Below are 57,671 nucleotides of genomic sequence, written 5' to 3' on the forward strand. Positions count from 1 at the left end.
ATATTTTGTTGAGTGGTGAAACCCCGATAGACACACTAATCGGTTTGGGTGGCCCTTTGAAAGGTCAGTTGATACCTATATTTGATGTGTTGGTGGATAGCCCAATGACGACGGTAGATTATATTGTGGGTGGCGGTACGATTATTTCCCCAGGCCTAACTATCATTCCGCAAATTCCTTTGTTAAATACGCCGCTGTTGGGTTTGTAAGCCTTGCGACATTAACGCAGCAATGGCCTTAGCATATTTTCGAGGCCATTGAGTTTTATCTCATACATCAGTGCCAGCTGATCGCCTAATTTACCTGCCGGAAAGCCCTGTTTGTGAAACCACACTAAATAGGGTTCCGGTAGTTCTAGCAGTTTCCTTCCTTGGTATTTTCCAAATGGCATGACCTGATTCACCGCATCGATTAAAATTTGCGGATCTTGATCAAGCGTCATTTTTCGCTCCTGAGCTATGCCACGCATTTGCGCCTAGGGCGATGAGACGCAGCTGTTTTTCTGCCTTTTGAATGATCTCGGCGTCGTCTTCGCCGCGTGGTCTGCCCATGAGCTGCTGCGTCACGATTTGGATCATTGAGCCAATCATTAGGCTGGCGAGCATTTGCAAGTCGTCTTCGCTCCAGTCATCGCTGCTAACAAGCCTGGCTAAGTCGCTAGCGAGTTCGATCTCGAGTTGTTTGAATTCGTCGTTGATGGCATTGCGAATAACCGCAACACCACCAAAAGCTTCTCGACTAATAAACTGAAACTGACGCCGGTGAGCGCGAACATAGGTGACAAAGGTTTCAACGGAGCGACGGATAATTAATTCTTCGGGAATGGGGTTGGCGCGCACCGTGATCAACATAGTGCGAAGGGTGCTAAACGAGGAAGTAACTAACTCTAAACCGAGACTGTCCATGTCTGGAAAGTGCCGATAGAAGGCGCCGGGAGTGATACCCACTTCGCGGGTTACTTCACGCAGACTAATGCCATCGAAACTTTTGTCCCGGTTTATCAGTTCTAACACCGCTTCGAGCAAGGCTTGGCGAGTGTTGATTAGCGTATCACTGTGGCTGCGATGGCGCTTTTGAGGACGACTCATAATACGTGTAACTCGTGGTTGAGAGTTGTGTCATCACCATCGAGTTCCTTGTCGCGTTGTTGCGACGGTCATCGGTGATCTATCGGACGTGGGCCTAAGTTTACAAGCCCCAGCTGGATGTGACCAGCGGGGACTGTACAAGGCTCGCCTATTGATCAAGCTGGGAGGGTGTTGCCAGTGTGTCGGCTTGGTAGTGCTAGGGTGAATATTTTAGCCCACACGGATGCGTACTGACTCCACAGCGGTCCGGTGTTATAGGGGATGCCGTATCTATCGCACACTTCGCGAACAGCCACCGACAGCTCCGCATAGCGGTGCGCAGGTACATCTGGGAACAGATGATGCTCAATCTGGTGAGATAGATTGCCACTCATAATATGGAAGATTTTGCCGCCTTCTATATTGGCTGAACCGAGCAGTTGACGGTAGTACCAGTGCCCTTTGGTTTCGTTCTCGCAAACCGACGCCGGAAACGTCTGCACTTCGGCGGGGAAGTGCCCGCAGAATATAATGGTAAAGCTCCAGATATTACGAATTAGATTGGCTACCGCGTTGGCCGCCATGACCACCGGAAATAATGGGCCTGCGAGTGCGGGAAACAAAATGAAGTCCTTGCCCCAGATACGCGCAGTTTTGCGCAGTGACTGCTTGAGTTTTGGCCAGGTTTCTTTAAACGATCGCTTACCTGTGCGCAGACTGTCCATCTCTACATCGTGAAGTGCAACGCCCATATCAAAGAATAACATTAGCAGTGTTGCAAAAATGGGGTTGGCTAAGTAAGCGGGGTGCCAATGCTGCGCCTTGTCCATGCGTAAAATGCCATAGCCGATATCGCGATCTTTACCCAGTACATTGGTGTAAGTGTGGTGTTCATAGTTATGCGAGTGGGCCCACTGCTCACTTGGGCAGTTGGTATCCCAGTCATAGTGTTTGGAGTGGAAACGGGGGTCGCCCATCCAGTCGTATTGACCGTGAATAATATTGTGACCAATTTCCATATTGTCGAGAATTTTAGCGATACCAAGACCGATGCTACCAGCGCAGATTAGCGTCCAAAACAGTGGCCAGCTGGCAAGTGAAAGACCCAGCGACGGTAGAAATGGCAGTGCGGCATAAATACTAATTCGCGACGCGATAGCGAGTGCGCGTTGAAATGCCACTACTCGTTTTATATAGCGTGCGTCACGTGCGCCGCGCTGCAATAGCGCGGTCTGTTTTATCGCGTCTATTTCCTCGCCAAAGTTGGCGAGTTGTTCTGCATTAAGTGCGATTTTACCCATGGCTTTGGCCCTTTGTAAGTTGTGTTAAGTGTGATTTAGTTGTTACAGCGAAAGAGTGACATCGCCCACCGCCTGCGAAATACACAGTCTGATATGCTCTTCGCCCCGGCTGATTTCACCGCTATTAATATTGCGCACTGTGCCGCTGGTTTTTAAGCAGGTGCAGGTGTGGCATATGCCCATGCGACAGCCAGACTGCGGGCTTAAACCGGCGCTTTCGGCCTGTTCTAATAATGTGCTGCCATCGTTTTCAATGGCGAATTGGCTCTGTCTAAACGCGATGCTGCCGCTGATATCATCTGTGTTCAAAGAGCGATTAGCTGGCTTGAAACGCTCGCTGTGTAGCTTGTCACCCTGAGATAACAGCTCGAATTCGGCGCTGACCTGATCGATTAATGCCTCCGGGCCACAAACGTAAGTCAGTGGTAGCGAAATTGAGCCAGTGTGATCAGCAAGACCATTGTTGGTGCTTAGCGCATTGAGTAAGTGGTGTTGATTGAAGTGTCCATGCAATGCTTGCTGGCTGGGTGCAGAGCTATACACCAGTAGCAGTGAGAAGTTTTCATGGCGTTGCGCCAGCTCTTCTAAGCGCTTGCGGAATATGCAGTCCGCACTATTGCGACTGTAGTAAAGCAGGGTGATGGCGCCGCTGTGGCCGTGCTCAAATAGAGTTTCTAGCATCGCCATCATTGGAGTGATACCACTGCCTGCTGCAATAAATAGCAGTGCAGCGGGAATGTCAGCGGGCAGCACAAAGTCCCCCGCTGCGGGCGATATACTAATGCGATCACCTACGCGTAATTCGCTATTAATGTATTTAGATACAAAGCCATCATCGTGTGCCTTGACCGTAATACGCGGTTTTTGGTGGTAGGCGCTATTGCTAAGCGAATAACTGCGACTGTGAAGGCGACCATCGATCTCGATATAAACCTGTACAAACTGGCCAGGCAGGAAGTGGGTCCACTCGCCATTAGGTGATAACTCGATGCTTACCGTGTCGTGGGTTTCTGCCGTTATAGCGCTAACTCGGGCGGGTATGCGGGTTTTGTCCAGCGACCACATTGGATTGATCACTTCTAAATAGCGGCCGATACCGTGGGGTGCAGCAAGCGCATTGATCAGTGGCGTGTCAATAATACGGCGCCAAGCACTGCGGGATGTTGTATTGGTGGCAAGGCTCATATTCTCTCCTTTTACTGGGGGCTTGTGTTAGGCCACTCACAGTGTTGGTAAAATCAATTAGTGAACATGTGTGCACAATAAGGCTGCGAGAGGAGTTTGTCAACAGTCGTGCACTAAGTTTTTTGCTGTCGTGCTCATGTGTTCTGCTATTCTTTTTCGATTTCAATATATTGATTTTTATGGGTTTTTTGTAATTTATTCGTTCTTTGGGCGGTGCTTATAGGTTTTCTTGGCTTGTGTGAATATTGAACAGTACAAAAATCTTCGTGCCGCTGTGGTCTATCTAGCGGCCATTTGCTGGGCTTGCTTAAAGCAATTCTGTTAAACTTCGCGACCCAGTATCCGTGACAAAGAGATAGAGTTATGGCGGAACAAGCTTCAGCGCAACAAGTGGTTCGCGAACATTTGGCGCAGTTGCATGAGCAGCCCAAGGTGCCCGCAGAAGAGCGGGCGGCCTTGCGTGAAAAAATTAAGCGCCTGTTGATTGAGCGAAATGCGGTGCTTGTTGCTCATTATTACACCGACCCTGAAATCCAGGCGCTGGCCGAAGAAACCGGTGGCTGTGTGTCTGACTCTTTAGAAATGGCGCGTTTTGGACGAGACCACGCGGCCGCGACGCTGGTGGTTGCCGGTGTTAAATTTATGGGCGAGACGGCAAAAATTTTGTCGCCGGAAAAGCGCGTGCTGATGCCAACTCTGGAGGCAACGTGCTCCCTGGATATTGGTTGCCCTATCGACGAGTTTTCTGCTTTTTGCGATGAGCACCCTGACCGTACCGTGGTTGTGTACGCCAATACCTCGGCAGCGGTAAAAGCGCGCGCTGATTGGGTTGTTACCTCAAGTATTGCTTTAGATGTGGTTGACTACTTGGACGGTGAGGGTGAGAAAATTCTATGGGCGCCTGACAAGCATCTCGGTGACTACGTTCGCCGCGAAACAGGGGCCGACGTGTTGTTGTGGGATGGCGCCTGTATTGTCCACGAAGAATTTAAAGCACAGGGTATTCTCGATCTTAAAAAGGTGTACCCCGATGCAGCGGTGTTAGTGCACCCTGAATCACCCGCTAGCGTTGTCGCCTTGGCCGATATGGTTGGTTCCACCACCCAGATTATTAATGCGGCGCGCGACCTACCTAATAAGCAAATGATAGTAGCTACCGATCAGGGCATTTTTTATAAGCTTCAGCAGTTGGTGCCAGATAAGGAATTTATCATTGCGCCTACAGCGGGCAGTGGCGCGACTTGTCGGAGCTGCGCAAATTGCCCTTGGATGGCAATGAATGCACTTGATAATTTGGCGGCGGTTCTTGAAAGCGGCTCAAATGAAGTGTTTGTTGACCCAGAACTTGGCGTGCAGGCTATGAAACCACTGACACGCATGTTGGATTTTGCAGCGGGTAAGCGTTGATAGCATAAAGTCATGTCCAAAAAAAACGCCGCTGAAATAGCGGCGTTTTTGTATTTGTTTTGCAGTATTTAATAAAGGTGCCCTATAGTCGCTTCAGTTTTTCTTCCATATCAGCTATGTCTTTTAGTCGCTGGCGAATTCGGCTTTGCTCAATATGATTGTTGCCAGTGCGCTCATAGCCATAGCGCAATTGCTGTTTGGCGCGCTCAAATTGGCCGACAAGAATAAAGTACTCGGCGCGGGCGAGGTGGACACCCAAAATATTGCCGGCTAAGCCGCGGACCTCTGCCAGTTGATACCATAGATTGGGATCGTCAGGTCGCTCCTGCGACTGCCTACTGAGTAGAATGTCAGCTTCGTTGTAGCGGTTGGCCTCTTGAAATACCTGCGCTAACTCCATGGTGTAAGGGTTGTTGCCCGGCGTAATAGCCAGTTGATTACTCAGCATGGCAATCGCTTTGTCATACTCCTTTTTACCGATAAGAATATCGGCCTCGGCAATGCGGTAGGCGATTCGCTGGCCATCGTCCTCGAGTAAGGGGGCGAGTTTTTGTGCCGCCTCATCCCAGCGCTCTAGTTTGATCAGGGCGATGACTACCCCGTAGCGATGGGCCTCGCCGTTAACACTATTCGTCCCAGACCAGTTTTTAAGTAGATCCTCGGCATTATTGCTATGAAATAGCGTGGCGCGCATTTTCATCAGCTGATAATTGAGGTTGTCGGTATATACCTTGCGCGGATACTGGCGGGCGCGGTTTTTACTGTCGCTGACACGGCTGTCCGTGAGGGGGTGGGTGAGCAGAAACTCCGGTGGCTTGGAGCGCGCATACCGCAGGTTTTTACCCATGTTTTCGAACATCGCGGGCACCGCGTTGGGATCCATACCCGACTTGGCCAAGGTTTCCATGCCGAGGCGATCCGCCTCTTGTTCATTTTGCCGACTAAAGCGCAGCTGGCTGTCGAGGGCGGCGGCCTGGGTTGCGGTGATGGCAGCTATGCCGGCATCGGCACCGGCGGTGGCGGCGAGTACTACGCCGGCCAGTAGCCCCGCTAAAGTGGGAATAGTACTTTGCGCAGATTTGTCTAGCGAGCGAGTAAAGTGGCGTTGACTGATGTGAGCGATTTCGTGGGCGAGCACCCCGGCAAGCTGGGCCTCATTGTCGGTGTTCAGGAATAAACCGCTGTGAACGCCGATTACGCCGCCGGGCACGGCAAAGGCGTTGATCGTCGGGTTATCTACCACGACGGTTTCGAGGCGCCGATCTTTGAGTTCGCTGTTAGATACCAGTTTGTATAGCAGTGACTCGATATAGTCCTGCATCAGGGGGTCATCAACGGTTTTTACGCGACTGCGGAACATTTTCAGCCACATCCTGCCCAAGTCGTGCTCTTGCTGGGCGGAATAGCGCGATGCGGTAACGTCTCCTAGGTCAGGTAGATTATCTGAGGAGTTGTAATCAGCTGTGCTAAAGCTTGCGCATAGCAACAGGCCAATACCGAGTAGATGTTTAAACACTGTCAATCTTATATACCTTACATCGCGGAATCTGGGGCACTTATTCATCATACAAGAGCGCGTAGCCTATGACCCTATTAATTACGAAAAGTGTTAGGGCCTGTTCACACTAATTCGATTATCACTGCTGGCGGTCATTTTTGCTTCCAGCTAGCGGAGCGCCGCCCGGGCGGCAGTCGCGCCGTTTAGTCATTCTAAACAAGTGATTGAGAGCCTGCCCCATGAGTGTAGCGAATGCTTTGGGTACAACAATGCTGGGGGCAAAAATGGCACCAGCCCTTCGGGTTGTGGCTAAAAAAGCGACACTCCGCGTTGCTCGTCGTTTATTTGGAGTCACCAAACTGCTTTCCTCGCTCCTAGATTGACGCTTTTTTAGTCACAACAGTGACAATCGAATTAGTGTGAACAGGCCCTTGCTTGGGACTGCCACCATCGCAGGCTATACTAGCCTTTTATTGTGTTATGCCACGGAATTATGACTGATATAAATGTCTTTTTGGACGCCATGGGCCTAGAGTGCCCGCTGCCCTTATTAAAAGCAAAGCAAGCGCTTAATCGCATGGCTAGCGGAGAAGTGCTAGAGGTTTTAGCAACGGATGCTGGTTCTGTGCGCGATTTTGAGGTGTTTGCCAAGCAAAGTGGCAATACCTTATTACTAAGCGAGGATAACGACGGCACCTATCGCTATCTATTTGAAAAGAAGTAACACTGCCCGATTTACATCACTAATCTTATAGGAACCTCAGTCATGCTGGGTATTGTTCGTTCATGGTTTGATCGCCTGTTTGCAGAAGAAGAAACCGTGGTCTTACTGCTGTTAATTGTCGCTTGTCTACTGCTGATGCTGACTCTCGGTAATGTGCTAGTGCCTATTGTTGCCAGTATTGTGCTGGCATTTATGATGCAGGGAATTATTGCGCGTCTTAGCAGTATGGGCGTGTCCCACTGGCTTACCATCACCATTACCTATCTTGTTTTTGTGGGCGTTTTCTTTGGCGTGCTGGTGGTGTTATTACCGTTGGTTTGGCAGCAGCTAACTAATTTATTCCAGGAATTACCCACCATGCTGCGTAAATTGCAGCAGTTATTATTGTTGCTTCCCCAGCGCTCAGAGATGTTCACCGAGCAACAAATTCGAGACTGGATGGCCCTTGCAAGCAAGGAGCTGGGGTCGGTAGGGCAATACTTGCTAAGCTTTTCGATCGCGCAGCTGCCTAATGTTGTCGGCTTGATGATTAACATCATACTTATTCCAATTCTGGTGTTTTTCTTTCTGAAAGATAAGGCAACAATTCTCGCTTGGCTGTCGAGTTTTCTGCCGTATCGGCGCCCTCTGTTGAACGCGGTTTGGGCCGAGATGAATGTTCAAGTTGCAAACTATGTGCGCGGCAAAGCAATCGAAATTGTCATTGTCGGGTCTGTTTCTTATATCGCATTTGTCGTAATTGGCTTGAATTACTCCGCCTTGCTGGCGCTCGCCGTGGGGCTTTCCGTTGTGATTCCCTATATCGGTGCGGCGGTGGTGACTTTGCCGGTGTTGTTGGTCGGTTTCATTCAATGGGGTTGGGGCGGGGAGTTTTTGACCCTGTTTATTGTCTACAGCGTGATCCAAGCGCTAGATGGCAATGTATTAGTACCACTGCTATTTTCTGAGGCAGTGAATATGCATCCGGTCGCGATCATAGTCTCGGTGCTGGTATTTGGTGGAATTTGGGGTATGTGGGGTGTGTTTTTTGCGATCCCCTTGGCCACCTTGGTGAAGGCGATTTTATACGCTTGGCCGCGACCAAAGATTCCGGAGCCGGATGTTAGCGAGCTATCAGTGAGTGAGTAAGCGAGACAGGGCTTGGGCTGTGATTCGCGTAGGGCGTCGAAAGCGTAAACAATTTTAAGGACCGTTTGTGAAATATTTGAAATCTCTTGGTGTGTTGGTATTTGTTTTTCTGTTGGCGGCTTGCAGTGGATTGGGTTCCGACTGGCTGGCTGAAAAAAGTGATAGTAGCGCGGTTTTAAAACCGGCCAGCGATCAACGGGAATACCGCTACGCGGAGCTTGAGAACGGTCTAAAAGTGATGCTGATTTCCGATGCCGGTGCAGATAAGGCGGCGGCATCGCTAGACGTCAATGTGGGGAGTCGCCAAGACCCCAGAAATTATCAAGGTTTAGCCCACTTTTTAGAGCATATGTTGTTTTTGGGTACTGAAAAATACCCAGAAGCTGGCGCCTATCAGGCGTTTATCACTGCCCACGGAGGCAGTCACAATGCCTTTACTAGTTTTGAACACACCAATTACTTTTTTGATATCAGTGCCGATTCTTTAGCGCCAGCGCTGGATCAATTTGCACAATTTTTTGTGGCGCCCTTGTTCAATGCAGAGTACGTGCAGCGTGAAGTCAATGCGGTGAACTCTGAGTACCGAGCCCGGATCCGCGATGACGCACGTCGAGAATTGTCGGTATTCAAAGCGCAAGTCAATCAAGCCCATCCCTTTGCAAAATTTTCTGTCGGCAATCTCGATACCTTGCAGAGTACCAACGAGCTTGCACTGCGGGAACAGCTGCTCGAATTTTATCGCAAGAATTATTCCGCCAATATTATGACCTTGACGGTGATAGGTAGGGAGTCACTCGACGAGCTAGAGGCGATGGTGCTGCCAAAGTTTAGCGATGTTAAAAATCGCAGCCGGCATCTTGCGCCGATTACAGAGCCACTTTTCACGGCGGGTGATTTGCCGCGTTGGGTGAATATTCAGCCGGTGCAAAATCGTCGTTCGCTATCCATAAATTTCCCGGTGCCAGACGCGGAAAAATACTGGCACAACAAGCCACTTAACTACATTGGTAATATTCTTGGCCACGAAGGCAGCGGTAGTTTGCTGTCCGTTCTAAAAGCGCGGGGCTGGGCTGACAGCTTAAGCGCAGGGCAGAGTTTTGATTATCAGGGGGGCGCGCTGTTTGGTGTCGATGTGGCCTTGACGGTGTCCGGGCAAAAGCATGTCGATGAGATTGTCGGTTTGGTATATCAAAGCATTGCTGAGTTGCGTCTTAAGGGCGTGGAGGCTTGGCGTTTTGAGGAGCAAGCAGGGTTGGCGATGCAGGAGTTTATGTTTCGAGCACAGCCTGCCGCAATTAACGAAGTTGTGCAGTTGTCTATGGGTTTGCAGCGCTATCCAGCGCAAGAGTTATTGCGCGGCCCATACTTAATGGATGAGTATCGTCCTGAGTTACTTGCAGAGTTTTTGGCTGAAATGACGCCGGAAAATAGTTTTATTAGTCTGGTTGCACCAGGCGTAAATGCAGATATTGAAATTCCCCGCTATCAAGTTAATTACGGTGTGCGGGAGGTGACAGCGGAGCAGTTGACTGCCCTGATACCCGTGAGTACAAAGGGATTAGATTTGCCCGCTAAGAACAATTTTATTGCTTCTGACTTTGCGCTCAAAAAAGGTGATGGTTCGGCAAGCCCCAAACTGCTCGCCGATGCACCGCTGGAGTTGTGGTTAAACACCGACGATATTTTTGAGTTGCCAAAGGGCAGAGTGTATCTGCTGCTTGAATCCGAGGAGGTGGTCGCCGATGCTGATCGGCGTGCGAAAAGTGATTTGTGGCTGCGGATGGTGAAAGACCAGCTCAATGAACTTGCCTACCCGGCGCAATTGGCGGGCCTGGATTTTGACGTGTCGGTAGGCTGGCGCGGAATTCAAATCAGCGTGGGTGGCTTCAATCAAAAGCAGGGTGAGCTGCTGCGCGAATTGCTGGCGGTATTGAAAAAGCCAGAATGGCAGCAAGATCGTTTTGAGCGCTTAAAAGCGCAGCGCCTGCGCCAGTTTGAGAATGCGGCGCGCCAATCACCGTATCAACAAGTTGTGGCTGAATTACCGCGGATGTTGAATCTTGAAAACCCTGGATTAAAGGCCCACGAAGCCGCAACCAAAGCCGCGACGATGGCGGCAGTTGCTGATCATGCGCAGGCAGTGATGGGGCAGTTGCATTTGCGGATGATGGTCGACGGCAACTTTAGTGAAGACGACGCCAGGTCGTTGGCAGAGGTAGTGACCACGACGTTGCCGACGGTAACGGAAAGGCGTTCTCCGTCGCAGTTTATAAGTCATCTTCCGGTGGGTACGGTCGTGCGGGAAATCGACGCTGAACACGATGATAGCGCGGTACTGCTCTATGTTCAGAGCGCAGTAAAAGGTCTGCAGGCGAGGGTGGCAATGGGCCTGAGTGCGCAAATGTTGAGCGCGGATTTTTATCATCAACTGCGCACTCAAAAGCAGTTAGGTTATGTGGTGAGCGCCAGCGTTTATCCCCAGCGAGAAGTGGCGGGGATGATCTTTTTAGTGCAGTCGCCGGTAATGGATCCCGCATCGGTGCAGGCTGAGATCAACGCCTATATTCAGCAGTGGCTGAAGACCGGGGTTGATGAAGCTAGTTTTGAAAAGCATAAAGCGGGATTGTTGCTGCGCCTTGCAGAGCAGCCTGAAAATTTATGGGATGCGGCCAGTCGTCACTGGCAGGATTTATTGGATGACTACCTGAAATTTAATAGTCGAGATTTATTGGTTCAGGCCTTAACTGATTTGAGCTATGCAGATTGGTTGGCGGTCACTCAGCGGGATCTGGGCGCGGCACAACGCGCACTTTTGGTCTATAACGCCGGTAAGTGGCCGCAATCACAGCCAAAGGGCAAGCCTAGTGGTGAGCCTGCACAATTTAAAGAAGCACTGCCGTTTTATCGCTTTGAGTGACGGGGTGTTGCTGTGACATTGGGCGTAAGCCGTTGTTTTTGATAGATTCTATGATGATGTTTTAATAATTTATTCATATAATAAATAGTTACATTTAGTTGATTTATGGTTGAAAAGCTGTGAGAATTTCCATCGCTCAAAGTCTGTAAACCAGACCTTGAGCGATGGAATTAACCCTGTATTCGGGTGTTCGCAGGCTCAAAAGGCCTGTGCTTAACCCAACTGGGCCAGGTGATAACCGTCACTCACAGGCTGATTTTAAACACACGGAGCTGATCGCTCTCCGGTGAATCAGTTGTAAGCGGAGCACATCCAAGCATCATGCTTGCTGGTCTAGACAGCCCACTGTATTGGTAAAGGACTGTGTATGTATCAAGACCAAGATTTGCGTGAAGATCTCGATCCCCAAGAAACCCAAGAATGGCTTGAAGCCCTTGATGGTGTCCTTAAAAACGGTGGTCGCGCGCGTACTGCATTTTTAATGAAACGACTCGCCAAGCACGCGACACGTGCGGGTACTGAACTTCCTTCCGCAATTACCACCTCTTTTCGCAATACCATCGAACCCAATAATGAACGTCGCATGCCGGGCGACTTGTTTATGGAGCGCAAAATTCGCTCGATGATTCGCTGGAATGCCTTGGCGATGGTGATGCGTGCCAATGACAATAACGAGGGGTTGGGCGGTCATATTTCGAGCTTTTCCTCATCGGCAACCTTGTACGATGTGGGCTTTAACTACTTTTTCCGTGGCGGTGAAAAGGCCGATTTAATCTACTATCAGGGCCACAGCTCACCTGGCATGTACGCGCGCTCCTACCTAGAGGGCCGAATAGATGAGAAGCAGCTCGATGGCTTCCGGCGTGAAGTTGATGGCAATGGCTTATCTTCGTACCCACATCCTTGGCTAATGCCAGATTACTGGCAGTTCCCAACAGTGAGCATGGGCTTGGGACCGATTCAGGCGATTTATCAAGCCCACGTGATGAAGTATCAGCAGAGCCGTGGTTTGGTTGATCACGGCGATCGCAAGGTTTGGTGCTTTATGGGTGACGGCGAGAGTGACGAGCCAGAATCGTTGGGTTCTATCGCGCTGGCTGGCCGTGAAAGTTTGGATAATCTGATCTTTGTTGTGAACTGTAATTTGCAGCGGCTGGATGGGCCGGTGCGCGGTAACGGCAAAATTATTCAGGAGCTGGAAGGGGTTTTCCGCGGCGCAGGTTGGAATGTTGTCAAAGTTATTTGGGGGCGTCACTGGGATAAATTATTAGAAAAAGATACGACTGGTTTATTGCGTCGCCGTATGAACGAAGTGGTAGACGGCGAGTTACAAAATTACAAAGCCAATGGCGGTGCGTATACCCGCAAGCATTTCTTTGGCAAATACCCTGAATTATTGGAGTTGGTCAAAGATCTCTCTGACGAAGATATTATGTATCTCAATCGCGGTGGTCACGATCCTTATAAGGTGTATGCAGCCTACGCGCAGGCAATGGAGACCAAAGGTCGCCCCACCGTTGTGTTGGCGATGACCGTAAAGGGATACGGTTTGGGCGAAGGCGGTGAAGCGCAAAACGAGGCGCACTCAGTCAAAAAACTCGATTTGGAAGAACTTAAAAAATTCCGCGACCGCTTTGGCGTGCCAATCAGCGACGACGATTTGAAATCCGTACCTTATTATCGTCCTGCGGAAGACAGTCCTGAAATGGTCTATATGCGCAAGCGCCGCGAAAAGCTCGGCGGTTTTTTACCCGCGCGCCAAGCTGATTTTCAGGCGGTAACAACACCTGCGCTAGAGACCTTTAGCGCGCAGCTAAAAGCCACGGGCAAGCGCGAAATTTCGTCTACCATGGCCTTTGTGCGTATTTTATCCAGTCTTGTAAAAGACAAGGAAATTGGTTCTCGGATCGTCCCCATTGTGCCGGATGAAGCCCGTACCTTTGGTATGGAAGGTATGTTCCGCCAGCTCGGGATTTATTCCTCGCAGGGCCAGCGGTACACCCCGCACGACTCCGATCAGGTCATGTACTACAAAGAAGATAAACAGGGCCAAATTTTAGAAGAAGGCATCACCGAAGCTGGCGCGTTTTCAGCGTGGTTGGCAGCGGCGACGTCGTATAGCAATCATCACTATCCGATGATTCCATTTTATATTTTTTATTCTATGTTCGGCTTTCAGCGGATTATGGACCTTGCTTGGGCTGCGGGTGATTCCCAGGCGCGGGGCTTCTTGATTGGCGCCACAGCGGGACGGACCACCTTGAATGGTGAAGGCCTTCAGCATCAGGACGGGCACAGTCATTTAATGGCGAATATGATTCCAAACTGTGTGTCTTACGACCCTACCTACTCCTATGAGCTGGCGGTGATTATTCAAGATGGCATGCGGCGCATGTATCAAGACAAGGAAAATGTCTTTTACTACGTCACCGTTATGAATGAAAACTACGGTCACCCGGATATGCCGGAAGGCTGCGAGGCGGGCATTGTAAAAGGCTTGTATTGCCTTACCGCATCGACGGTTAAGAAGCCGAAACTAAAAGTGCAGTTGATGGGTAGCGGTACTATTTTGCGGGAAGTTGAAGCGGCTGCGGCAATCCTAAAAGCGGATTATAAGGTTGAGGCGGATATCTGGAGCGCAACCAGTATTAATCTGTTGCGTCGTGATGGTCTGGATTGTGAGCGTTGGAATATGCTGCACCCAGAGAGTGAGCCGCGTGTGCCTTATGTGACCGAACTGCTGCGCGGCAAGCAGGGACCGGTAGTTTGCGCAACAGATTATATTAAGTCCTATGGCGAGCAGTTGCGTCCGTATATAGAGGCGCGTTATGTCGTATTGGGTACTGACGGTTACGGCCGTTCAGATACCCGCGCCAAGCTTCGTCAACACTTTGAAGTGGATAGGCAATATATTGTGATTGCGGCGTTAAAGGCCTTGGCTGATGATGGCCAAATTGCTTTGAGCGAAGTGACCAAAGCCATCAAGGCCTTTGGTTTAGACGTGGATAAAATCAATCCGCTTTCTCGCTAATCGTTGATAAGGATTTTTTTGTGGCTAAAGAAACGGTAAAAATTCCTGATGTGGGTGGCGGAGATGTCGACGTCATCGAGGTATGTGTAAAAGTTGGCGATGTAGTCGCGAAAGAAGACTCGTTGATTGTATTGGAGTCGGACAAAGCGTCGATGGAAATTCCCTCGCCACTGGCCGGCAAGGTGCTAAGTATTAGTGTTAAAGATGGCAGCACCGTGCATGAAGGGGACGTCATTCTTGAGTTGGAAGTAGAGGCTGGTGCGGCTACCCAAGATACTGAGGAACAAGATACTAGCGAGCAAACTTCGGCAGAATCTAAATCTGCAAAAGCTGACAAGAATGCAGACGCAGAAAAAGAGAAAGAGAAAGAGAAAGAGAAAGAGAAAGAGAAAGAGAGGGAGAAGGAGAGTCCCGCGCCTAAAGCAGCTAGTGCTGAAAAAACAGTGTCGACGGACTTGCAGCGCGAGACTGTGAAAGTGCCGGATATTGGCGGTGGCGATGGTATTGAAGTAATCGAAGTCTGTGTCGCCGAAGGTGATGAAGTTAGTGAGGGTGACTCTTTAGTTGTACTGGAGTCAGATAAAGCCTCGATGGAGATTCCCTCACCGTACAGCGGCAAAATAATTTCCCTGGCAATTAAAGCTGGGGACAGCGCCAAGCAAGGTACAGCCATTGCAGAGATTGAGTATCAGGCATCGGCGGAGGAGGGGGCGGTGGAAGAAGAGCCTGCCCAAGCCGACGCTGAGCCTGAAAAGCCGGCTTCGCCAGTCGCAGCCTCTGCACCACCGTCAGCAGCAAAACCAACTGCACCGGTGTCACCCTCTGTGGTTAGTCACGCCGATGTATACGCTGGCCCAGCAGTGCGCAAGCTTGCCCGCGAGTTTGGTTTGGAGTTAGAACAGGTGCCGCCTAGCGGCCCGCGCGGACGTATTTTAAAAGAAGATTTGCAGCAATTTGTTAAAGATCTCGCCACAGGTAAAGGGGCGTCGACGGGCACAGGGATCCCCGCTATCCCGGAAGTAGATTTTAGTCAGTTCGGCGAGATTGATGTGCAGGCACTGAGCAAGTTACACAAACTCACGGCGGCGAATATGCACCGGAGTTGGGTGAATCTTCCTCATGTTACCCAGTTTGATGACGTCGACATTAGTGAGCTAGAAGACTTCCGCGCCAGTGTTAAAAAAGAGGGCGAGCAGCGCGGTGTAAAACTGACGCCACTGCCGTTTTTGTTAAAGGCAGCGGCCCTGGCCCTGCGTACATACCCTAAGTTCAATGCCTCGCTAAGTGCAGACGGCGAAAGCATGATCTTCAAAAAATACGTCAATATTGGCATTGCGGTGGATACCCCGGCAGGCCTGGTTGTGCCGGTGATTCGCGATGTCGATAAAAAATCGCTGTGGGAATTGGCTGCAGAGTCTGCCGAGTTAGCGCAAAAGGCCAAGGATCGTAAACTGAAACCCGCAGATATGCAGGGCGGATGCTTTACTATTTCTAGTCTTGGTAGCATCGGCGGCACCGGTTTTACACCGATTATAAATGCACCTGAGGTGGCGATTATGGGCGTATCTAAACTTGCCGTTAAGCCGCAGTGGAATGGCAGCGAGTTTGTGCCACGCAAAATGCTACCGGTGTCTTTATCCTATGATCACCGCGCAATAAACGGCGTCGATGCCGGGCAATTCTTCACCTACCTGGGTGAGTTGCTGGTGGATATACGGCGTTTGCTATTGTAATTTCCCTCCTCTAAAACCACAGGGCGCCATTGTTCCGCGCCCTGTGTTGTTTTTCTCCTTCGACGCCGATTATTAAAGGTGGAGCCCCGGTATTGGAGGGGAACTACAATTTACAGACAGGTTCTCTTAATTGGCTGTTGGCGCCATCTAGTTAGAAGAAAGAACAACTTTGTGATGCGAAGGATAGGCCTAATGGCGCTCGCGTATCCTGGGGTGCCTACCGTTACGAATGTCTCTGTAGCGCGGCAGGCCTGACTAAGGCTGGAGGTAATCAGCAGTAGGTAAGTGCGGCTCTATTCTAAGCCATCAATTTAAGCCCGGTCCTACAGTCTGGAATTTTGAATGACTGATTTTTGATCTCCACCAACCATCTGCTCGTTCTTGGATCGTTGTGCAGTCGCATTTTCAGTGCCTCCTCCCCTATATTGGGGAGGCCCATTCCCTTATTAATCGTTAAATTACGCACAGAGCTCTAACGCCAAGCCTGCGGTGATTAATTCTGTCACCTTTGGGAATTTTCTTACGTCCATATTCTATCTTGTTGTGTGATTTTCCTTGGGTTAATCATCAGGCGAGCGCATAACAAGTCTGCTTGAACATAAATCGACGTGTATTGAGATGGTATAAATAATGTCAGTAAAAGAACTAATAAATAAATGCAGTATCCCCCTCATTTTTTCGCTGTTTGCAATTTCATATGCTAGTGCGGAATCTGTATTGCGCGTTAAATGCAAGGATTCTGCTAGCGATGCCGCTGTTTTTATCAACGGTAAATCGTACGGCAAGTGTCCTGCGGATATATTCTTAGACGCCGGTGAGATTTCGCTCCGAGTTGTTAAAACGGTCGACGCTGAGCGTGAGCGAGTTTTCGAAACTACCTTGATGCTAAGAGATAACCGGCCGGAAATAGTTAATGTGGTATTGGCATCTCCACAGTTAAACCAAAAAGCCGCGAAGGTCCAGGCTCAAGAAGCATTACAGAAGGCCAAGGACGGTGATATCGCTGCCATGCAGCAAGTGTCTGACTTCTATGAGAAAGGATTAGGCTTGGTTAAAAACGCAGAGAACGCTGAATATTGGTCTCGTCAAGCCATAGATAAACAAGATGAAAATGCGGCGAGGGCGATTTTGACACGCGCGGAGGCTGGTGATATTGACGCCATGGCGCAATTAGCAACTCTTTATGAGCAAGGTCAAGGGGTAGAGAGAAGTGAGGCCGAAGCGCAATTTTGGCAACAAAAGCGTGAGCAGGCTATTGCTGTATTAGAAAACCAAGAAACCAGTCGCGTATTAGCGTTAGCTAAAAAAGGTGATATCGCTGCTATGCAACAAATGGCAGAGTTTTACCGTGAGGGTAAAGGGATCGATAAAAGTAGTGAAAAAGCGGCTGAGTGGGAGGCCAAGGCTGCAGAGGAAAAGGTGCAGCAAGCTCTGGCTAAAGCGAATCAAAAGAGAAAACAAGAAGTTGAAGCAGAGCTTTGGGGTTATCAATCCGGTAAAGCTTATCTGAGCGGTTTTATAGCTGCGGGTAAAATGGTTGGTATGGATGCTAAGGCTGGAGATACCAGTGCTGCGTCCTCAATAGTGACATTTTCACCAACCGTACTTGTGGTAACGGCAGTGGGGCTGGCAACGGACCTTGTATCGGCACCGTTTAATGCCACAACGCATCGGCAATTACAAAATGAATTGAATGCTCGTGCAGCGGTATGGGATAAACCCAACTCAATGGTAGCCAAAGCCTACGCACAGCAGTAATTTTTATGCCTTATATCTACGTGAAAGCGCGATTGCTGATCGCGTTTTCCCTAGTGGCTCTACTCAGTGCGGCCTGCTCGATATCGCCGCAGATAGCCCAAGAGCAACTGTATATCATTCTGTCCGCTGAGAATGGTATGCCGATTATTCAATTCGATCGCAATCTTTCTACCCTTTCTGTTGATCGCCAAATCTTAATAAAAATGGCGGCCGCAGCAGACCTAAATGCAGAACAATGGTTGTTGAAAAATTTTGATAAGGCTGATTTGAAAGGCTTGTCAGAAGATGCTGGATTTGAAAAATTAGCAGATATTGTTAGTGATAATGATCTAGATGCTAAAGATGTGTATTGGTCAGTATTAGCTCGATATATCTCCAAGGCTGACTTTGCATGTAAAGAACCACTGTATTATCAGTATTTTCAGGCACGCTATAATTTATATGAAAAAGAGGTAAGTTGCGAAACGGCAATCCCGTTCAATGTGCTATCGCGTTACTCCGCGAATAATATTGTTTATGTTGACCCAAAGCGGCTGCGAGATATTCACGTCGTATTCGCCAGCAAAGATGACAATATGATGTCCAAATTTGGTCATATTTCTCTTCGGCTGGTTATTTGCCCGCAGGAAAATAGTACTGATGCGGAGTGCGATGCTAATTTGTATCAACACATAGTCTTGGGGTATATGGCCCATGTTGATGATATAAAAATTAATCGTTTGAAAGGTCTGTTCGGCGATTATAAAGCCTACCTCTACGCCAATAGCTTTATGGATGTGTATCAAAAATACACCATTAGCGAGTTCCGCAATATTTCTTCCATGCCTTTAAAATTAAGCCAGCAAGAGCGGGAGGGTATGCTTAGATCTTTGGCTGAAATTCACTGGGGGTTCGCTGGAGATTATAAATTCACTCATCGCAATTGTTCTAGCTTAATGCAGTTGGCGTTGTCCGCAATGTGGCCAAATTTTTCCGATGAATTGTCACTGCAGACTCTTTACTGGCGGCCAGATTCGTTTTTCCAGGCACTGCAAGCGACGGCTATAGCTACTTCTTCAGCACTTACCGATTTAGAGCTGGCGGAAGAGGGCGGTTTCTATTTTGCCAGTACGGAAGCTATTTATAACAAGGCCTTCGACGTTGTTAATGAAGCTATGCAAGATCATAGATACTCGTCTCTTAGTGATTATTTATCGACTAATCCTATTTTGCGGGATAACGCTGTTCAAGAAAATACAAGCTATATAGCTAGACTGCAAAGTGATGCATATCTACTCGAAGCGCAGCTGTTGCTCGAAGAACTTAGCCTGGTTAAATTCGAGTCAATAATGAATGCCGAGATGGGCTATTTTTTTAGCAAGTATGGTGTGGCGGAGATTGAAGCGCATATGCATCAGAGTATGAGTTCCGAGTCTTATGTGGCATTTTCAGAATGTGTACTTGGTCCCCTGCGAGAAAGAATTAAGCCTATCAAACGCCGCGATGGCATTCCGGATTCGCTTGAGCTCGCAAGCGAATCGACACGTAAATCCTGTCAAGCAGAAGATAAAGCGAAGTTGTTGAAGCAGGTCAACCTTTATTTGGAGTCATTAGACCCAGAGGCGTGGGCGGATGTGAAGACGGCTGTATATTATTGGGCGGAGATTATAAATAATATTAATAGTTACAAAGAATTAGGAAATAAATAGGCTATGTTTCGAAAGTATATTGTTTTAGCGGTACTATTTTTTTCTCTGCCTACTTTAGCTGCTGATGCAGAAAGTCGAATGAGATTATTACAGCAGCTAGACATGTTGGATGAGCTTGAGTTTCAAGGGCAGGTGGATGAGGCTAGGGAGTGTATAGCAGCCCGTAGCTTTAGGTGTGCTGAACGTAGTATTCACGCAGCGGACGACTTGTCAGTAAATAAGGAGCAGGAGGCGGAGGTATCTTTATTAAGGCGGAGTCTGAGCAATGAACGCATTGTATTGCGCCGTGAAGAGCAAGAAGAAAGGCAGAGGCGTCTTGCTAGGATAGAAAGAAGGGAGCAGCGTGAGCGGGATGAAGAGCGAAGAAAGAAAGAGAAGTGGCAAGAAATAGCACGTTTGCAGCAGGAAGAACTTAATCGGCCATCAACAAGTGCGGCAGCTTCCTTGTATCAAGCATTGGATCGCGTTAATGCGAGTGTACCTAGTATTGAGGAAACTTCCGCAAACCTGCAGCAGCAAATTAATAGAACAAACCGCGAATACGCGCAGGCGAAAAGGAATCGGGAAGCCGAAGAGAGGGCTTATCAAGCTGAGCAGAGCCAAGCGCAAGCACGTATAGAGCAGCAGCGACGAGATCGAGCGCGACAAGAGCAGGCACGTATAGAGCAGCAGCGAATCGACCGCGCTCGACAGCAGCAGGCGCAAGAGCGAGAGGCAGATTTTGCAAGACAAGTTGCGCTGGCAAAGCAGCGAAAGCAAGAGCAAGAAAAACAACCGGAAAAATATCAGCTTGTTGTCGAGTCGCTCGCATTTTGCTGGGAGCACGACACCAAAAAAGACCATTGGCGCTGCCGTGGGCCCGGTCACAATAAAAGCTTGGCTAATGACGCGACATCCCTTTTCGAGCCTGGCCTACTGCAACAAGCGCGGTTAGCTGGTTGTTTGAATGCCAGTGATTATTATAAACAAGCGTGGAAATACGATGATAAGTCGGGCTACGTGATGCATTGCCAGAAGGCGTTAGCAGAGAGCGATGCGGACCTTGCTAAGGATTACGGTATGCCTGGATATATAAGGGTGAAGCGCAAAATTTATAAATGTAGCTACCCAATTCAGAATAACTGTGCGGTATATATGCAAGGCGCTGGCGATGTCGCTAATCGGCAGATTGTTCAATGATGCCCAGGCCGTTGCGATGTTTGCTGCCACTAAGATACAGCGCCGCCATTGAAGTGGAAAAAATGAAGCGGTTGGGCCTGATTGACTTTCGATAAATTTCACTCCGCTATTTAGGGAGGTCGATACTTCAAGCAATCTATAGATTGCTTGAAGTAACCGTCGAACGGTTGCTTCTCACAATAGCATCGCGCTTGTTGATTGGAGTTCCAAGTCGCCATGCTCGAGTTGCTAATATTTGAATAGCGCCTCAGATATCGATATTTTTTTGGCAAAAAACAGCTGCGCTAAGGTTTACGCCTTCGTTCTATATTAGTACCCTTTACTGAACCTCGCGTCAGATGCATTTAACTAACAGTCAGCAGGTTCTACTGTGATTCTGACTACAGTGTCGTTTTCACCATGAAAATACTTATTTCTGTTCGTTTTTGAGATTGAACCTTGAGGGTTTCGATGTAGTTGTCCAACAGTAAATTTAGTTTGTGGGTATGGGCGATTTAGATCGGTAAAAACATATATAGATGGCGTGCTAATTACTTTATGGCGCTAGTACAAAAGATTTAACGGGAAGGACTATGAAAAATCGGATTTTCATCCTAATGATGGCCGCGGTACTTGCTGCATGCGCAACTACTGGTGACGAATCGATTTCGTCCTCCACCAAAAAATCTCCCTATCCGCCAGCGGCGGCAATATCTCCAGTGCAAGACGGCGAGGCTCTTTTACAGCGAAACGACGACGTCTTTACTCTCTATCTTTTTGTGGATTACCTTCACGCTGGCGGTGATATGGGTATTGCTCTGAATGGTTTCCCCAGTACTTTGGCATTGCAATTAAATGATGTCATGGTGGGAAATTTTCTGACGGGGCAGGCAATCAAACTCGAACTGTTGCCGAATCAGGATTACTCCTTTGCTGTAAAAAACGCGTTTTATGATAAGGACAGCGGAAAAACTGAGCTGTCACTTAAAGCCGGCGGTGCCGGTGAGTGGGCGGCGTGGACTAGTACGGATCCCCTTTTTGTTGGTAATGAGCCCAAGTTAGAGGCCTTGTCTTGGGATGAAGTTCGGGACAAGGTAAAGAAAGAATACACATTTGTAGAGCCTTATATCGCCAGGGCAGCATTGGCCCTGAAACCCTCGTCTATTCCAGATCGTTTGAAAGACTGTAATCATGCCGATGACGCGGCTTTGTGCCAGAGTGGCTTGATATCGGAAATGCCGGCGTCGCTGCGTAGCGGCGATGTGAGTGAGATTGTAGCGGCTATTCTGGATGATGGTGCAACGCCTTTGGTCGCTGCGGCGTCAGGTGGGTTACCGGCAGCTAAATCGCCCGCTACTGCCCCGTTACCGGCAGCTCCTGCCACAGCAGAAATCAACTATGAAGACCCGTTATTCCAGCCTTTGAATGGCATTGATCTTTCGCAGTACAAGAATGCGGGCGACGGTTTACTGTTGATAGGTAGGAAGGGTGAGTACGACCTATTGCTCACCGAGCCGGGAACACGTTTTGAAGTATATAGAGGTACGACCGGGGCGCCGGGGATAAAGGGTCGGAAATTTTATTCAGGCTATATGCTACGTTGGAAAAAGAATCAGGGTGAGCCGATGCCATATATTGGGCGTCTGACTATGTATGGCAAAGATAGCAGCCGCGCCGTCTATACAGGGGCCTTTTCTGCACTTTATTACAAAGAACACTGGCTCAGTCAGACCCGTGCGAATGCTAGGCTCTTTAAACAAGGAATTGAGGAGCGCTATGACTCAGATAACGTTTTGACTCGAAAACGTTATCTTATCAACCGCTACCACACTTACTACTACAAGTTTGACGAATATCGTGATTATCTGGCAAACACGGAATGGACTGATCGGAAAATTTTATTGACATCAGCTACGGGCAAAAAAAGTGCTATCTACACCGAGGTAAGCGGTCTGCCTGAGTTTGAGTTTGTGCTGCCGGCCCCTGAGCAATTGACTAGCTTGACTTCTTGGAAAACGGATCGTGACTTGTTTACCCGCGAATACTCCCTGTTCGATCTGTTTAAGAGTAGAGGAATCAATGCCGATAATTTGTTGTTGAGGCCTTTCAAGCCGACACAAACGAAGTCAAACGTATATGAAACAACGGGCCCACGTCATGCCTGGATCAATGAAGGGCAATCGGCCTTTGTATACAGTGCCATGACGGGAAAGAGCTATTTGCAAGCTTATCAGAAGGCGCCAGCCTTGACCTTACCGGCTCTGAAGGAGATTGTTATTAATGGGCAGCTGAGCGTCAACCAGCAATGCCTGGGTAAAACCCAGGGGATGGTGGTGTTGTCTGGACAGTGTGACGCTGACGCGCCGCTGTTTCCGTTAACGGTGATGACCCAATTGTCGGCTAACCAGTACGTCGTTAATGTGTGGTCAGATATTGACCGTCGCAGTGTCTACCTTTTAACCGGAGGGCAGTTCCCTAAGGAGGCGTTCTACCGTTGGTCTGTCGATGCCTTTATGGTTGAGCAAACGGTTGAGTCTGAGGTAACACTGACCGCATTGGCCACGGGCAATGATCCGTTCTCGGACAAATTGGTTCAGTTTGCAAGCCAGGGGCGAGATCAGCAGACCTGCAGCAAGATGGTCGCGGCGGTTACTGACGCTGAAAAGGCCTTGGACTTTGATCCAGATATTGAAAGGCGTCTTTCGAAATACGAATACGTGTTGGACGATTTTTGGGGTGACATGGGCGCCTCCATCAATCGCATCAGCGCCACGCACACACCAATGACCGATTTCGAGGAATATGTTTGGGACGACCTAGTTAGCATGGAAAAGGATGTTGATCAGCGTCTGGACGCCCTCAATCGCTACAAAAATGTTAACAACAGTTCTTGTCAGCCGAACCCTGAGCGCATGGCGCAGCTCGTAACGGCGCTTAGTGGCTTTAAACAGAACCTTTCGGATTCGCTGGATCAGCTTAACCGCAGCTATTACAAGCAGGCATCAGATCTTACCAACGATATATATTACTGGACCAATCGCCTGAAGGAGGCCAAACGCAATGCGGCAATGGCACAATTCCTCGGTAAGCTTCAGTCCTCTTTAAACGCTGATCGGTTGGCAAAAAAGGCACAGCGCGAATCTATGAACCGCAGCATTGCGGCGGCGAGAAAGTCGGTTGATGACCAAATCGCTGATGTTAAAGCGCGTAATGCAGTCTATTTAGCCAGTCAACATTCGGTGGTAAAACAGCCCGCAAATACCATCATTGTCCCAGTTGCTATGCCGTCTAAGTCATTAGATACAACTGGCGGTGGGAGCGTTTATATAAATGGTAAAGTATCCAATCGCCTCAGCACAAAGGATGCGATCGCGCAGGCGCAAGCGAAAACTAAACGGCTTAAGGATGAGCGGCAAGCCGGTGCCATGGCATCCGGTTCTGGCTCAGTGGCCGCTGCCGCCGCGTCAGTCGTCAACACTACGAAAGGAAGTGGAGATGGTGGTGCTGCTGTTTGTGTTGCGACGGGACGGAATGGGAACAATATTAAGACTGACCTCGCATATGTTTACACTTTTGATCGCAATATTACGCCGTTGAAGGCTGACGGGCTGGCACGACAGCTTCATGCTGCTGAGCACAATACGACGCCATCGTGCGAACGCAATGATGAAAATCAGGTTGGCGCGCTAGTGGTCGTGATATGGCAGGGGAAGGATTACAGCGGGGCAAATAATCAGACCTACGGTATGGGTTTTGGTCAGTCGATTGGCGCGGCAGAAATGGATGCGGTGAACAACTTGGCGAATCGTAATTGGAATTGGGGCAGCTCAATGGGTTATGAGGTTGTGTTTGCTAAGCAGTATTGAAAATTTTCGGGCACTTATGGTTCTAGTACGCTTTTCTTAGGGTGGCGCTGACTTGGAGATAGTTCTTTTAACGGCTTTACTTGGAAGTACTTGCTCAAGTACAAGCCGACAATTGAGTGGTAAGTATTTTGATCCGTTTTGGTGTGTTGCCTCAATATATTAGATGTTGTCGGTTTTCGGTTGCCGACTAGGCGCCAGTGTTAGTTGATTTATTGCCTATTTTTACAGTACTGCATATAAAGATAGCCCCCTAAATAGGGGGATGTGCATTGTTTTGAATCTGACTATATTTATATGCAGAGTGCGCTGCTAGCTTCAAAACTCATATCGGGTATTTGCTTGTGGCTGTTGCAAATGATCATGGCTGAATTTGCAATATGTTTACTCCCTATCTCATAGTTCGGCGTTTGCGCCGATATATGAGGGGGCACAGGGACGTGCCACCTTCATTGATCTAAGTTTCAAATCCCCCGAGCGGTGGCTAAATGCCGCAACGTTGAATATAGCGCGTAGGTTTTGTTCGTATAGGAAGTTTCGCTGCGCAGGGTTTGTTCTATCTTCAGTTTAGAGTTCATGATCATATCGACGAGCTCTTTTAGCTTGTCTGAATATCTGCTTAGTTCGGGTAGATTGTCGGTACGATAAATAGGAGTACATAATCCAAGCGAGTATTTGACGTCGAGATGGCGCTGGAGTAAAAACGAGTTGGATCTGACATAAGTTTCTTTATGGGTAAAGCAGCATGATATTAATCATGAAAACGGAATTTGAAAATCTTCAGCAGAATAGTGCGCATTCCTTTGAGATGGATACCAATACCAATAAGCAGGTCCTTAAGATATATCGCGATGATGCCTTGATCGCAAAAAAGATAAAGATTAAAAAATCGATTCGATACTTTGGTGTGCAGGGATATAAAGCTTTCTTGAGCCCATCTTGAGCTTATATCCCAATTGTACGGACTCAGTGATTAAAGTTGAGTTTTTAGTGGTAGCTCGGTGGTGTTTTTGATTTCGGTTACCGCGATATGGGAATGAATTTCGCGAATCATCGGAAGGCATAGTAAGCGGTCTCGCACAAAGCTCTCGTAGTTCCGAATATCTTTTACAATAATTTTAAGCATGTAATCCCAAATGCCGGTCATGGTGTAGCACTCCATCACCTCATCAAAATTTTGCACTGAGTGTTCAAATTCCTCCAGGTTTTGGCGACCTGATGTGGTGAGGTTGATCGTTGCGAAAACCACCAAGTCCATTCCTAGCGCGTGACGATCAAGTAGGGCGACTTTTTTGCGAATAACGCCATCTTGTTCTATACGGTTAATACGTCGCCAGCAGGGTGACTGGGACATTCCTACGATATCCGCAACGTCACTTGATGTTTTACTCGCATCGCTTTGAAGGATGCCGAGAATGCTAAGGTCCTGTTTGCTTAGTTCAGTACTCATAGTGCAGGCCTAATCTAGATATTGAATATTTTACGGTTGATTTACGCAGATTATGGCCTTTATTGGGTCTATTTAGAATGTATATTCGGCATTTGTTGGGCTAGATATTCCCCTTGTGTTGATACTTCTGCCGATGATCAGGCGGGATTGAGGGTGTGGCTAGTTAATTCAAGGTGCGGACGAGCGAGTAGCGACAAGCTCCGTGATATCTCTCAGCTGTTTTATTATTTTGATGCATCGAGTATAAAAAAGCCCCGACTGGCGGGGCAAGCTTATAGCAAATGTCATTTTTCAAACCAGAGTAGTGCGCTGCACTTTAATGATCCACACCGCTGTCGATGGGTGCTATCCGCTAAGCTAGATAGCTCAGCGGCTAATATCCTTTCAGCCTCTATGATACCTCGTTGCCTAAAATTGCACGCCGCTCATCTATTAATCGGGCGACCACTGACGGATCAGCTAAGGTAGAAATATCGCCCAGGCTGTCGTAATCGTCGGCGGCAATTTTGCGAAGAATGCGGCGCATAATTTTACCGGAACGTGTTTTCGGTAGATCGTCGGCCCACTGAATCACATCGGGGGAGGCAATCGGGCCGATTTCGGTGCGCAGTGTCTGACGCAGCTCGGTAAGGAGTTCAGCACTGCTGTGCTGACCTTCTACCAAGGTCACATAGATGTAGATGCCTTCACCTTTTATATTGTGAGGGAAGCCCACTACGGCGGCTTCGGCAACCGCCGGATGCCCAGCCAAAGCGCTTTCTAGCTCTGCGGTTCCCATGCGGTGTCCCGATACATTTAACACATCATCTACCCTACCGGTAATCCAGTAGTCGCCATCTTCATCGCGGCGAGCTCCGTCGCTGCTGAAGTAGTTACCTGCAAAGCTAGAAAAATAGGTGTCGGCAAAGCGCTGATGATCGCCAAGGATGCTGCGCATCTGGCCTGGCCAGCTATCACAGATAACCAGATTGCCGTTGGTGGCCCCAGTCAGAACCTTGCCCTCGTTGTCTAGCAGTGCGGGTTGAATTCCAAAGAAGGGCTTGGTGGCCGAACCGGGTTTTAATTCAGTAACACCGGGCAGTGGCGTGAGCATCACGCCGCCGGTTTCGGTTTGCCACCAGGTGTCCATTATGGGACAGCGGCCGTTACCGAATTTTTCAAAGAACCATATCCAAGATTCTGGATTAATGGGCTCGCCGGCAGTACCAAGTAAGCGCAGTGAATTTCTGTGATTACCTGCCAGTGCTTCGTCAGCTGTTGCCATAAGTGCGCGGATGACTGTCGGGGCGGTATAAAGAACATTGACCTGATGTTTGTCAATAATACGGCCTAGGCGACCGGCATCGGGATAGTTGGGCACACCTTCATACATCACGCAGCTTGCGCCGTTCAACAGGGGTCCATACACGGCATAGCTGTGGCCAGTGATCCAGCCGATATCAGCCATACACCAGTAGGTGTCATCGGCTTTGTGGTCGAATATATAATGGTGACTTAGGGACGTGTAAACCAGATAGCCGCCGGTGGTATGTACAACGCCTTTTGGCTGGCCGGTTGAGCCAGAGGTGTACAGGACAAACAGCGGATCCTCGGCATTCATATTTTCTGCGGCACAGGTAGTTGACTGACCGTCAACCAGGGTGTGGTACTCCACGTCTCGCTTCGGATACCAATTTACTTCATCGTTGGTGTGACGGAGAACCAATACGGCTTGCACGAAATCTGCTTTGCATAGTGCTAGGGCATCATCCACATTGTGTTTGAGGGGGACGCTTTTGCCTCCACGCCGTCCGGCATCGGCAGTAATAACCAGTTTTGATTTGCCGTCGCTAATTCTTCCCGCTAGGGCCTCAGGTGAAAAACCACCAAAAACCACCGAGTGAACCGCACCAATGCGGGCGCAGGCCAGCATGGCAATGGTCGCCTCAGGCACCATGGGCATATAAAGCGTAACGATATCGCCTTTTTTGATGCCCAGTGATTTGAGGCCGTTGGCGAGCTTACAGACTTCGTCGAGCAGTTGTTGATAGCTGTACTTGCGGCTAGCTTCGTTCTCGCTGTCGGCTTCCCATGCGAGTGCTATTTTATCACCCTGTTTTGCGATATGCCGGTCTAGGCAGTTGTGGCTGGCGTTGAGCTGGCCATCTTCAAACCAGCGGATATCGAGATTGTCTTTGTCAAAATTAGTGTTTTTGATTTTAGTGGGGAAGTGATTCCAATCAATACGTTTAGCAATCTCTGCCCAGAAGGTATCTGGGTCAGTTATCGATTGCTGGTACATCGCTTCGTACTGCTCTGCGCTGAGATTAGCTTGCTTGCGAACGGCTTCTATCACTGGGTAGCGGGTTGATGACATCACATATCCTCCTTTATTTTGTTGGAAGTATTCCCTAAGCAGTAGCCAATAGAAATTAGACCTTAGTCGAGCGACCGATTAAAAGTGGATTGAAACTGAGGCTCGTAAATGAGCGAAAGTTTCTTAGACTTTAGTCTACACATGACTAATGGCTAATACTCAGCAAGCCGTTCTCGGCCTATAAACACTAGGCATGATCAAATTCCAACGGGAGCGAAACCAATGAAAGATAATAACAAGCAACGACGACTTCTTGCCTTAACGTCGATATTGGCGGCTTTACCGCTTAGCCTTTCTACAATGTCAGCATCTGCTGAAACCCTAGAGGAGCGGGTGGCTAGATTAGAAGCCGCGCTTGCAGACACCCAAACGCAAAAGGAAGAAAAGTCATTGGGGAAAACCACCTATAGCTTTGGCGGCTATATCAAACTGGATGCCTTGGCCAGTAAGTTTAGCGGTGGCGAGCGGCCGACATCGACGGTTGGCGACGATTTTTTAGTGCCATCTACTATCCCTGTTGGCGGCGAATCTGGCGACGCCAATTTTGATATGCAGGCGCGCCATTCACGGATTTGGTTTAAGACCGTTACGCCTACAGAGGCGGGTAATATATCCAGTCATTTGGAAATGGATTTTGGCGTCAATCAGATTGGCGACGAACGTATCAGCAACTCATCGGTGACCCGAGTTCGTCACGCCTTCGTTAACTGGCAGTATGATGAAAATAGCTCACTGCTTGCTGGTCAGACTTGGTCTACGTTCTTTAATGTTTCCACCCTCCCTGAAACCCTGGATTTTGTTGGACCGGTTGGCACCTTGTTTGAGCGTCAGTCCCAGGTCCGCTGGACTCATGGTTTAAGCGACGGGCGTTCGTTGATGTTTGCAGTTGAAAATCCATCAAGCGGTCTCTACGGCGCGGCAGGTTCAGCTGCGGGTGCTAGTGCTTATGATAATAATGCCCTGCCCGATATAGTGTTGCGCTATAACGTCAGTACGGGGAATGTTTCCTATAGCTTGGCAGCATTGGTTCGGGAGATCGCCTACAAGCAGGACTTCAGCAATAGCATGGCAGTGAACATTAGCGGCGATGATAGTGAAATAGGTTACGGCCTTAGTTTTGCTGCGATATGGAAACTGGGCGCCGATGATATCAAACTGCAGTTGAATGCCGGTGATGCGCTGGGGCGCTACCTAGGTATACAAAGTTATCGCGACGGCGTGATAAACGATCAGGGTGATATTGAGCTTATCGATCAAGTGGGTGGCTTTGTTTCCTACCGTCATTTTTGGACCGATAAGTGGCGTAGCACCTTTGTGCTATCAGCCTCGTCTGCAGATAACCCCGATCAAGTCGCTGGCACTACGGCGTCCTCCTATGAAAGCGTTCATGGCAATCTTTTATACAGCCCCGTTAAGGCACTTACTCTGGGCGCCGAATTTATTCACGCCACTAAAAATATAGAGGCTCCTGTGAACGGTGACGACAGCGGTGATCTCGATCGGCTGCAGTTCAGTGTGAAGTATGATTTTTAATAGGGCGACTAAAGTCCAATGGAAGCTAAGCAGCGCTGGCAGGCATACTTGGCCTGTCAGTTTTACAAATAACAAGAAGGAGAAGAATCATGGCGTTTAAATCCAAAGAGATGGCCAAAGCTTACTGGCGAGAAAATGTCAGGCTGATGTTCGTGCTCTCAATTATCTGGTTCATCGTGTCCTTCGGTTGCGGGATCCTGTTTGTCGATACCCTCAATCAATTTCGGATCGGTGGTTTTAAGGTGGGCTTCTGGTTTGCGCAACAGGGTTCTATATACGTTTTTGTGGTGCTCACCTTCGTGTACGCATCGAAAATGGGCAAACTCGACCGTAAATACGGCGTTGATGACGAGAGCTGAGGACTGACACCATGGAATTACAAACTCTGACATATATTGTGGTGGGCTTTACCTTTGCGATCTACATTGGTATTGCGATTTGGGCTCGAGCGGGCTCCACCAAAGAATTTTACGTGGCGGGTGGCGGTGTTCACCCCATTGCTAACGGTATGGCCACAGCGGCTGACTGGATGAGTGCGGCGTCGTTTATTTCGATGGCTGGGCTGATTGCTTACATGGGCTATGGTGGTTCGGTTTTCCTGATGGGGTGGACCGGTGGTTTCGTATTACTGGCGATGTTTTTAGCGCCCTACCTGCGTAAATACGGCAAGTTTACAGTGCCCGAATTTATCGGTGATCGCTTTTACTCCAACACCGCGCGCATGGTAGCAGTGGTTTGCCTTATTATTATTTCGGTAACCTACGTTATTGGTCAGATGAAGGGGGTTGGGGTCGCATTTTCCCGTTTCCTGGAAGTGAGCTATGAGGTGGGTTTACTGGTTGGGATGACGATTGTCTTTATCTACGCTGTTGTCGGCGGGATGAAGGGCATCACGTATACCCAGATTGCGCAGTATTGTGTACTCATTCTTGCCTACACCATTCCGGCGGTGTTTATCTCCTTAAACCTAACCGGTAACCCGATTCCTCAGCTGGGTATGGGTAGTACCATTAGCGGTACAGATGTGTATCTGCTGGATCGACTTGATCAGGTTGTTACTGAGATAGGCTTTTCTGATTACACTAACCATGTGCGTGGCAGTACGCTGAACATGTTCATGTATACCTTGTCGTTGATGATCGGTACGGCGGGTCTTCCTCACGTTATTATCCGTTTCTTCACGGTACCTAAGGTGAAAGATGCGCGGACGTCTGCGGGTTGGGCTTTGATCTTTATCGCCTTGCTATACACCACTGCTCCAGCGGTTGCGGCCATGGCGCGTTTGAATCTTCACAACACCATCAACCAGCCTGGTTCTGCCGAGAGTTTGGAATATGCAGAACGTCCACAATGGTTTAAAAACTGGGAGAAAACTGGGCTGCTGGCATTTGAAGATAAAAATGGCGACGGCTATATTCAATATACTCCGGATGCGACAAGCAATGAGATGGTCACCTTAGATAGAGATATCATTGTGCTTGCTAACCCCGAGATCGCTAAATTACCGAACTGGGTGATTGCATTGGTGGCAGCAGGTGGTCTTGCAGCAGCATTATCTACCGCAGCTGGCTTACTGTTGGCGATTGCGTCGGCAATATCCCATGATTTGCTGAAGGGGGTGATGATGCCGGATATCTCCGAAAAAGCTGAGCTGCTGGCGAGTCGGATTGCGATGGCGGGTGCGATAGGTGTAGCGGGGTATCTGGGGTTTAATCCGCCCGACTTTGCCGCCGGGACGGTCGCCTTGGCCTTTGGCTTGGCAGCGTCTTCCATCTTCCCAGTGTTGATGATGGGTATCTTTAATCGCCGTATCAGCAAAGAAGGTGCAATCGCGGGGATGGTTGCCGGTATAGGCGTAACCTTGTTCTACGTTTTTCAACACAAGGGCATTATGTTTGTTGCCAGTACCGCCTTCCTTGGTGATATGAAAGAGAACTGGTTCTTTGGTATTGAGCCCAATGCGTTTGGCGCAGTAGGTGCGGTTGTCAATTTCGCAGTAGCCTTTGCGGTATCGGCTGTGACTAAAGCGCCTCCACAAGACGTGCAAGATTTAGTGGAGTTCATCCGGGTGCCAGTTGGTGTTGAGGCTGCCCAGGACCACTAAAACGAAGTAAAGGAGCTAGCGGCGGCCTGTGTGGGCCGTCGTGTTTTCTTGAGTTTGACGATGTTCAAACCCTAGGATGAAAAATAATGTTAACTAATAAACACTTTATCGCAGCGATGATTATCACGCCTATCCTTTCCATCCTGGCGTATTTCGCGGTTGACTTTTGGGTGACTGAACCCGCTTTGCCACCCGTAAAGGGCGAGACCTATCCACTGGTTTCAGGTTCAAAGTGTCGCTATGAAAGCGGGAAATGTATTTTGACTAATGGTAATTTCAAAATAGTGATTCATGCAGATCGGCCCAGCGAGGGCGTGCTGTCATTGCGCATGGTTTCAGATTTCCCCTTGCAAGACGCCAAGGTTTCACTGGCTGATGAAGATGATGTCGACGGTCTGCCCAGCGATATGATGGCAACCGCTGGGGATGGCAAGGAATGGCTTGTCCTTCTTGATGATCAGAATAAGACCGAAATAAGGGTAGTGGTTGCCGCCGGTGATAATTATTACTACGGCAGTAGTGGCTTGATTTTTACCCACTATGAAACTGGTTACGGCCAAGACTTTCGACATTCCGTTAACAACTAAGCGGGACTTGTCTGATTTCTGGGCTAGCTTAAGACCTGATATTGCTGTCTGAACATGTTGTTGCCGTTATTTGGGGAAGGATGACGTGAATCAAAACCTGAGTCCTGAAACTGCCGTTATCGTTGAATTTCTCGCGCAATGTTTGCTATTTGATGAGCTGTCTCCTGAAGACTTAGAGAACTGTGCTCGCAATATTAAGGTGAGTTACTTCCCCCGTAAACATCGTTTTTTACCTAATAAAGACGGCGAAGGCTTGTATGTATTACGAAGCGGCGTGGTTGATATTTTTGATGACCGGGGCACGCTTTTACAGCGCGTTGAAGAGGGCGACGGCTTTCGCTTAAAGGAGTCGCGAGACGGCAGCGAAGACAGTGTTATCAGGGTGGTGGAAGACTGTCTTAGCTACCGCCTACCTGAGGAGTTCTATCAATATCTCTGCGGTCATCATCGTCAGTTTAACCGTTTTTTTGAAGTTCAGGCGAGTTTGCGTTTGCGCCGCGCCGAAGATCATCCCGACGCTGCAACCCTGTTAATGCAACCCGTTCGAGACTGGATGAGCACCGCGCTTTTACAGGTTGATCCGGAATCCAGTATCCAAGTTGTGGCGCAGCAAATGAGCGATAAGCGCGTGTCTTCGGCGCTGGTGGTAGAGTCTGGAAAATTAGTGGGCATTGTCACCGATCGAGATTTGCGTTCGCGGTGTGTGGCCCCCGGCCTGAGTGGTGCCTTGCCTATTCATCATGTGATGACGGCTGATCCCAATACGGTATCACCAGCGTTAAGTTTGTTTGACTGCGTGGTTATGATGACGCGTTATGGTATTCATCATCTACCTGTTGCCGAAGATGGCTGCGCGCTTGGTATTGTTACCGCCTCAGATATTTCTCTGGCCAGAGAAGAAGACCCAGTATTCTTTGTTCAGCGACTGTCACGACAATTTGATATTACTAGTTTAAGTCTGCAGCAAAAACGCCTGCCCAGATTGTTCCAGCATTGGGCAAATACGGGTATCCCCGCCAATCATATTAGCCACTTGAGTAATATGGTTAGTGAAACCGTAACGCGGCGCTTAATAGAGTTGGCAATACAGAAACTAGGACCTGCGCCGGCCGAATTTTGCTGGCTTAGTTTTGGCTCTCAAGCTCGGGGCGAGCAGTTGTTAGGGGGCGATCAAGATAACGGTTTGCTGATTGCCGACAATGCCAATGATGAAGATATGCAGTGGTTTAGTCAGCTTGCCGATTTTGTGTGCGACGGACTGGATGCCTGCGGCTATATATACTGCCCCGGTGACGTTATGGCTAAAACGGCTGAATGGCGGCAGACCTTGGCATCGTGGATGAAGATCGTGGATCGTTGGATGGAAAGTCCAACCCCCGATGCCGTGATGCGGGTGAGTATTTTCTTTGATCTACGAGCGATTTGGGGGCCTGATCAATTAGCCCGTAAGCTCCAAAAACATATGCTGAGTCACACCCAACGCAACAGTATATTTCTGGCAGCCTTGGCGCGAAATGTGTTGCAGACTTCGCCGCCCTTGGGAATATTACGACGCTTTGTTGTTGAGAGAAATGGCGAATATCGCGATCAACTTAATCTTAAAAAGCGTGGCGCGCTTCCCGTTATTGAACTGGTTAGATTGCGGGCGTTGGCTAACGGCATTGGCGCTGTTAGCACTGTGGATAGATTGCGCGAGCTCGGTGAGCGCAAAGTGATGGTGAGCAGTGACGTGGAAAGTTTGCAAGATGCGTTTGCTCTTATTTCCAGGCTAAGAATTGATTTACAGGCAAAGCAACTTGCGGCGGGAGAAGAGGTAAATAACTACTGCGATCCGCGAATGCTGTCAAAGTTGAGTAAGGTGAATCTTCGCGACGCGTTTAAAATTGTTCATGACGCCCAAGCGTCTATTCGTCTTAGTTATTTGCAGGGTCTGGATTAATGCGCGGCCCAGAGCTAAATAGATGTTAAGCCTGCGCCTGCGTCAATACTGGCATCGCCGACAGGCAGACGCCACGCTGCAGACATTGTGGCAGAGCAGCAATAAAGTTCGGCTAGGCCAGTATCACGAAAATCGCTATTTAGCGGTAGATTTGGAAACCACGGCATTGAATCCCGACGAGGGAGAGGTGGTGAGTATTGCCTGGGTTCCCCTTGAAAACGGCCAGATTGATATGGGCCAAGCCGCCCATTATTTATTAAGCACCAATGATAGCGTTGGTCACAGTGCGACCTTTCATCATATCCGTGACTGTGATTTGGGCGAGGCTCTATCCGTTAGTGAGGTGATGCCATTGTTTTTCGAAGCGCTAAAAGGGCGAGTGCTCATCTTTCATTGTGCTGCCATGGATATGGCGTTTTTGGATCAATGGTGTGTTCGTTTACATGGCGCGAGATTGCTAATGCCATTCGTTGATACTCTCACCGTGGAAAGAAAACGACTGGATTCTCGGCAGCCGATAATTCGCTCCGGCGAGCTGCGCTTAGGACAATGCCGGAAGCGTTATAATCTACCAGAATACCCCCCTCATAATGCCATGAGCGATGCGTTGGCAACGGCGGAGTTGTTTTTGGCCATGATGGCGTCAAAGCGCTCTGTATAGATTATCGCTGCATAAGAATAAGGTGATGATAATAGCTATATAATTCAATGTTCTGCATTAAATCATATGTTTTTGTCGTTATTTAGGTCTAAAAAATGCATTTTATCGCCGCTTTCGTGCATTAAAAAATAATAAATTCCGCGCGTAAAATATAAGCTTGTGTTTAAACGTTTGTTAGCCATTGTCGGAGAACAACAGCTATGCCTTTGTCAGAACATGCCCTTAAAATCTCATTGGATGATAAGTATAGCTTGGATCATACCCGTGCCTATATGACGGGTATTGAGGCGTTGGTGCGTCTGCCTATGCTCCAGCATCAGCGCGACGTAGAGCGTGGGTTAAATACTGCGGGTTTTATTTCAGGGTATCGGGGCTCCCCTTTGGGCGGTGTTGACCAGGCCATGTGGAAGGCCAAGAAATACCTAGATAAGCATAATATTCACTTTGTTCCGGGCGTGAATGAGGACTTGGCGGCCACCGCCGTGCGTGGTAGCCAAGAGGTTGGCTTATTCCCGAACGCCAAATACGACGGCGTATTTGGTATGTGGTATGGCAAGGGCCCGGGTGTGGACCGCAGCATGGACGTGATCAAGCACGCAAATGCCGTGGGTACGTCTAAATTTGGTGGTGTGTTGGCGGTGGCTGGCGACGACCACGCGGCTAAGTCTTCAACCTTACCGCACCAGTCCGAACATATGTTTATGGGGGCATCTATTCCCGTGCTGGCGCCGTCCAATGTGCAGGAAGTATTAGATTTGGGCATCTATGGCTGGGAGTTATCGCGCTATTCTGGCTGCTGGGTGGGCCTAAAAGCCATTACCGAAAACATGGATTCGGCGATCTCTGCTGAGATCGACGCCCGTCGTGTAAATATTGTACTGCCGGAAGACTTTATGATGCCGGAAGACGGTGTGCATGCACGCTGGCCAGATACCCCCTTGGCCCAGGAGCTGAGACTAAACAAGTACAAAATTTATGCTGCGCGCGCATTTGCCCGCGCCAATAATTTGAACCGAATTGTGATCGACAGCCCCAAGGCGCGCTTGGGTATTGCGACCAGTGGCAAGGCTTACCTCGATGTGTTGCAAGCCCTGGAAGACTTGGGAATAGACAAACAACATGCCGCCGCTATCGGCTTGCGGGTCTACAAAATTGGCATGCCCTGGCCTTTAGAGCCATTGACCACCCACGAATTTGCCTCGGGTTTAGAGGAGATTTTAGTGGTGGAAGAGAAGCGCTCCATCATTGAAGATCAAATTACCGGGCAGTTGTACAACTGGCCGGTGTCAGAGCGCCCCCGTGTTATTGGCGAGTTTGACGAGCAAGGTAAGGACTTGCTACCAAATTTAAGCGAGCTAACTCCCGCCATGGTGGCGCGTGCGATTGCGGCGCGTATTCGCCGTTTTTATAAAAGCGACGAGATAGAAAAGCGCCTTAGGTTTTACGATCAGAAAGAGCAATCCATTGCCAATAAGAATGGCATCATCAATCGCACACCGCATTTCTGTTCTGGTTGTCCACATAACTCCTCGACCGTGGTGCCTGAGGGCAGCGTCGCGCTGGGAGGAATCGGTTGCCATTATATGAGTACGTGGATGCCCACACGTCCAGCGACGACTTTTACCCAAATGGGTGGCGAAGGCGTGACGTGGGTAGGCCAGGCCGCGTTTACCGAAAACAAACACGTATTCCAAAATTTGGGCGATGGTACGTATTTCCATTCCGGTAGTTTAGCTATTCGACAGTCCGTTGCCGCCGGCGTCAATATCACTTACAAAATTCTGTACAACGACGCTGTTGCCATGACGGGCGGCCAGCCTCTAGATGGCTCATTAACGGTAGAACAACTTATTCTGCAATTGCGTGGCGAAGGTATTAAGCGCATTGCTTTGGTGTCAGATCATCCTGAGAATTACAGTTGGCCGCAAAAGGATGGCTTCACCATTAGTCATCGCGATGATTTGCTGACCATTGAAAACGAACTGAAGGATGTCGCTGGCACATCGGTACTTATATTCGAACAAACCTGTGCGGCTGAAAAGCGTCGCCGTCGTAAAAAGGGCACGATGGTTGATCCCAATCGCCGTATTTTTATCAATGACGCGGTCTGCGAAGGTTGTGGCGACTGCGGTAAAAAATCTAATTGCCTGTCGGTGCTGCCAAAGGAAACTGAGTTTGGTCGCAAACGTCAAATCGACCAAAGTGCTTGCAATAAAGACTATTCCTGTGTGAATGGTTTTTGCCCAAGTTTTGTATCGGTGATCGGTGGGTCGCCGCGGAAAAATACCGCGGTCGCGGCTGACGGTTTTGCCCTCATTCCAATGCCGATTTTACCGGCCATAACGCATCCTTGGAACTTGGTGGTTACCGGGGTTGGTGGCACCGGTGTACTGACCATTACTGCGGTATTGGCCATGGCTGCGCATATTGAAGGGAAGGGATGCGCGACGATGAACCAAACAGGACTTGCGCAAAAATTTGGCCCTGTGGTGAGCTATTTGCGCGTGGCCAATAGTCAGGATGATATTAATGCGGTGCGGATACCGGCGGGCGATGCCGACTTGCTTTTGGGTTGTGATTTGGTGGTATCGGCATCCGACGAAGCGATCGCTAAGGTAAATCTAGAGCGAACCGTCGCTGTGGTAAATGATACCGAAATGACGACAGCGGAGTTTATTTATAATCGCGATGCGGTATTCCCGACCGAGTCTATGAAGCGGCTCATTGTGGAAGAAGTCGGTGAAGGCAAAGTGAGCTTTGTCGACGCCACTGAGTTAGCTGGCCATTTGCTGGGTGACACCGTGGCGAGCAATTTCTTTATGCTGGGTTATGCCTTCCAGCTGGGTTATGTGCCGGTCAGTTTCGATGCCATCGATCGTGCCATTGAGTTGAATGGCGTGGCGACTGAGTTTAATAAGCAGGCGTTTTTGTGGGGCCGTCGCGCGGCGCACGATATCGATGCGGTGCGACAAGCCGCTGGCGTTCCCGTAGAACATTGGTCACCGCTGAATGACGTTGACGATATTATTCAATATCGCTATGACCATTTAGTGAAGTACCAAGATAAAAATTACGCGGATAAGTATTTAGATATTTTGACTTCTGTTAAGTCAAAAGACGAAGAGATTAACGGCAGCGCAGGGCAGCTTTCGCTGGTGATTGCTAAGTCATTGCATAAATTGATGGCCTATAAAGATGAGTACGAAGTGGCGCGCCTGTACACCGACGGCGAATTCTTGAAAAAACTCAACGACGCATTTGAAGGTGACTACAAGCTGCAATTCCATATGGCGCCGCCCTTGCTCGCAAAAACAGGTGCTGATGGCCATCCGGTGAAACGGGTATTTTCAAGCGGCATGTTTACGGTGTTTAAAGTACTAGCAAAACTCAAAGGCTTGCGCGGTACACGGTGGGATGTGTTTTCTTACACCGCCGAGCGCAAAGCTGAGCGGGCTTTGTTGGCCGAGTTTGTTCAGCAAATAGATAGTGTTTTAGCTAGGCTCGACAAAACTAACCTTGAGCTTGCCATCGAATTGTTTGGCTTAGTAGACGACGTGCGCGGCTTTGGCCATGTAAAAGAAGCGGCTATTAGTCAATACGATTTGCGTCGAGATCAACTTCTTAAGCGCTTGCGTGGCGATGTAGTGCAATTGGTAGATCTTCACAATGCAGCTTGATCAGGCTAAGTGCCGAAAAAAGGAGTAAGTCATGTCAGTGTTTAACTCGTCACATTACGATGATCATGAGCTGGTGTCGTTCTGCCAAGATGCCCGGAGTGGTCTGCGTGCAATTGTGGCGGTGCATAACTCGAACTTGGGCCCCGCCTTAGGTGGTTGCCGAATGTTTCCCTACGCGAATGATGATCATGCACTTGATGATGTGCTGCGCTTGTCGAAAGGGATGACGTATAAATCGGCTCTGGCAGGATTGCCATTAGGTGGCGGTAAGGCCGTTATTATCGGCGATCCGGCGAGCTTAAAATCTCGTGATTTACTATTGGCGATGGGACAGTTTGTTAACGATCTCGGAGGGCGCTATATCACCGCTGAAGATTCGGGCACGACGGTAACTGATTTGAAAATCATCGCAGAGCGCACATCGTACGTGAGCGGGGTAGTGGAGGGTGGCCGCTTTGGTGGGGATCCATCGCCCTATACCGCACAAGGTGTGTTCTTGGGTATAAAGGCAGCCTTGGCTTTTAAACACGGTAGCGATGATCTTTCGGGCGTGCGAGTAGCCGTGCAGGGCGCAGGGGCCGTTGGGCGCCATTTAATTGAGCTGCTCATCGCTGAGGGTGCAATCGTCTTCGCAGCAGACGTGAATGTTAAGCACTGCCAACTCGCGCAGCAGTCCGGTGCGGTGGTTATACCCTGTGATCACATCATGGGCTTTGATACAGATGTTTTGGCGCCGTGCGCGATGGGGGCATCTCTTAACGCCGACAGCGTTGAAATAATCCGAGCAGGTATTGTTGCAGGTGCGGCAAATAATCAGCTGGCTAGCAACGCGCAAGGCGAGCGCCTGCTGCGCAGAGGTATTTTATACGCCCCAGATTTTGTGATTAATGCTGGCGGCATTATTGATGTGTATTACCAGCGTGCCGAGGGAGGTTCTACTAAAACCGCAGCGCATTTAAGTAATATATCTAGTTCCTTATTAGAAATATTTACACAATCCGCGGCAAGTGGCTTATCGACAGTAGCTATTGCCGAGCAATTGGCAGAGGACATTTTTTTAAATGGCCTGCGGGTAAAGGCCGCATGACAGCAATTGAAATCGATTGACTGATAAGTTGTCGCAGGACATTACCTTGGATGCCGTACCACCATGTTGCCAGTGTGTGTACAGCCTTAACGATTATAGCAATTTAGTTAGTATGAATTGAGATAGCTTGGCGTCGGTCGATATGAGTTCGACGCCACAAATACCCCAAACTTTATCCTGCTTAGTTTGCAACAGGCGCTGTAAATAATTGTCCTGATGGGCGGTGAAATTTGCCGGCGCCATTTTGCACTATTCGATTTTTCAGCTGTGTTGGCCCATTCGGGAATTCAACGGTACATCAAGTATCTGTGCATGAGCTAAGATAGCGAGTTTAAAAGAAAGCTGTGTCATTATAGGGACACTGCTTGTTGACAGGTTTCTATTCTATATTTTCCTGCGTAATGGTCTTTATCAGTAGCGCACGTAAACGCAAGTTCTTGGGTTTCCATAAGCGTGCTATTCCCCCATTTCATTGCTGCTGTGTAGACTGGCTGATGGAGGCGGCGCTAAAAAATTACATCGCTGCTGTTGAGGATAAAAGCTGCGTGTGCTTAATTGGCCAATGAGTCAATTAGTCGGTAAAAATAAGGCAAGCCGATATCAATTTTTGTGCAAGTTGGCCTAGCTATTGCTGATGATAATGATGCAGATTGGCTGTATTCGGTGCATAACAGAGAATATCTTTTGATTATGCGCTAACACAACGCGAGACTCTGACCGCGTTTGCGCTATTTTGGTGCACTGCGTTTTAGACGAAGATAATTTCCAAATAGGTGTTTTATAGATGACGAAAGGTGCAGACAAGGAATCTGGTGGTATCGATTGGAGTCAGTATCAAGGCGGTGATTTTTTCGATGAGATGATAACGCCCAAAGGCGGCGCTCGCCGTGCTAGTCAGCGCGTTGTTAAACACTTGGGGCAGCTCAGCCGAGAGGAACTTGAAAGCCGTCGAGTCGCGGCGGAGAGCACTGTTCGCGATATGGGGGTCAGTTTCACCGTTTATTCAGATGGTGAAAATATCGATCGTACGTGGCCATTTGATCTTATTCCGCGGGTGATTAGTGCTAAGGAATGGGAGCAAACGGCAAACGGTTTAAAGCAGAGAGTGCGCGCACTCAATCTGTTTATCAACGACGTCTATCACGAGCAAAAGATATTTAAAGACGGTGTGGTGCCGGAGTATCTGATTAAAGACTCAAAAAACTTCCGTCCTGAGTGTGTTGGCATTACACCGCCGAAAGGGGTGTGGGCGCATATTTGCGGTTGCGATTTGGTAAGGGATGCAGACGGTAAATTTTATGTTTTGGAAGATAATTTGCGCGTCCCCTCCGGCGTCGCCTATATGCTGGAAAATCGCGAGATAAGTAAACGCGTGTTGCCAGAGTTATTTGAAACTAACAATATTCTGCCTGTTGATGATTACCCTGCAAAATTATTTAACATGCTGGCGTCGGTGTCGCCGCGAAAAGTTAGGCAACCTGAAATCGTTATCCTCACTCCCGGTATTTATAACTCTGCCTATTTTGAGCATGCGTATTTGGCGCAACAGTTGGGCGTTGAATTGGTGGAGGGCAGCGACCTATTTGTAGACAAAGATGACTGCGTCTATATGAAGACTATTTCAGGCTTGGAAAGAGTTGATGTTGTCTATCGCCGAATTGACGATTTGTTCCTGGATCCAGAAGCGTTTCATCCCGATTCCATTTTAGGTGTGCCGGGTATTATGCGGGCATGGCAGGCGGGCAATGTAGCCTTGGTCAATGCGCCGGGTGCCGGTGTTGCTGACGATAAAGTGGTTTACGCCTACGTACCCAAGATGATCGAATACTATCTTGGTGAAAAGGCGATTTTACCGAATGTTGAAACCTACCTCTGCGACGATCCAGAGCAGCTTAAATACGTGGTGGAAAATATTGAAAAGCTGGTGGTAAAGCCGGCCAATGAATCCGGTGGCTACGGCATGATGGTTGGGCCGCACGCCACGAAGAAAGATCACGAAGAATTCCGCAAGCTAGTTCAGGAAAACCCCCGTAACTACATTGCACAGCCCACATTAATGCTGTCGACGGCGCCGGTTATTACCGGCCCAGGCGAAGCTGAACCGCGTCATTTAGACTTGCGGCCCTTTGTATTGCAGGGCACGGACTTGGCGGTGACAACGGGGGGCTTGACGAGGGTGGCATTGAAAAAAGGCTCGCTGGTCGTCAACTCGTCACAGGGTGGTGGTAGTAAAGACACCTGGATAGTAGCGGAAGGAGGCGCAAAATAATGATGTTATCGCGAGTTGCAGAGCGAGTGTATTGGTTTGCGCGTTACCTTGAGCGCGTGGAAAGTATGGCTCGATTAATACAGGTCTATACCGGCTTACTATTCGATTTGCCCAGAGACACGGGTATAAGCTGGCATAATTTGGTTATCGCTAGTGGCAGTCACGGCGAATATAACCGGCGTTTTTCGGTGCAGGATGAAAAGCGGGTGGTGAAATTTTTGCTGGAAGATCTCAGCAATCCCAGCTCCTTGGCGTCGTCACTGCGGATGGTGCGTGAGAATATTCGAACAACTCGAGATATCGTGCCTCAGGAAAGCTGGGAGTTGGTCAACGAGTTTCAAATATTTGTATCTGAGAATATCGCCCAGGGCTTAAACCGCCGCTATCGGCATGAGTTTCTTGAAGAGATTATTAAGACCTGTCAGCAAATTAATGGCCTTATCGCCGACACTATGCGCCGTGATGCCGCTTGGCATTTCTTAAATATGGGGCGCAGTTTGGAGCGCGCTGATATGACTATCCGTATTTTGGAAGCGGGTGCCAGCATGTCTAGCGACTTTATTGAAAATGACACCAATCATGTCTTGGACGCGGTGTGGGGCAGTGTATTGGGCACCTTGAACGCGACGATGCCGTTTCGCCGCACAATGAAGGTGGCGATAAAAGGCGATGATGCTGCGCGTTTCTTGCTGGAAGACACGCTGTTTCCCCGCGCGGTTACCTGCGGCTTATTAAGGATGCAGGACTCAGCCAAACAGTTGCCGTCCAGCGAAAAGGTGATGTCCTGTTTAAATGACTTCGTGAAAACAGTGACCAGTGGCAGCGATTACACTGATGTATCGGTGGGTTTTCCAGCCTACCTAACTGAGTTGGAAAAAAACTCAATCGTCATTCACAAGGCGATTCAAGATACGTGGTTCCAGCCGACATAGCGTGCTAGGGCCTGTTTGTGTGCGCAGGCTCTAAATAGGTACTTCTCGTAGCAGGATGGGTTTGCCCAGATAAGGTACTTACGGTAGTCTTCTCCATCGTGATTTGCTGTTGGTGGCGGTCGCGATTCCGGCACCAACATGGTGCGAAATTGCTGTATGCGATTAGGGATTTGCGAGTGTAGCCGTGGTGATGTTCCTTTTACCTTGGGTATGACTTTTACTCAACGCACGTTTTTGGCACCACATCCATGCTAACTGAACGCTTTGTATATAAACCGCAACATGACCAATACGATGAGGTCATCGGGACTGATGGCAATGTCCGCGAGCATTGGCATTATCCTATGCGGGTACTTAATGCCATGGGTATGGATGCCCTTCTTGAGCGGCAGCGCACTGCAAAGCGCATACTCCGTGACGACGGTGCCAGCTACAGTCCTGGCGACCAGTTAAACGTCAGTCATACATGGAGTCTCGATTTACTGCCCATGATTCTGTCGAGTCAGGAGTGGGAATCTATCGAAAATGCGCTTCGCGAGCGCTCCGAATTACTTAACCTTATTCTCAGTGATCTTTACGGTGAGAGAACACTCATCCATAACAAGGTCATCCCCCCGGCGGCGATCTTTAGCCATCCAGGTTTTCTTCGCGCCTGCGACGGGATTCGGCTACCTGGCGAACACCAGTTAATATTCCACGCTGCCGATTTAGTCCGTTCCGCAAGTGGTGAATGGCTCGTCATTGGCGACCGTACTCAAGCTCCCTCGGGAACGGGCTACGCCCTGGAGAATCGCACCGTATTGCGACGGGTGATGCCGAGTTTATTCCGCGATGCCCACGTGCATCGGCTTTCTAACTTCTTTTTACAGTGGCGTCGCAAATTAGCCGAACTTAGTCCAACAAAGGATGCGCCCTTGGTGGTGTATCTGACTCAAGGGGCGTTTAAAGAGAACTCCTTTGAAGATGCTTACCTCGCTAACTACCTTGGTTATCCTCTGGTGCAGGGGCGAGATTTAACCGTTCGCAAGGGCGCGTTGTGGTTAAAATCTTTGGATGGGCTTCGTAAAGTAGATGTGGTTTTACGCCGCATCGACGATAGCGTGGCAGACCCCGTGGTATCGCGGCAGAGCTTTGGTCAGGGTGTGCCCGGTTTAACCGAAGTGGCCCGCGCCGGCGGCGTTATCATCGCCAACCCCTTGGGTAGTGGCATTTTAGAAAGTCCCGTTCTCGCTAAATATATGCCCGCCATTGCTCGGCATTTTCTCGGTCGCGATCTGCGCTTGAGTTCGGTGCCAACGTGGTGGTGTGGTGATGCTGCTGACTTAGAGTATGTAAAGGCGCACTTTGATGACTTATTAATTCGTCACACCTGTCGTATGCCCGGCAGGCACAGTGTGTTTGTGGCTGATCTCAACCCCCAAGAGCGAGCTACCTTACTCGCCAAAGTGTTGGCAAAGCCCATTGATTACGTCGCCCAAACTGCCGTGCGTCCTTCCCAGACACCGGCTTTGGACGGCAAAGTCTTCAGTAGTCGGCCGCTGGTAATGCGCGGATTTACCGTGGCGAGTGGCAGCTCTTACAGTGTGATGCCTGGCGGGCTTACCCATATTGGTACCCACACTGACACTCAGCATATTGTTAGCCAGTATAGTGGCGGCAGTAAAGACACGTGGATTTTGGCCTCCGAGCCGGAAATTGAAGACAGTGTCTTTGAGCCAGAGAAGTTGGCGCGGCAAAAAATGGACCGCAACTTCAGTCTGCCGAGCCGGGTAATTGATAATTTATTTTGGTTTGGTCGCTACGCCGAAAGGGCGGAATCGGGTTTGCGTTTAGTGCGAACAGCGTTTGAAGAACTGAATAGTATCGAGCCGTTATCACCGGATAACCGCCGCGTTCTGCTGTGCTCGGTTACCAAGGTTACCGGCACCTTTCCCGGTTTTACCGCTAAAGATGCAGACTTTGAAACCCCGGAGCATGAGTTACTCGACATTGTGTCTAACCGCTCTCGGCCGGGCAGTATTGCCCATTGTCTCGAGGCGATTCTGCACTCCGCCGACGGTGTGAAAGAATTGCTGTCCAATGACATGTTGCGCTTAGTTAACGATATTCGCGATGGCATGGAGTACTTGAACAAGAATCTTGAGAGCAGCTTACAGGCCGCGCCAGAGGAGTTGCTCGACCCGCTCATCACCAGTTTGTTAGCGCTGTGTGGTCTCAGCCAGGAAAGTATGGTGCGCGGTCGCGCGTGGCGCTTTATGGAAATGGGGCGTCGCTTGGAGCGAGCTCAAAAAACCGTAGAACTGCTGAGTCACGTATTGGTCACCGATAAAAGTGATGGCCAAGGTGTGCCCTTGTTAAAGCCGGTGCTGGCGAGTTTGGAGTCGCGGATTGTCTACAAGCGCTACTACCGCAGCGGTTATCGTTTGGATAAAGGCATGGAGCTATTATTATTCGATCGTCAAAACCCACGTTCAGTGATGTTTCAACTCGAGAGTCTACGCAACCACTTGGAAGACGTTGAAGGTCCAAACAAAGGCGTACAGCTAAGCGATGATATGCGTTGTATTTTGCGTGCGACGAATAATTTATTGCTTACGCCCGTGGATGAGCTGGCTGAGCGCGATGAGAAGACCGGAGAGCATTTGAATCTGGGCAAATTACTAAATCAATTAGATAAAGATCTTAAAGCTGCATCGCAAGCGCTGGCAGATCGTTATTTTGATCATGCAATGGGGCCGCAGCCTGTTGAAATGAGTGGCCGAGGTGTGTCATGAAATATCGGGTAAGGCATTCGACTCGCTACGAATACGCAGATCAAGTGAATCAGGGTTATAACGTCGCCTACCTCATTCCGCGAGAGTGCAATGGCCAGCGGGTTAACTACAGCGATATTCGTATTATTCCGGCACCGACCAGCAGAATTAAGCGGGTCGATTATTTTGGTAATGTGGTGTGTCATTTTACCGTGGAAAGACCGCATAAATCCTTGGAAGTGATAGTCGACAGCGAAGTTGAAATTGCGCCCTCTGAACCGCGGTTGCTCAGCGGTGGTATAACCTGCGCTGAAGTACTTGCCGCCTTAAGTGCCGGTTCTGGCAAAGAAGATATGTCGGCCACAGAGTTTTGTTTTGACTCGCCCATGATTTCTATCGCGCCTCCGCTGGCTGATTTCGGCCGTGATCTTTTTAGTCCGAATCGTCCGTTTCTTGAAGCCGTAAGTGCCTTGAATTCGCGAATTTTCAAAGACTTTAAATATGATCCGGGGTTTTCCACTGTTGCTACGCCGCTCGATGAGGTATTAAAAAATCGTCGCGGCGTGTGTCAAGATTTCGCCCATTTGGCGATTGGTGTGTTGCGCAGCCTGGGTTTTTCAGCGCGCTATGTCAGTGGTTACCTTGAAACCTTGCCACCGCCGGGGCAGGTGAAAATGCAGGGAGCAGACGCATCACACGCGTGGTTCGCGGTCTATATTCCAGGTGATGAGTGGCAGGACTTTGACCCAACGAACGATGTGATGCCGGCGGATCAGCATATCACTACCGCTTGGGGTAGGGACTATTCCGATGTGACGCCCTTAAAAGGCGTCGTGTTTGGCGGTGGTGGAAAGCAAATTTTGTCGGTGGCGGTCGATGTGGCGAGAGTGGAGCTTGGCAATGGTATTGGCTTTTCTACGCCGCAAATGACACCGACTCAATCTCAAAATCAATCGCAAACCTAGTAGCCTTGTTGTTTTGTTATTGCCCTTGGCGATGCGTTTTTAGCGATGCCTCCCATTTCCTTCGTCGATGTTTGCACAGCGACCACGCTCACACCTCATTTCTATTGGCTTATTGCTAACGAGCAATACTCAAAAATTGCCACAGGTTTATAGCGACAAACTGCGGATATCGACGTATTGTGCCGTCGCTGTCGCTTGTAGTTTTAGCTGAGCCAGTTTTGAATCACTCTAAGGGTTGTTAACGTGTCCAAGTTTTTCTTTAAAGGTCGTAAAGATGCGCGTCAAAGCCATATTAATCATGGCTACCAGAGCAAGGCTATGGTTAAGGCAGGTAGTAAAAAGCAACCTTTGACGCTGCGAGTGACCAGTGAAGAGCGCCAGCAGGAAGTGGCGGCGATGCTTGCCGAGGCCAATTTGCATGGAGAGATTGCTCTTGATGCGAGTGACGGGGCGGTGGAAGATATTGCCGAATTGACGGTGCTCTTAAAGACGCCGGGGACACAAGTGCTTGCTAAACCGCCGGCGCGAAACGAGCCCTGTCATTGTGGTAGCGGCAAAAAATACAAAAAATGCTGTGCAGTTGCGTAAGTCTAGAAGTCCTTCTGTGAAACGAAATGGCTAAACTTTGCTTAGCCATTTTAAATTATTAAAGCCGTTTGGCTTTTGCAATTATTGCGCTGTGTTCTGCTGATAATGACCGCGTAGCAAAAGGGCTTATATTGCTGCCCCCGGTATTTCCACTTGGCACTAATCCCAAGGCAGTTTTGCTGGCGGCGCCAATAATCCTGAATAATTGTCCCCATACTTCACCTAGTTTGCCCTGACGTAGGCCCCACGCAAGCATTAAGCAGTGCACTTTGGTGTGTTGATAGGTGGATTCCTGGCCAAGTACATGGGCATTTTCGAGATGCTCAAACTCTTTTGCATATTGTTTTGCGCGTCTAGCATCAGCGGCTAGGGATAACTCCCTGTCTACATAGGGCCGAATGTTTCTACTAAATGCCAACATGATCAGGCCTCCATCCAGTCTGGGTGTCTTTGTGTAACGATATTTCAAAATCGCGTTATTGGCAATTTCAAGTTGGGTATTGATTTCATCTCGTCTATCCGTGGGAGGGTTATTCGCCTTCAAGCCTATTAGTATTGTCATATTAAGGTGTCAGCGTGGGTTCTGCGCTGGGGCAGTGATATATGCCGAGAATAAACATAAATAAGGGAGAGCCCATGTTTCTGGGAAAAGAGTGTATTGCACTGGTGACGGGCGCAAGCCGCGGTGCCGGTAAGGGAATTGCGTTGGCACTCGGCGATGCCGGTGCGACGGTGTACGTCACCGGCCGCAGTCAAGCGGAGGGCGACTCGGTATTGCCGGGGACGATATACGCCACTGCAGAGGAAATAAACCGGCGCGGCGGAATCGGCATCGCCGTGGTGTGTGATCACGGCGATGATGATCAAGTTGCGGCCTTATTTGCGCAAATCGCGCGGGATCACGATGGCCTTGATATCTTGGTCAACAATGCACTGAACGTCCCCGATGGCTTAACCCTGCCCGGTCCATTTTGGGAGAAGCCTCTCGCCTTGCAGGATATTTTAAATGTCGGCTTAAGGTCTAGCTATGTCGCCTCGTATCACGCAGCGCCCCTACTCATTAAGCGGGGCGGCTTGCTGGTGAATACCTCTTCCCCAGGTGGTCGTAGCTATATGCATGGTCCCGCCTACGGTGCGGGTAAGGCGGGGGTCGATAAAATGGCCCGCGACATGGCGGTAGACTTTGAACCGCACCAAGTTGCTGTGGTTTCGCTGTGGATGGGTTTGCTGAATACTGAGCGCACACAGGCGGTCATTGAGTCCGATCCAGAATTGTATGCGCATCTTGCGGCGATGGTTGAGTCGCCAGAGTTTACCGGGCGTGTCATTGCCGCACTGGCTGCCGACAACAAGCGTATGACCCGCAGTGGCAAGGTTTGGTATGCGGCCGAGCTTGGCGCCGAATACGGCGTTGCCGATGTCGATGGGCGTCTTCCGGCCTCACCTCGGCAAATGTTTGGTGAGGAAACGAAATTTAGTGATGTTGTGGTTCAATAGTACTCGGCTGTAGGCCCTAGTCTGCATTGCTGTCATCCATTTGGGGTATTAGGGGTATTGGCCCAAACCGGTACCATTGCGGCTCTTATAAAGAGTGGCTAGGCGGTCTGTGATCAGCGCTTATACTCGCGAAATGTAAAGAAATTGGTCTTTGGAGAACGATAAAAATGGCAGTGATAGTCGCGGGATTGCCTGAGGCAAACTATGCAGAACTGCCGAATGGGCAGCGACTGCATTATTTAGATAATGGCAGCGGGCCAGTAGTGGTATTTCTTCACGGCAGTGGCAGCGGTGCCAGTGGACACAGCAATTTCAAATACAATTATCCGTATTTAGTTGAGCAGGGTTACCGGGTGATCGTACCTGATTTAATAGGTTACGGTTACTCTGACAAGCCGGACAATGTGCAGTACCACCTCGATTTTTTTGTTGAGTGTATAAAGCAACTGTTAGATCACATAGGCGTGTCGTCCTGCGCCTTAATCGGCAACTCGCTGGGCGGCGCAATAGCTATTAAGTTCACCCTGGATAATCCATCGCAGGTAGATAAGTTAGTGTTGATGGCGCCGGGTGGCATTGAAGAGCAGGCTGACTATTTTCACATGCCTGGCATGCAGGTTATGAAGGAAGTTTTCACTTCTGGCCCCATGGCGCCTGAGCGCTTGGAAGATTTTATTCGTCGAGGTTTGGTGTATGACGACAGCGTGGTCGATGAGCAATTAATCAACGAGCGCTGGGGTATTTTTCAGCAGCAAAATAGTCAGGTTATCACCTCAATGGTGGTGCCTAATATGACGGAACGCCTAAGTGAGATTCGCTGTCCGGTTTTAGCATTTTGGGGCGTGAATGAAAAAATGATGCCGGAAACCGGTATCCAAAAACTCGCGAAAGGCTGTCCGAACATTCGTTTAACACTGGTTTCCCAGTGTGGCCATTGGGTTATGGTTGAGCACCGCAATATGTTTAACCGCAGTACCGACGATTTCTTGAGAAACGGCTAATGATGGAAAAAGAACTAATTACCCAGTGTGGCGACGATTTGTACCACGCCATGCGTGATTTTAAACCACTGCAGCCCTTGACCGAGCGGCTGTCTGATATCACCTTGGATGACGCGTATTATATTTCGCTGCAGATGCTTAAGCGCCGACTTGAAGATGACGGCGAAGTCATTGTCGGCAAGAAAATTGGTGTTACCAGTAAAGTCGTACAGGATATGTTGGGTGTACATCAGCCGGACTTTGGATTTTTAACTGATGCCATGGCCTATCCAAATGGCGCTGACATTTCGGTTGCCGGTAATTTAATTCAACCCCGCGCAGAAGCGGAAATCGGCTTTAAATTAAAGGCGGATCTACAGGGGCCGGGTGTTACCGAGGCCGATGTCTTGGCCGCTACCGAATGTATTATGCCGTGTTTCGAGATTGTTGATTCGCGTATCAAAGATTGGAATATTCGTATTCAAGATACGGTTGCGGATAATGCATCCTGCGGTGTGTATGTGCTCGGGGATGCGAGTGCTGATCCTAGCGATCACGATTTACCAAACTTGAAAATTACGGTTTGGAAGAATGGCAGCTTATTAAGCGAAGGTTTGGGCAGCGCCGTACAAGGTAACCCGCTTACTGCGGTGGCGTGGTTGGCGAATACCCTTGGGCGTTTTGGTATACCTTTTAAAGCTGGTGAAGTGATTTTATCGGGTTCGCTGGTGCCGCTGGAACCGGTTGTTGCCGGTGACAAAATGGAAATGGAATTACACGGTATTGGCCGCGCGTCAGTGCAATTTGTATAAAGTGGGCTGGCCCACGCAACGCTAAATGAGAGAGTGCAGCAGCATGGCGGAAAAAATTAAGGCAGCAATTATTGGTCCCGGCAATATCGGCACTGATTTGCTTATGAAAGCATTGCGTTCGGAGCTGATCGAGCCGGTGTGGATGGTGGGTGTAGATCCTGATTCACCGGGTCTATCTCGTGCCAAAGAGATGGGTTTAAAGGTCACTGCAGACGGTGTTGATGGCATGTTGGCGACCATGAAGGCCGATGGTGTGCAGATTTGCTTTGACGCGACGTCCGCCTATGTACACGCCGAAAATTCGCGCAAAGTGAACGAGCAGGGCGCTTTAATGATTGATTTAACGCCTGCTGCGATTGGCCCCTACTGCGTGCCGCCGGTAAATCTGAAGGATGCCCTTGCCGCAGGCAGCACCAATGTCAATATGGTGACCTGTGGTGGCCAAGCCACCATTCCAATGGTGGCGGCGGTGTCGCGAGTGCAATCGGTTAGCTACGGCGAGATCGTCGCAACGGTTAGCTCAAAATCGGTGGGTCCGGGTACGCGCAAGAATATTGATGAATTTACGCGAACCACAGCGGGTGCTGTGGAGAAAGTCGGGGGCGCACGCAAGGGTAAGGCAATTATTGTCATTAACCCAGCAGAGCCGCCACTGATTATGCGGGATACCATTCACTGCCTTACCGACGAAACACCTGATCAGGATGCGATTCGTAAATCAGTCGATGACATGGTAGCGGAAGTACAAAAATATGTGCCGGGTTACCGCCTTAAAAATGGTCCAGTATTTGATGGCAATCGCGTGTCGATGTTTATGGAAGTCGAAGGGCTGGGAGACTTTTTGCCCAAGTACGCAGGTAATCTAGACATTATGACTGCCGCAGGGCTTCGCACCGCAGAAATGTTTGCAGAAGAAATACTGGCTGGGCGCTTTACACTTCCAACAATAGCGTCAGTCTAAGGGGAATTGAACATGGATTTACGCGGTAAAAAAGTGGTTTTACACGATATGTGTTTGCGCGATGGTATGCACGCCAAACAACATCAGATTTCTTTAGAGCAGATGATGTCTATCGCTAAAGGCTTGGATGAGGCGGGCATGCCGCTAATCGAAGTGACTCACGGTGATGGCCTCGGTGGATCGTCGGTCAATTATGGATTTCCAGCTCACAGCGATGAGGAATACCTGAAGGCCGTTGTTGGTGTGGTTAAAAATGCGAAGATTTCCGCGCTGCTGTTACCTGGTATCGGTACGGTCGATCATCTAAAAATGGCGGCGGATTTAGGCGTGACGACGATTCGGGTTGCCACCCATTGCACCGAAGCCGATGTCTCTGAGCAGCATATTGGTATGGCGGCGCAAATGGGACTGGATACCGTCGGCTTTCTCATGATGACCCACATGATTGAGGCTGAGCAGATTGTCGAGCAGGCCAAGCTCATGGAGTCCTACGGCGCGAATTGCATCTATTGTACTGATTCGGCGGGCTATTTACTGCCAGACCAAGTTAAGGAGCGCATTGCCTTATTGCGGCGCGAACTGAAACCAGAAACCGAGTTGGGTTTCCACGCTCATCACAATCTCAGTCTTGGTGTAATGAATTCCTTGGTTGCCGTTGAGGCCGGTGCTAATCGTATCGATGGCTCAGTGGCTGGGCTAGGCGCAGGCGCTGGCAATACGCCGCTGGAGGTATTGGTTGCCGTAATGGATCGCATGGAGGTCAATCACGGCATCGATCTGTATAAGATTATGGATGTGGCTGAAGACCTGGTCACGCCCATTATGGATAACCCGATTCGCATCGACCGCGATTCCTTAACCTTGGGATACGCCGGTGTGTACTCCTCGTTTCTGTTGTTCGCCAAGCGCGCGGCTGCAAAATACGGTGTGTCGTCGCGGGATATTCTGGTTGAGTTAGGGCGTCGGCGCACGGTTGGCGGTCAGGAAGATATGATTGAAGATCTTGCCCTAGACATGGCAAAGGCGCGCGGCCTTATTTAGCTAGGCAATTTGAGCTAGTCCACCTAGCGACATCTTCAAGGGCCTTCGGTCGAAGGCCTTTTCTCTGTGCTTTTCTCAGTTATACTGGCGGCCCAATAAATTATAAGGTCTGATTGCCGCCGATATGCTTATTGATCCCGCCTTTGACGAATTAATTGCGACTATTTACCAAGGCCCTTTGGAAGAAGAGCCATGGCAGGGTTTTCTGTCTGTATTGTGCAAAATGATGAAGGCTGTGTCGGTGACGCTGGTGCTAAATCAGCCTTCAGAGAAAGGTCGCGGTGTATTGCGGGTGGTGGGTGGCAATCTTGAGTCCCTAGCGCGCTATCAAGAGCGGCTATTCGCGATGGACCCATTTCAGTCACTGCGTCCCGGCGAAGTAAAAAGCCTGATGGAGTTGGTGCCCAGCGAAGGCTGGCTGGAGAGTGAGCTCTACAAATCTTGCATGAAACCAGCGGGACTTTATGATTCACTGGGGGTGGATATCGTGGTGCCCGGTGAAATGAATGCCGGTCTGCGGGTTGCTCGCGGCGAGCAATCTGCAAGCTTCGATCAGGCCGATCGCGACTTGATTTACTCATTGCTTCCCCACTTGGAACGCGCTCTTAGATTTCATGTCAGATTGAACAAAGTCGAGTCTGAACGCGCTTTATATGCGGGCGCGGTTGAAAGTTTGTCATTGGCGACTATTATTCTGGATGAGGATGGTCGTGTGCTCAGCTGTAATCGCATGGCTGAACATTTGATTACCCGTGAGCCCGATGTTCGGGTTGAAGATGGGCATTTACTACTGGGTGACCAAGCCACTACCAAGAAATTACAGCGCCTAATCAATAGAATATTGGAACATCGTGCTGGCGACGAACCGACGGTTGTCGAGGCGATGAGAGTGCCGCGTGACGGTGATTTTTCGGACTTGGGTGTTATCGCTAGGCCCGTGCCAGTCACCGAGTGGTCTGAAGGCAAGTCGGTGCCGACAGTGGCAATATTTATTAGTGACCCGGAGTACGGTGCTGAGGCGCCAGTTGCGGTTATTATTCAATTGTTTGGTTTTACACCGACCGAGGCTCAGCTATCCCTGTTGCTGGCCGATGGTTTAAGCCTCGATGAGGCGTCTGCGGCACTCGGTATGAGCCGCAATACCGCACGCACGCACTTGCGGTCGATTTTTTCAAAAACCGGCGTTAGCAGGCAGACTCTGTTAGTGCGGTTAATTCTGAAAAGCGTGGCACAGCTGGCTGACTAAATCTGGCTGGCCACATTCGTCCTTAGGGGAGTGTGCGTGATGGCTATTCTGCAGAACAAAATAGCGGTGGTAACAGGTGGCGGCCAAGGCGTTGGCGCCGGTATTGCCTTTGCCTTAGCTGCTGAAGGCGCCACTGTGGCGGTGTTGGGGCGAACCTTAGCAACGCTTGAAGCGACCTGTGCAGAAATACATAGGCGTGGGGGCGAAGCGCAGGCCTTTGTATGCGATGTTACCGAAGCTGAAGATATCGATGCGGCGGTCCTGGAGATTGTTGATGAATTTGGCGGCATCGACATTCTTGTGAACAATGCCCAAATCGTCCCCCTCGGCAATCTCCTGGAAATAAGTGAAGACGAATACCTCGATGGGATGGATTCCGGCCCGCTGGCGACCCTGCGTTTTATGAGAGCCTGTTACCCCTTCTTACGAGGCGATGGCAGTATCGTCAATTTGGCTAGCTCAGCCGCAATGCGTTCAGACTCGTCGGGTTTTGGTGCCTACGCAGCTGCCAAGGAGGCCACGCGCGCCCTTAGTAGGGCTGCCGCCTGCGAGTGGGGCGAAGATAATGTCCGAGTAAATTGCATCATGCCGCTAGCGATGTCGCCGGCGATGAATCGCTGGGTAGAAGGTGGTGGTGACGATGTTGAAGACTTCTTGTGCACTGTCCCCTTGGGTCGGGTTGGCGACTGCGAAGAAGATGTTGGCAGAGTTGTGGTGTTTCTGTGCGGACCGGATGCGGCCTATATCACAGGCCACACGTTGCCCATCGACGGTGGTCAGGCATTTTTGCGCTGACGAGCCCGCTAGCGCTTATAAAAATGCGATTTTGCCGCCGTTTTAGGGTGGTTCTGCTCAGTGCAGCTAAGTTATTGGCGGGAATGTCACGAAAAGTTTCCCTATCTGAATACCTGACTGTAAAATCCGGGTCTTTGTTATTTTCAGCGGAGCAGAGCAATGGGCAGAGCCTACCAAAACCGCAAAGATTCCATGGCCAAAACCTCAGATGCCAAGGCCAAGGTTTACAGTAAATACGGACGTGAAATTTATGTGTGCGCCAAGGCGGGTGGTTTCGACCCGGCTGGTAATTTGGCACTGCGGGGGATGATTGAGCGCGCCAAGAAAGATCAGGTGCCGACCCACGTAATTGAAAAAGCCATCGAAAAAGCCAAAGGCGGAGGCGGTGAAGATTTCTCACTCGCCCGCTACGAAGGCTACGGTCCTGGTAATTGCATGGTTATTATTGAGTGTTTAACTGATAACCCAAATCGTACCTTTGGCGATGTGCGCTTATGCTTCACCAAAACCAAAAGTAAAATAGGCACCCAAGGAAGCGTCAGCCACATGTTCGATCACTCTGCGATCTTTGTCTTTGATGGCGAAGATGAAGAGGCGGCCCTGGAAGCGCTGATGGAAGCCGATGTCGATGTCAGTGATATTGAGAAAGAGGGCGGTAAAATTTCTGTCTTCGCGCCAAACACTGATTACTTCAAAGCCAAGCAGGCATTGATCGAAATGGGCGTGGCAGATTTCGACGTGGATGAGATTCAGTTCCTTGCGCAAAACACCTCGCCGGTTGAGGGTGATGACGTGGCCATGTTTGAAAAATTCATGGACATGCTCAATGACTTAGATGATGTGCAAAACGTCTACCACAATGCCGAATTGCCGGCTTAACTTAGCTGAGAGATAGAGAGTGGGCCAGTGCGCCAAGGCGTCTGATGCCGTTATCGATCTCCTCGTTTCACGGTGGGGCGCATGAAACGCGAAAGCAGTTTTTGTACTTGTCGCAGGCGCTAAATAAGGGGCCGGCGGCAATACTGATATTTTCAGCGAGCGCCTGCTCCGCTAGTTTTATAGCGTCAATGCCCTCGGGTAATTCAAGCCATAAAGTGAATCCACCTTGGGGTTGAGTGATCCGGGTGCCCGCCGGCATATACTTTGCCAAATGTTCTCTAATTCTGCTCATTGAACTCGCTGCTGCAGCGCGTATGCGGTGTAAGTGGCGATCGTACTCTCCTCTGGAAGCAGCTGTTCGGCAGCGAGTTGCGGTGGCCGAGTTGGCGTTTCTGTTTGCGTTACTGCGGTGTATATTGATTCTGCACTCTGGCGACACACTAGTTTTGGCGCATGAGAACGGCTGGTGGTGGAATATTCACTAGTCGCTGCGTATTAGAAATGGCTTTTTAGGGAATAGAAAGAATGAAATATATTGTGGTAGACGCATTCACGGAGCGTAAATTTGCCGGTAACTCGGCGGCGGTGTGTTTAGTCGAAGGCCACTTGTCCGATGCTTTGATGCAGCAGGTCGCAGCGGAATTTAATTTGTCAGAGACGGCTTATTTAGCACTTCAGAGTGATGGGTGTTGGTCATTGCGCTGGTTTACTCCAATGATTGAAGTGAATTTATGCGGTCACGCTACTTTGGGGGCAGCGCATGTACTATGGACAGAGTTTGGTGTGAACGACGAAGTTTTGCGTTTTGCTACCCGCAGTGGCGAGCTTAGGGTTTCGCGCACTGGAGCAGTAATTAGTATGCGTTTTCCGATCACCGTCACAGTAAACAGCGACACCACAGACTGGGCGCAAACCATAGTTAAACCGGCGTTGGTATCTGGTGCTGCTATTGCCGGTGAGGATTACCTCATAGAGTTGAATGATGCGATGGCTGTACAAAACTTTACGCCAGATTTGCCGGCCATCGCGGCCTTAAATAGCCGAGGTTTAATTGTTAGCGCTAAGGGGGCGCAAGGCTCAGGGTTGGATTTCGTCTCACGTTTTTTTGCTCCCAATGCCGGTATTGATGAAGATCCTGTGACCGGCTCAGCCCACTGCGCACTGGCACATTATTGGGCTCAGAAGCTTGCTAAGACAGATTTTGTGGCCAAGCAAGTTTCCCGCAGAGGCGGCGTGCTTGGCGTTGCCATTGACGGAGATATCGTTGTTTTGTCTGGCAAAGCGATAAGCACCATGAGGGGTGAGTTGCGACTGGGCTAAATGTGCTGTTTGAGTTCTTGGTCCCGGAGTGGGGGACCAAGATGTATGCGCTGTTAGGGCTTGTGTACTTTCTTGGGGTTTCTGCGGCGGGGGTAGCAGGTGGTACATATTTCGCAAACAGTGCCATCGCAGCCTCTGGCGCTGCAAAATTCGCGTCCGTAAAAAATAATCTGCAGATGTAGTGCATTCCATTTTTCTTTTGGAAACAAGGCTTTTAGGTCTTTCTCAGTTTGTACCACGTTCTTGCCGTTAGTCAGCCCCCATCGCTGGGCGAGGCGGTGAATATGGGTGTCGACGGGAAAGGCGGGTACACCAAAGGCTTGCGACATAACAACGCTGGCCGTTTTGTGACCTACACCGGGCAGGGTTTCCAGTGCGGCCATGTCTTTGGGGACGACGCCCTTGTATTTTTCTACCAAAATTTCTGACAGGCGTTTTATGGCGCTAGATTTTTGCGGTGACAAACCGCAGGGGCGAATGATGGCACGGATGATTTCAACGTTCTGCTTGGCCATATCAAAGGGGTTGTCGGCCAGCTCGAATAAGGCTGGAGTGATTTGGTTTACCCGTGCGTCGGTGCATTGTGCCGAAAGTAAAACGGCCACCAGTAAGGTGTAGGGATCTTTGTGGTCTAGCGGTACGGGTTGCGTTGGGTAGAGTTCTTGCAGGCGATTGGCAATATAGTTTGCGCGCTCCTTTTTTAGCATTACCCTTTTATACCTTTAGTCGATTGATCGTTAAGGCTTTGCACATAGGTTTTTATGCGCCGAGCTGCCTCTGC

At 49.5% G+C, this 57,671-nt stretch carries 44 protein-coding genes (2 of these 44 running past the window's edge); 33 read left to right on the forward strand and 11 right to left on the reverse strand.

Translation table 11 applies throughout. From position 1 onward, the window contains the following. A protein-coding gene (locus tag AAC007_RS01740; RefSeq protein WP_339674373.1) for a hypothetical protein crosses the window boundary here: on the forward strand, window positions 1-209 show its final stretch. 220 nt of this gene lie to the left of the window's left edge; the window shows 209 of its 429 coding nt (coding positions 221-429); the start codon falls outside the window, past its left edge; the stop codon is at window positions 207-209. Between the two features lie 11 nt (window positions 210-220). On the opposite strand, the gene AAC007_RS01745 is transcribed toward AAC007_RS01740, so the two are convergent. The 4 genes from AAC007_RS01745 to AAC007_RS01760 form a co-directional block, all read right to left on the reverse strand. Continuing rightward, window positions 221-442, reverse strand: coding sequence for a DUF3820 family protein (locus tag AAC007_RS01745; protein WP_219044692.1), 222 nt, complete (start codon window positions 440-442; stop codon window positions 221-223). Next, window positions 432-1,088, reverse strand: a complete 657-nt coding sequence (locus tag AAC007_RS01750; protein WP_219044693.1) for a TetR family transcriptional regulator — start codon at window positions 1,086-1,088, stop codon at window positions 432-434. Before AAC007_RS01750 ends, AAC007_RS01745 begins: the two co-directional genes overlap by 11 nt. Before the next feature lie 155 nt (window positions 1,089-1,243). Beyond that, window positions 1,244-2,368, reverse strand: coding sequence for an acyl-CoA desaturase (locus AAC007_RS01755; RefSeq protein WP_339674379.1), 1,125 nt, complete (start codon window positions 2,366-2,368; stop codon window positions 1,244-1,246). A 42-nt stretch (window positions 2,369-2,410) separates the two neighbouring features. Next, window positions 2,411-3,553 carry a ferredoxin reductase gene (locus tag AAC007_RS01760; RefSeq protein ID WP_339674381.1) on the reverse strand — a complete coding sequence of 381 codons (1,143 nt, stop codon included), beginning with the start codon at window positions 3,551-3,553 and terminating at the stop codon, window positions 2,411-2,413. 363 nt (window positions 3,554-3,916) lie between these two features. Between AAC007_RS01760 and nadA the strand changes: the two genes are divergently transcribed. After that, window positions 3,917-4,960 carry a quinolinate synthase NadA gene (gene nadA, locus AAC007_RS01765; protein ID WP_295877768.1) on the forward strand — a complete coding sequence of 348 codons (1,044 nt, stop codon included), beginning with the start codon at window positions 3,917-3,919 and terminating at the stop codon, window positions 4,958-4,960. 82 nt (window positions 4,961-5,042) lie between these two features. On the opposite strand, the gene AAC007_RS01770 is transcribed toward nadA, so the two are convergent. Next, window positions 5,043-6,476, reverse strand: a complete 1,434-nt coding sequence (locus AAC007_RS01770; RefSeq protein WP_295877776.1) for a M48 family metalloprotease — start codon at window positions 6,474-6,476, stop codon at window positions 5,043-5,045. A gap of 475 nt (window positions 6,477-6,951) precedes the next feature. On the opposite strand from AAC007_RS01770, the gene AAC007_RS01775 reads away from it, so the two are divergent. From AAC007_RS01775 to AAC007_RS01815, 9 genes are all read left to right on the forward strand, one after another. After that, window positions 6,952-7,182 carry a sulfurtransferase TusA family protein gene (locus AAC007_RS01775; protein WP_339674383.1) on the forward strand — a complete coding sequence of 77 codons (231 nt, stop codon included), beginning with the start codon at window positions 6,952-6,954 and terminating at the stop codon, window positions 7,180-7,182. A 42-nt stretch (window positions 7,183-7,224) separates the two neighbouring features. Beyond that, entirely contained in the window at window positions 7,225-8,310 is a 1,086-nt protein-coding gene (locus tag AAC007_RS01780; protein WP_219044699.1) for an AI-2E family transporter, read from the forward strand. Between the two features lie 67 nt (window positions 8,311-8,377). Then, window positions 8,378-11,227, forward strand: a complete 2,850-nt coding sequence (locus tag AAC007_RS01785) for an insulinase family protein (RefSeq protein WP_339674384.1) — start codon at window positions 8,378-8,380, stop codon at window positions 11,225-11,227. Window positions 11,228-11,612: 385 nt separating this feature from the next. Continuing rightward, window positions 11,613-14,258 (forward strand): pyruvate dehydrogenase (acetyl-transferring), homodimeric type, encoded by a 2,646-nt coding sequence (gene aceE, locus AAC007_RS01790; protein ID WP_295877775.1) that lies wholly within the window; start codon window positions 11,613-11,615, stop codon window positions 14,256-14,258. Between the two features lie 20 nt (window positions 14,259-14,278). Continuing rightward, the gene (gene aceF, locus AAC007_RS01795; protein ID WP_339674385.1) at window positions 14,279-15,991 is read left to right on the forward strand and encodes a dihydrolipoyllysine-residue acetyltransferase; all 1,713 of its coding nucleotides are present in this window, start codon (window positions 14,279-14,281) and stop codon (window positions 15,989-15,991) included. 630 nt (window positions 15,992-16,621) lie between these two features. Continuing rightward, the gene (locus tag AAC007_RS01800) at window positions 16,622-17,749 is read left to right on the forward strand and encodes a hypothetical protein (RefSeq protein ID WP_339674386.1); all 1,128 of its coding nucleotides are present in this window, start codon (window positions 16,622-16,624) and stop codon (window positions 17,747-17,749) included. Window positions 17,750-17,754: 5 nt separating this feature from the next. Further along, complete coding sequence (locus AAC007_RS01805; RefSeq protein ID WP_339674388.1) at window positions 17,755-19,437, forward strand: DUF4105 domain-containing protein; 1,683 nt, start codon at window positions 17,755-17,757, stop codon at window positions 19,435-19,437. 3 nt (window positions 19,438-19,440) lie between these two features. Continuing rightward, window positions 19,441-20,616 (forward strand): hypothetical protein, encoded by a 1,176-nt coding sequence (locus AAC007_RS01810; protein ID WP_339674390.1) that lies wholly within the window; start codon window positions 19,441-19,443, stop codon window positions 20,614-20,616. A gap of 572 nt (window positions 20,617-21,188) precedes the next feature. Then, entirely contained in the window at window positions 21,189-24,461 is a 3,273-nt protein-coding gene (locus tag AAC007_RS01815) for a hypothetical protein (RefSeq protein WP_339674391.1), read from the forward strand. A gap of 970 nt (window positions 24,462-25,431) precedes the next feature. Here the strand turns inward: AAC007_RS01815 and AAC007_RS01820 are convergent. Together AAC007_RS01820 and acs are read right to left on the reverse strand one after the other, a co-directional pair. Further along, window positions 25,432-25,908: an Lrp/AsnC family transcriptional regulator gene (locus AAC007_RS01820; protein WP_339674392.1), complete on the reverse strand. Its 477-nt coding sequence runs from the start codon at window positions 25,906-25,908 to the stop codon at window positions 25,432-25,434. Between the two features lie 391 nt (window positions 25,909-26,299). Further along, window positions 26,300-28,264 carry an acetate--CoA ligase gene (acs, locus tag AAC007_RS01825; RefSeq protein WP_295877774.1) on the reverse strand — a complete coding sequence of 655 codons (1,965 nt, stop codon included), beginning with the start codon at window positions 28,262-28,264 and terminating at the stop codon, window positions 26,300-26,302. Between the two features lie 222 nt (window positions 28,265-28,486). Between acs and AAC007_RS01830 the strand changes: the two genes are divergently transcribed. From AAC007_RS01830 to AAC007_RS01890, 13 genes are all read left to right on the forward strand, one after another. Beyond that, the gene (locus AAC007_RS01830) at window positions 28,487-29,797 is read left to right on the forward strand and encodes a DcaP family trimeric outer membrane transporter (protein ID WP_296434421.1); all 1,311 of its coding nucleotides are present in this window, start codon (window positions 28,487-28,489) and stop codon (window positions 29,795-29,797) included. Between the two features lie 89 nt (window positions 29,798-29,886). Further along, window positions 29,887-30,156, forward strand: a complete 270-nt coding sequence (locus AAC007_RS01835) for a DUF4212 domain-containing protein (protein ID WP_295877758.1) — start codon at window positions 29,887-29,889, stop codon at window positions 30,154-30,156. Between the two features lie 11 nt (window positions 30,157-30,167). Continuing rightward, window positions 30,168-31,901 carry a sodium:solute symporter family protein gene (locus AAC007_RS01840; protein WP_295877757.1) on the forward strand — a complete coding sequence of 578 codons (1,734 nt, stop codon included), beginning with the start codon at window positions 30,168-30,170 and terminating at the stop codon, window positions 31,899-31,901. Window positions 31,902-31,987: 86 nt separating this feature from the next. After that, the gene (locus AAC007_RS01845; RefSeq protein ID WP_295877756.1) at window positions 31,988-32,488 is read left to right on the forward strand and encodes a hypothetical protein; all 501 of its coding nucleotides are present in this window, start codon (window positions 31,988-31,990) and stop codon (window positions 32,486-32,488) included. Window positions 32,489-32,573: 85 nt separating this feature from the next. Further along, window positions 32,574-34,427: a DUF294 nucleotidyltransferase-like domain-containing protein gene (locus AAC007_RS01850; protein ID WP_339674395.1), complete on the forward strand. Its 1,854-nt coding sequence runs from the start codon at window positions 32,574-32,576 to the stop codon at window positions 34,425-34,427. Window positions 34,428-34,449: 22 nt separating this feature from the next. After that, complete coding sequence (locus AAC007_RS01855; protein WP_295877754.1) at window positions 34,450-35,088, forward strand: exonuclease domain-containing protein; 639 nt, start codon at window positions 34,450-34,452, stop codon at window positions 35,086-35,088. A 200-nt stretch (window positions 35,089-35,288) separates the two neighbouring features. After that, on the forward strand, window positions 35,289-38,765 hold the full coding sequence (locus tag AAC007_RS01860) for an indolepyruvate ferredoxin oxidoreductase family protein (RefSeq protein ID WP_339674397.1): 3,477 nt from the start codon (window positions 35,289-35,291) through the stop codon (window positions 38,763-38,765). 31 nt (window positions 38,766-38,796) lie between these two features. Next, entirely contained in the window at window positions 38,797-39,852 is a 1,056-nt protein-coding gene (locus AAC007_RS01865) for a Glu/Leu/Phe/Val dehydrogenase dimerization domain-containing protein (RefSeq protein ID WP_296436782.1), read from the forward strand. Between the two features lie 784 nt (window positions 39,853-40,636). Beyond that, a complete protein-coding gene (locus AAC007_RS01870; RefSeq protein ID WP_295877751.1) occupies window positions 40,637-42,121 on the forward strand; it encodes a circularly permuted type 2 ATP-grasp protein in 1,485 nt (494 codons plus the stop codon). After that, the gene (locus AAC007_RS01875) at window positions 42,121-43,053 is read left to right on the forward strand and encodes an alpha-E domain-containing protein (protein WP_296436781.1); all 933 of its coding nucleotides are present in this window, start codon (window positions 42,121-42,123) and stop codon (window positions 43,051-43,053) included. Before AAC007_RS01870 ends, AAC007_RS01875 begins: the two co-directional genes overlap by 1 nt. A 248-nt stretch (window positions 43,054-43,301) precedes the next feature. After that, the gene (locus tag AAC007_RS01880) at window positions 43,302-45,827 is read left to right on the forward strand and encodes a circularly permuted type 2 ATP-grasp protein (RefSeq protein ID WP_296436780.1); all 2,526 of its coding nucleotides are present in this window, start codon (window positions 43,302-43,304) and stop codon (window positions 45,825-45,827) included. Then, a complete protein-coding gene (locus AAC007_RS01885; RefSeq protein ID WP_296436779.1) occupies window positions 45,824-46,771 on the forward strand; it encodes a transglutaminase family protein in 948 nt (315 codons plus the stop codon). The genes AAC007_RS01880 and AAC007_RS01885 overlap by 4 nt, the downstream gene beginning before the upstream one ends. 243 nt (window positions 46,772-47,014) lie before the next feature. Further along, a complete protein-coding gene (locus AAC007_RS01890) occupies window positions 47,015-47,359 on the forward strand; it encodes a PBPRA1643 family SWIM/SEC-C metal-binding motif protein (protein WP_295877747.1) in 345 nt (114 codons plus the stop codon). A gap of 58 nt (window positions 47,360-47,417) precedes the next feature. On the opposite strand, the gene AAC007_RS01895 is transcribed toward AAC007_RS01890, so the two are convergent. Beyond that, a complete protein-coding gene (locus AAC007_RS01895; protein ID WP_339674399.1) occupies window positions 47,418-47,921 on the reverse strand; it encodes a DUF3703 domain-containing protein in 504 nt (167 codons plus the stop codon). 74 nt (window positions 47,922-47,995) lie between these two features. Here AAC007_RS01895 and AAC007_RS01900 point away from each other — a divergent pair, with 74 nt between their 5' ends. The 8 genes from AAC007_RS01900 (at window position 47,996) to AAC007_RS01935 (ending at window position 55,570) form a co-directional block, all read left to right on the forward strand. Beyond that, the gene (locus tag AAC007_RS01900; RefSeq protein WP_339674400.1) at window positions 47,996-48,856 is read left to right on the forward strand and encodes an SDR family NAD(P)-dependent oxidoreductase; all 861 of its coding nucleotides are present in this window, start codon (window positions 47,996-47,998) and stop codon (window positions 48,854-48,856) included. Window positions 48,857-49,023: 167 nt separating this feature from the next. Then, window positions 49,024-49,857: an alpha/beta hydrolase gene (locus AAC007_RS01905; protein WP_296436776.1), complete on the forward strand. Its 834-nt coding sequence runs from the start codon at window positions 49,024-49,026 to the stop codon at window positions 49,855-49,857. A 2-nt stretch (window positions 49,858-49,859) separates the two neighbouring features. Beyond that, the gene (locus AAC007_RS01910) at window positions 49,860-50,648 is read left to right on the forward strand and encodes a fumarylacetoacetate hydrolase family protein (RefSeq protein WP_296436787.1); all 789 of its coding nucleotides are present in this window, start codon (window positions 49,860-49,862) and stop codon (window positions 50,646-50,648) included. A 43-nt stretch (window positions 50,649-50,691) separates the two neighbouring features. After that, window positions 50,692-51,609 (forward strand): acetaldehyde dehydrogenase (acetylating), encoded by a 918-nt coding sequence (locus tag AAC007_RS01915; RefSeq protein ID WP_339674401.1) that lies wholly within the window; start codon window positions 50,692-50,694, stop codon window positions 51,607-51,609. Between the two features lie 12 nt (window positions 51,610-51,621). Next, entirely contained in the window at window positions 51,622-52,650 is a 1,029-nt protein-coding gene (dmpG, locus tag AAC007_RS01920) for a 4-hydroxy-2-oxovalerate aldolase (protein WP_219044875.1), read from the forward strand. Between the two features lie 124 nt (window positions 52,651-52,774). Further along, a complete protein-coding gene (locus tag AAC007_RS01925; protein WP_339674403.1) occupies window positions 52,775-53,896 on the forward strand; it encodes a helix-turn-helix transcriptional regulator in 1,122 nt (373 codons plus the stop codon). A 39-nt stretch (window positions 53,897-53,935) separates the two neighbouring features. Beyond that, window positions 53,936-54,691, forward strand: coding sequence for an SDR family oxidoreductase (locus AAC007_RS01930; RefSeq protein ID WP_255558558.1), 756 nt, complete (start codon window positions 53,936-53,938; stop codon window positions 54,689-54,691). 159 nt (window positions 54,692-54,850) lie between these two features. Beyond that, the gene (locus tag AAC007_RS01935; protein ID WP_295877743.1) at window positions 54,851-55,570 is read left to right on the forward strand and encodes a YebC/PmpR family DNA-binding transcriptional regulator; all 720 of its coding nucleotides are present in this window, start codon (window positions 54,851-54,853) and stop codon (window positions 55,568-55,570) included. A 67-nt stretch (window positions 55,571-55,637) separates the two neighbouring features. Here the strand turns inward: AAC007_RS01935 and AAC007_RS01940 are convergent, their stop codons facing one another. Beyond that, window positions 55,638-55,862, reverse strand: coding sequence for a hypothetical protein (locus AAC007_RS01940; RefSeq protein ID WP_339674405.1), 225 nt, complete (start codon window positions 55,860-55,862; stop codon window positions 55,638-55,640). Between the two features lie 233 nt (window positions 55,863-56,095). Here AAC007_RS01940 and AAC007_RS01945 point away from each other — a divergent pair, with 233 nt between their 5' ends. After that, window positions 56,096-56,890, forward strand: coding sequence for a PhzF family phenazine biosynthesis protein (locus AAC007_RS01945; protein ID WP_339674407.1), 795 nt, complete (start codon window positions 56,096-56,098; stop codon window positions 56,888-56,890). Window positions 56,891-56,943: 53 nt separating this feature from the next. Here the strand turns inward: AAC007_RS01945 and nth are convergent, their stop codons facing one another. Further along, complete coding sequence (gene nth, locus AAC007_RS01950; protein ID WP_295877740.1) at window positions 56,944-57,597, reverse strand: endonuclease III; 654 nt, start codon at window positions 57,595-57,597, stop codon at window positions 56,944-56,946. Continuing rightward, window positions 57,597-57,671, reverse strand: the 3' portion of a protein-coding gene (dapC, locus tag AAC007_RS01955; RefSeq protein WP_339674409.1) for a succinyldiaminopimelate transaminase. 1,143 nt of this gene lie beyond the right edge of the window; only the last 75 of its 1,218 coding nucleotides appear in the window; its start codon lies beyond the right edge, outside the window; it ends in the stop codon at window positions 57,597-57,599. Before dapC ends, nth begins: the two co-directional genes overlap by 1 nt.

The sequence above is a fragment of the uncultured Zhongshania sp. genome, assembly GCF_963975605.1.
GTDB classification, from domain to species: Bacteria; Pseudomonadota; Gammaproteobacteria; order Pseudomonadales; family Spongiibacteraceae; genus Spongiibacter; species Spongiibacter aquimaris.

Excerpts from the sequence above, each read along its gene's own strand:
- nadA (WP_295877768.1), top strand. The coding sequence starts at position 3,917 with ATGGCGGAACAAGCTTCAGCGCAACAAGTGGTTCGCGAACATTTGGCG.
- AAC007_RS01800 (WP_339674386.1), top strand. The coding sequence starts at position 16,622 with ATGTCAGTAAAAGAACTAATAAATAAATGCAGTATCCCCCTCATTTTT.
- AAC007_RS01865 (WP_296436782.1), top strand. The coding sequence starts at position 38,797 with ATGTCAGTGTTTAACTCGTCACATTACGATGATCATGAGCTGGTGTCG.
- AAC007_RS01860 (WP_339674397.1), top strand. The coding sequence starts at position 35,289 with ATGCCTTTGTCAGAACATGCCCTTAAAATCTCATTGGATGATAAGTAT.
- AAC007_RS01810 (WP_339674390.1), top strand. The coding sequence starts at position 19,441 with ATGTTTCGAAAGTATATTGTTTTAGCGGTACTATTTTTTTCTCTGCCT.
- AAC007_RS01780 (WP_219044699.1), top strand. The coding sequence starts at position 7,225 with ATGCTGGGTATTGTTCGTTCATGGTTTGATCGCCTGTTTGCAGAAGAA.
- AAC007_RS01745 (WP_219044692.1), bottom strand. The coding sequence starts at position 442 with ATGACGCTTGATCAAGATCCGCAAATTTTAATCGATGCGGTGAATCAG.
- dmpG (WP_219044875.1), top strand. The coding sequence starts at position 51,622 with ATGGATTTACGCGGTAAAAAAGTGGTTTTACACGATATGTGTTTGCGC.
- AAC007_RS01885 (WP_296436779.1), top strand. The coding sequence starts at position 45,824 with ATGAAATATCGGGTAAGGCATTCGACTCGCTACGAATACGCAGATCAA.
- AAC007_RS01820 (WP_339674392.1), bottom strand. The coding sequence starts at position 25,908 with ATGAGTACTGAACTAAGCAAACAGGACCTTAGCATTCTCGGCATCCTT.
- AAC007_RS01830 (WP_296434421.1), top strand. The coding sequence starts at position 28,487 with ATGAAAGATAATAACAAGCAACGACGACTTCTTGCCTTAACGTCGATA.
- AAC007_RS01755 (WP_339674379.1), bottom strand. The coding sequence starts at position 2,368 with ATGGGTAAAATCGCACTTAATGCAGAACAACTCGCCAACTTTGGCGAG.
- AAC007_RS01845 (WP_295877756.1), top strand. The coding sequence starts at position 31,988 with ATGTTAACTAATAAACACTTTATCGCAGCGATGATTATCACGCCTATC.
- AAC007_RS01805 (WP_339674388.1), top strand. The coding sequence starts at position 17,755 with ATGCCTTATATCTACGTGAAAGCGCGATTGCTGATCGCGTTTTCCCTA.
- AAC007_RS01910 (WP_296436787.1), top strand. The coding sequence starts at position 49,860 with ATGGAAAAAGAACTAATTACCCAGTGTGGCGACGATTTGTACCACGCC.
- AAC007_RS01835 (WP_295877758.1), top strand. The coding sequence starts at position 29,887 with ATGGCGTTTAAATCCAAAGAGATGGCCAAAGCTTACTGGCGAGAAAAT.
- AAC007_RS01775 (WP_339674383.1), top strand. The coding sequence starts at position 6,952 with ATGACTGATATAAATGTCTTTTTGGACGCCATGGGCCTAGAGTGCCCG.
- AAC007_RS01870 (WP_295877751.1), top strand. The coding sequence starts at position 40,637 with ATGACGAAAGGTGCAGACAAGGAATCTGGTGGTATCGATTGGAGTCAG.
- AAC007_RS01940 (WP_339674405.1), bottom strand. The coding sequence starts at position 55,862 with ATGAGCAGAATTAGAGAACATTTGGCAAAGTATATGCCGGCGGGCACC.
- AAC007_RS01915 (WP_339674401.1), top strand. The coding sequence starts at position 50,692 with ATGGCGGAAAAAATTAAGGCAGCAATTATTGGTCCCGGCAATATCGGC.
- AAC007_RS01900 (WP_339674400.1), top strand. The coding sequence starts at position 47,996 with ATGTTTCTGGGAAAAGAGTGTATTGCACTGGTGACGGGCGCAAGCCGC.
- AAC007_RS01895 (WP_339674399.1), bottom strand. The coding sequence starts at position 47,921 with ATGACAATACTAATAGGCTTGAAGGCGAATAACCCTCCCACGGATAGA.
- AAC007_RS01840 (WP_295877757.1), top strand. The coding sequence starts at position 30,168 with ATGGAATTACAAACTCTGACATATATTGTGGTGGGCTTTACCTTTGCG.
- AAC007_RS01945 (WP_339674407.1), top strand. The coding sequence starts at position 56,096 with ATGAAATATATTGTGGTAGACGCATTCACGGAGCGTAAATTTGCCGGT.
- AAC007_RS01905 (WP_296436776.1), top strand. The coding sequence starts at position 49,024 with ATGGCAGTGATAGTCGCGGGATTGCCTGAGGCAAACTATGCAGAACTG.
- acs (WP_295877774.1), bottom strand. The coding sequence starts at position 28,264 with ATGTCATCAACCCGCTACCCAGTGATAGAAGCCGTTCGCAAGCAAGCT.
- AAC007_RS01930 (WP_255558558.1), top strand. The coding sequence starts at position 53,936 with ATGGCTATTCTGCAGAACAAAATAGCGGTGGTAACAGGTGGCGGCCAA.
- AAC007_RS01935 (WP_295877743.1), top strand. The coding sequence starts at position 54,851 with ATGGGCAGAGCCTACCAAAACCGCAAAGATTCCATGGCCAAAACCTCA.
- AAC007_RS01880 (WP_296436780.1), top strand. The coding sequence starts at position 43,302 with ATGCTAACTGAACGCTTTGTATATAAACCGCAACATGACCAATACGAT.
- AAC007_RS01925 (WP_339674403.1), top strand. The coding sequence starts at position 52,775 with ATGCTTATTGATCCCGCCTTTGACGAATTAATTGCGACTATTTACCAA.
- AAC007_RS01760 (WP_339674381.1), bottom strand. The coding sequence starts at position 3,553 with ATGAGCCTTGCCACCAATACAACATCCCGCAGTGCTTGGCGCCGTATT.
- AAC007_RS01815 (WP_339674391.1), top strand. The coding sequence starts at position 21,189 with ATGAAAAATCGGATTTTCATCCTAATGATGGCCGCGGTACTTGCTGCA.
- nth (WP_295877740.1), bottom strand. The coding sequence starts at position 57,597 with ATGCTAAAAAAGGAGCGCGCAAACTATATTGCCAATCGCCTGCAAGAA.
- AAC007_RS01750 (WP_219044693.1), bottom strand. The coding sequence starts at position 1,088 with ATGAGTCGTCCTCAAAAGCGCCATCGCAGCCACAGTGATACGCTAATC.
- AAC007_RS01855 (WP_295877754.1), top strand. The coding sequence starts at position 34,450 with ATGTTAAGCCTGCGCCTGCGTCAATACTGGCATCGCCGACAGGCAGAC.
- AAC007_RS01875 (WP_296436781.1), top strand. The coding sequence starts at position 42,121 with ATGATGTTATCGCGAGTTGCAGAGCGAGTGTATTGGTTTGCGCGTTAC.